Source organism: Kitasatospora sp. NPDC051853, assembly GCF_044452665.1.
Taxonomy (GTDB): domain Bacteria; phylum Actinomycetota; class Actinomycetes; order Streptomycetales; family Streptomycetaceae; genus Kitasatospora.
In genome coordinates this window covers 56763-112797 of record NZ_JBITBY010000009.1, presented here as the reverse complement: position 1 = coordinate 112797, position 56035 = coordinate 56763, and the positions used below count along the sequence as shown (strand labels likewise).

General features: G+C 74.1%; 51 protein-coding genes and 2 pseudogenes (2 of these 53 only partly in view). 27 read left to right on the top strand and 26 right to left on the bottom strand.

Annotated features, from left to right (window positions below; translation table 11 throughout):
- On the bottom strand, positions 1-169 hold the 5' portion of the coding sequence (locus ACIA8O_RS25325) for a carbonic anhydrase (protein WP_396296249.1). 458 nt of this gene lie to the left of the window's left edge; 169 of the gene's 627 nt are visible here — the first part of the coding sequence; its start codon is at positions 167-169; its stop codon lies beyond the left edge, outside the window.
- Between the two features lie 98 nt (positions 170-267).
- Here ACIA8O_RS25325 and ACIA8O_RS25320 point away from each other — a divergent pair, with 98 nt between their 5' ends.
- On the top strand, positions 268-1335 hold the full coding sequence (locus ACIA8O_RS25320; RefSeq protein WP_396296248.1) for a barstar family protein: 1068 nt from the start codon (positions 268-270) through the stop codon (positions 1333-1335).
- Between the two features lie 92 nt (positions 1336-1427).
- Here ACIA8O_RS25320 and ACIA8O_RS25315 read toward each other — a convergent pair whose 3' ends face one another.
- Positions 1428-1868: a hypothetical protein gene (locus tag ACIA8O_RS25315; RefSeq protein ID WP_396296247.1), complete on the bottom strand. Its 441-nt coding sequence runs from the start codon at positions 1866-1868 to the stop codon at positions 1428-1430.
- A 255-nt stretch (positions 1869-2123) separates the two neighbouring features.
- Positions 2124-3008, bottom strand: coding sequence for a hypothetical protein (locus ACIA8O_RS25310; protein ID WP_396296246.1), 885 nt, complete (start codon positions 3006-3008; stop codon positions 2124-2126).
- Positions 3009-3404: 396 nt separating this feature from the next.
- Here ACIA8O_RS25310 and ACIA8O_RS25305 point away from each other — a divergent pair, with 396 nt between their 5' ends.
- Positions 3405-3734 (top strand): MazG-like family protein, encoded by a 330-nt coding sequence (locus ACIA8O_RS25305; RefSeq protein ID WP_396296245.1) that lies wholly within the window; start codon positions 3405-3407, stop codon positions 3732-3734.
- A gap of 374 nt (positions 3735-4108) precedes the next feature.
- On the opposite strand, the gene ACIA8O_RS25300 is transcribed toward ACIA8O_RS25305, so the two are convergent.
- Positions 4109-4789 carry a DUF6426 family protein gene (locus tag ACIA8O_RS25300; protein WP_396296244.1) on the bottom strand — a complete coding sequence of 227 codons (681 nt, stop codon included), beginning with the start codon at positions 4787-4789 and terminating at the stop codon, positions 4109-4111.
- 155 nt (positions 4790-4944) lie between these two features.
- Between ACIA8O_RS25300 and ACIA8O_RS25295 the strand changes: the two genes are divergently transcribed.
- The 3 genes and pseudogenes from ACIA8O_RS25295 to ACIA8O_RS25285 all read left to right on the top strand — a co-directional run.
- A complete protein-coding gene (locus ACIA8O_RS25295; protein ID WP_396296243.1) occupies positions 4945-5196 on the top strand; it encodes a hypothetical protein in 252 nt (83 codons plus the stop codon).
- A gap of 226 nt (positions 5197-5422) precedes the next feature.
- Positions 5423-5656: a hypothetical protein gene (locus ACIA8O_RS25290; RefSeq protein ID WP_396296242.1), complete on the top strand. Its 234-nt coding sequence runs from the start codon at positions 5423-5425 to the stop codon at positions 5654-5656.
- A 357-nt stretch (positions 5657-6013) separates the two neighbouring features.
- Positions 6014-6151, top strand: a pseudogene (locus tag ACIA8O_RS25285) (transposase); the annotation flags it as partial.
- A gap of 74 nt (positions 6152-6225) precedes the next feature.
- Here the strand turns inward: ACIA8O_RS25285 and ACIA8O_RS25280 are convergent.
- From ACIA8O_RS25280 to ACIA8O_RS25270, 3 genes are all read right to left on the bottom strand, one after another.
- A complete protein-coding gene (locus ACIA8O_RS25280) occupies positions 6226-6534 on the bottom strand; it encodes a hypothetical protein (protein ID WP_396296241.1) in 309 nt (102 codons plus the stop codon).
- A gap of 75 nt (positions 6535-6609) precedes the next feature.
- Positions 6610-8889: a hypothetical protein gene (locus ACIA8O_RS25275; protein ID WP_396296240.1), complete on the bottom strand. Its 2280-nt coding sequence runs from the start codon at positions 8887-8889 to the stop codon at positions 6610-6612.
- A 170-nt stretch (positions 8890-9059) separates the two neighbouring features.
- Entirely contained in the window at positions 9060-9695 is a 636-nt protein-coding gene (locus ACIA8O_RS25270) for a DUF6368 family protein (RefSeq protein WP_396296239.1), read from the bottom strand.
- Positions 9696-9864: 169 nt separating this feature from the next.
- On the opposite strand from ACIA8O_RS25270, the gene ACIA8O_RS25265 reads away from it, so the two are divergent.
- On the top strand, positions 9865-10482 hold the full coding sequence (locus tag ACIA8O_RS25265) for a hypothetical protein (RefSeq protein WP_396296238.1): 618 nt from the start codon (positions 9865-9867) through the stop codon (positions 10480-10482).
- A gap of 76 nt (positions 10483-10558) precedes the next feature.
- Here ACIA8O_RS25265 and ACIA8O_RS25260 read toward each other — a convergent pair whose 3' ends face one another.
- From ACIA8O_RS25260 to ACIA8O_RS25250, 3 genes are all read right to left on the bottom strand, one after another.
- On the bottom strand, positions 10559-11788 hold the full coding sequence (locus ACIA8O_RS25260) for an NAD(P)/FAD-dependent oxidoreductase (protein ID WP_396296237.1): 1230 nt from the start codon (positions 11786-11788) through the stop codon (positions 10559-10561).
- Positions 11789-11805: 17 nt separating this feature from the next.
- Entirely contained in the window at positions 11806-13134 is a 1329-nt protein-coding gene (locus ACIA8O_RS25255; RefSeq protein WP_396296236.1) for a cryptochrome/photolyase family protein, read from the bottom strand.
- A gap of 133 nt (positions 13135-13267) precedes the next feature.
- Positions 13268-13594: a rhodanese-like domain-containing protein gene (locus tag ACIA8O_RS25250; protein WP_396296235.1), complete on the bottom strand. Its 327-nt coding sequence runs from the start codon at positions 13592-13594 to the stop codon at positions 13268-13270.
- A gap of 39 nt (positions 13595-13633) precedes the next feature.
- On the opposite strand from ACIA8O_RS25250, the gene ACIA8O_RS25245 reads away from it, so the two are divergent.
- From ACIA8O_RS25245 to ACIA8O_RS25235, 3 genes and pseudogenes are all read left to right on the top strand, one after another.
- A complete protein-coding gene (locus ACIA8O_RS25245; RefSeq protein WP_396296234.1) occupies positions 13634-14248 on the top strand; it encodes a TetR/AcrR family transcriptional regulator in 615 nt (204 codons plus the stop codon).
- 27 nt (positions 14249-14275) lie between these two features.
- Positions 14276-14383, top strand: a pseudogene (locus tag ACIA8O_RS25240) (VOC family protein); the annotation flags it as partial.
- Positions 14384-14503: 120 nt separating this feature from the next.
- Entirely contained in the window at positions 14504-16216 is a 1713-nt protein-coding gene (locus ACIA8O_RS25235; protein WP_396296233.1) for a cation:proton antiporter, read from the top strand.
- Between the two features lie 7 nt (positions 16217-16223).
- Here the strand turns inward: ACIA8O_RS25235 and ACIA8O_RS25230 are convergent, their stop codons facing one another.
- Positions 16224-19733 (bottom strand): NACHT domain-containing protein, encoded by a 3510-nt coding sequence (locus tag ACIA8O_RS25230; protein WP_396296232.1) that lies wholly within the window; start codon positions 19731-19733, stop codon positions 16224-16226.
- Positions 19734-19909: 176 nt separating this feature from the next.
- Between ACIA8O_RS25230 and ACIA8O_RS25225 the strand changes: the two genes are divergently transcribed.
- Positions 19910-20065, top strand: coding sequence for a hypothetical protein (locus ACIA8O_RS25225; protein WP_396296231.1), 156 nt, complete (start codon positions 19910-19912; stop codon positions 20063-20065).
- Between the two features lie 73 nt (positions 20066-20138).
- Here the strand turns inward: ACIA8O_RS25225 and ACIA8O_RS25220 are convergent, their stop codons facing one another.
- Both ACIA8O_RS25220 and ACIA8O_RS25215 read right to left on the bottom strand, forming a co-directional pair.
- Positions 20139-20402, bottom strand: coding sequence for a DUF4235 domain-containing protein (locus tag ACIA8O_RS25220; RefSeq protein ID WP_396296230.1), 264 nt, complete (start codon positions 20400-20402; stop codon positions 20139-20141).
- Positions 20399-20875, bottom strand: a complete 477-nt coding sequence (locus ACIA8O_RS25215; RefSeq protein ID WP_396296229.1) for a hypothetical protein — start codon at positions 20873-20875, stop codon at positions 20399-20401. Before ACIA8O_RS25215 ends, ACIA8O_RS25220 begins: the two co-directional genes overlap by 4 nt.
- A gap of 183 nt (positions 20876-21058) precedes the next feature.
- Here ACIA8O_RS25215 and ACIA8O_RS25210 point away from each other — a divergent pair, with 183 nt between their 5' ends.
- The 3 genes from ACIA8O_RS25210 to ACIA8O_RS25200 all read left to right on the top strand — a co-directional run bounded on the left by ACIA8O_RS25210 (position 21059) and on the right by ACIA8O_RS25200 (position 24251).
- Positions 21059-22513, top strand: a complete 1455-nt coding sequence (locus ACIA8O_RS25210; RefSeq protein WP_396296228.1) for an MFS transporter — start codon at positions 21059-21061, stop codon at positions 22511-22513.
- Positions 22514-22599: 86 nt separating this feature from the next.
- Positions 22600-23010 carry a hypothetical protein gene (locus ACIA8O_RS25205; RefSeq protein WP_396296227.1) on the top strand — a complete coding sequence of 137 codons (411 nt, stop codon included), beginning with the start codon at positions 22600-22602 and terminating at the stop codon, positions 23008-23010.
- A gap of 134 nt (positions 23011-23144) precedes the next feature.
- Positions 23145-24251 carry an FAD-dependent oxidoreductase gene (locus tag ACIA8O_RS25200; RefSeq protein WP_396296226.1) on the top strand — a complete coding sequence of 369 codons (1107 nt, stop codon included), beginning with the start codon at positions 23145-23147 and terminating at the stop codon, positions 24249-24251.
- 198 nt (positions 24252-24449) lie between these two features.
- On the opposite strand, the gene ACIA8O_RS25195 is transcribed toward ACIA8O_RS25200, so the two are convergent.
- Positions 24450-25739, bottom strand: coding sequence for an ABC transporter substrate-binding protein (locus tag ACIA8O_RS25195; RefSeq protein WP_396296225.1), 1290 nt, complete (start codon positions 25737-25739; stop codon positions 24450-24452).
- Between the two features lie 515 nt (positions 25740-26254).
- Here ACIA8O_RS25195 and ACIA8O_RS25190 point away from each other — a divergent pair.
- Positions 26255-27583, top strand: coding sequence for a nucleobase:cation symporter-2 family protein (locus ACIA8O_RS25190; RefSeq protein ID WP_396296579.1), 1329 nt, complete (start codon positions 26255-26257; stop codon positions 27581-27583).
- Between the two features lie 61 nt (positions 27584-27644).
- On the opposite strand, the gene ACIA8O_RS25185 is transcribed toward ACIA8O_RS25190, so the two are convergent.
- Positions 27645-29057, bottom strand: a complete 1413-nt coding sequence (locus tag ACIA8O_RS25185) for an amidase (RefSeq protein ID WP_396296224.1) — start codon at positions 29055-29057, stop codon at positions 27645-27647.
- 99 nt (positions 29058-29156) lie between these two features.
- On the opposite strand from ACIA8O_RS25185, the gene ACIA8O_RS25180 reads away from it, so the two are divergent.
- The gene (locus ACIA8O_RS25180) at positions 29157-29744 is read left to right on the top strand and encodes a TetR/AcrR family transcriptional regulator (RefSeq protein ID WP_396296223.1); all 588 of its coding nucleotides are present in this window, start codon (positions 29157-29159) and stop codon (positions 29742-29744) included.
- A gap of 235 nt (positions 29745-29979) precedes the next feature.
- Here ACIA8O_RS25180 and ACIA8O_RS25175 read toward each other — a convergent pair whose 3' ends face one another.
- A complete protein-coding gene (locus tag ACIA8O_RS25175) occupies positions 29980-32334 on the bottom strand; it encodes a SpoIIE family protein phosphatase (protein WP_396296222.1) in 2355 nt (784 codons plus the stop codon).
- A gap of 95 nt (positions 32335-32429) precedes the next feature.
- Positions 32430-33737 carry a hypothetical protein gene (locus tag ACIA8O_RS25170; protein WP_396296221.1) on the bottom strand — a complete coding sequence of 436 codons (1308 nt, stop codon included), beginning with the start codon at positions 33735-33737 and terminating at the stop codon, positions 32430-32432.
- A 125-nt stretch (positions 33738-33862) separates the two neighbouring features.
- Between ACIA8O_RS25170 and ACIA8O_RS25165 the strand changes: the two genes are divergently transcribed.
- The 3 genes from ACIA8O_RS25165 to ACIA8O_RS25155 all read left to right on the top strand — a co-directional run bounded on the left by ACIA8O_RS25165 (position 33863) and on the right by ACIA8O_RS25155 (position 37107).
- Positions 33863-34750 carry a LysR family transcriptional regulator gene (locus tag ACIA8O_RS25165; protein ID WP_396296220.1) on the top strand — a complete coding sequence of 296 codons (888 nt, stop codon included), beginning with the start codon at positions 33863-33865 and terminating at the stop codon, positions 34748-34750.
- Between the two features lie 251 nt (positions 34751-35001).
- A complete protein-coding gene (locus ACIA8O_RS25160) occupies positions 35002-36627 on the top strand; it encodes an NAD-dependent epimerase/dehydratase family protein (protein ID WP_396296219.1) in 1626 nt (541 codons plus the stop codon).
- A gap of 12 nt (positions 36628-36639) precedes the next feature.
- Entirely contained in the window at positions 36640-37107 is a 468-nt protein-coding gene (locus ACIA8O_RS25155; RefSeq protein WP_396296218.1) for a MarR family transcriptional regulator, read from the top strand.
- 72 nt (positions 37108-37179) lie between these two features.
- Here ACIA8O_RS25155 and ACIA8O_RS25150 read toward each other — a convergent pair whose 3' ends face one another.
- Positions 37180-39249, bottom strand: coding sequence for an amino acid transporter (locus ACIA8O_RS25150; protein ID WP_396296217.1), 2070 nt, complete (start codon positions 39247-39249; stop codon positions 37180-37182).
- Positions 39250-39740: 491 nt separating this feature from the next.
- Between ACIA8O_RS25150 and ACIA8O_RS25145 the strand changes: the two genes are divergently transcribed.
- The 5 genes from ACIA8O_RS25145 to ACIA8O_RS25125 all read left to right on the top strand — a co-directional run bounded on the left by ACIA8O_RS25145 (position 39741) and on the right by ACIA8O_RS25125 (position 48263).
- The gene (locus tag ACIA8O_RS25145) at positions 39741-43718 is read left to right on the top strand and encodes a HAMP domain-containing protein (protein WP_396296216.1); all 3978 of its coding nucleotides are present in this window, start codon (positions 39741-39743) and stop codon (positions 43716-43718) included.
- Between the two features lie 26 nt (positions 43719-43744).
- Entirely contained in the window at positions 43745-46249 is a 2505-nt protein-coding gene (locus ACIA8O_RS25140; RefSeq protein WP_396296215.1) for a SpoIIE family protein phosphatase, read from the top strand.
- A gap of 91 nt (positions 46250-46340) precedes the next feature.
- Positions 46341-47240: an RNA polymerase sigma factor SigF gene (locus ACIA8O_RS25135; protein ID WP_396296214.1), complete on the top strand. Its 900-nt coding sequence runs from the start codon at positions 46341-46343 to the stop codon at positions 47238-47240.
- A 57-nt stretch (positions 47241-47297) separates the two neighbouring features.
- A complete protein-coding gene (locus ACIA8O_RS25130; RefSeq protein WP_396296213.1) occupies positions 47298-47696 on the top strand; it encodes an STAS domain-containing protein in 399 nt (132 codons plus the stop codon).
- A gap of 135 nt (positions 47697-47831) precedes the next feature.
- The gene (locus ACIA8O_RS25125) at positions 47832-48263 is read left to right on the top strand and encodes an ATP-binding protein (protein ID WP_396296212.1); all 432 of its coding nucleotides are present in this window, start codon (positions 47832-47834) and stop codon (positions 48261-48263) included.
- A 108-nt stretch (positions 48264-48371) separates the two neighbouring features.
- Here ACIA8O_RS25125 and ACIA8O_RS25120 read toward each other — a convergent pair whose 3' ends face one another.
- Positions 48372-49187, bottom strand: a complete 816-nt coding sequence (locus ACIA8O_RS25120; protein ID WP_396296211.1) for a phosphatase PAP2 family protein — start codon at positions 49185-49187, stop codon at positions 48372-48374.
- Positions 49181-49456, bottom strand: coding sequence for a hypothetical protein (locus ACIA8O_RS25115; RefSeq protein WP_396296210.1), 276 nt, complete (start codon positions 49454-49456; stop codon positions 49181-49183). The genes ACIA8O_RS25120 and ACIA8O_RS25115 overlap by 7 nt, the downstream gene beginning before the upstream one ends.
- 160 nt (positions 49457-49616) lie before the next feature.
- Between ACIA8O_RS25115 and ACIA8O_RS25110 the strand changes: the two genes are divergently transcribed.
- Positions 49617-50624, top strand: a complete 1008-nt coding sequence (locus tag ACIA8O_RS25110) for a YihY/virulence factor BrkB family protein (RefSeq protein ID WP_396296209.1) — start codon at positions 49617-49619, stop codon at positions 50622-50624.
- A gap of 69 nt (positions 50625-50693) precedes the next feature.
- Here the strand turns inward: ACIA8O_RS25110 and ACIA8O_RS25105 are convergent, their stop codons facing one another.
- The 5 genes from ACIA8O_RS25105 to ACIA8O_RS25085 all read right to left on the bottom strand — a co-directional run bounded on the left by ACIA8O_RS25105 (position 50694) and on the right by ACIA8O_RS25085 (position 54537).
- Complete coding sequence (locus ACIA8O_RS25105; RefSeq protein WP_396296208.1) at positions 50694-51203, bottom strand: hypothetical protein; 510 nt, start codon at positions 51201-51203, stop codon at positions 50694-50696.
- Positions 51204-51265: 62 nt separating this feature from the next.
- Positions 51266-51892, bottom strand: coding sequence for a hypothetical protein (locus ACIA8O_RS25100; protein WP_396296207.1), 627 nt, complete (start codon positions 51890-51892; stop codon positions 51266-51268).
- A 13-nt stretch (positions 51893-51905) separates the two neighbouring features.
- The gene (locus ACIA8O_RS25095; RefSeq protein ID WP_396296206.1) at positions 51906-52271 is read right to left on the bottom strand and encodes a PRC-barrel domain-containing protein; all 366 of its coding nucleotides are present in this window, start codon (positions 52269-52271) and stop codon (positions 51906-51908) included.
- A gap of 105 nt (positions 52272-52376) precedes the next feature.
- The gene (locus tag ACIA8O_RS25090) at positions 52377-53948 is read right to left on the bottom strand and encodes a PP2C family protein-serine/threonine phosphatase (RefSeq protein ID WP_396296205.1); all 1572 of its coding nucleotides are present in this window, start codon (positions 53946-53948) and stop codon (positions 52377-52379) included.
- 94 nt (positions 53949-54042) lie between these two features.
- Positions 54043-54537, bottom strand: a complete 495-nt coding sequence (locus tag ACIA8O_RS25085) for a hypothetical protein (protein ID WP_396296204.1) — start codon at positions 54535-54537, stop codon at positions 54043-54045.
- Between the two features lie 146 nt (positions 54538-54683).
- On the opposite strand from ACIA8O_RS25085, the gene ACIA8O_RS25080 reads away from it, so the two are divergent.
- Complete coding sequence (locus tag ACIA8O_RS25080) at positions 54684-54950, top strand: hypothetical protein (protein ID WP_396296203.1); 267 nt, start codon at positions 54684-54686, stop codon at positions 54948-54950.
- 13 nt (positions 54951-54963) lie between these two features.
- On the opposite strand, the gene ACIA8O_RS25075 is transcribed toward ACIA8O_RS25080, so the two are convergent.
- Positions 54964-55221 carry a GlsB/YeaQ/YmgE family stress response membrane protein gene (locus ACIA8O_RS25075; protein WP_396296202.1) on the bottom strand — a complete coding sequence of 86 codons (258 nt, stop codon included), beginning with the start codon at positions 55219-55221 and terminating at the stop codon, positions 54964-54966.
- Positions 55222-55424: 203 nt separating this feature from the next.
- Between ACIA8O_RS25075 and ACIA8O_RS25070 the strand changes: the two genes are divergently transcribed.
- Both ACIA8O_RS25070 and ACIA8O_RS25065 read left to right on the top strand, forming a co-directional pair.
- Complete coding sequence (locus tag ACIA8O_RS25070; protein ID WP_396296201.1) at positions 55425-55730, top strand: hypothetical protein; 306 nt, start codon at positions 55425-55427, stop codon at positions 55728-55730.
- Positions 55731-55797: 67 nt separating this feature from the next.
- Positions 55798-56035 carry the 5' portion of a hypothetical protein gene (locus tag ACIA8O_RS25065; RefSeq protein ID WP_396296200.1) on the top strand. 125 nt of this gene lie beyond the right edge of the window, so 238 of the gene's 363 nt are visible here — the first part of the coding sequence; it begins with the start codon at positions 55798-55800; the stop codon falls past the right edge of the window.

Here is a 56035-nt window from a genome sequence, read left to right as displayed (position 1 = left end):
AGTCGGCGCAGCCGAACATCACCGCGAACGGGTTCTGCTCGGGGGCGATCTCGGTGCGGCGGGCGGCGTCCTGGTTGGGGTGCTCGGGCCCGCCGGTGACGAAGCGCTGGTTGCCGGCCATCAGCATCGTGAAGGCGTCGGCGGGGGTGATGTGGGGAGTGGTCGACATGACCGCAGCCTACGGCGCCGATCGGACGCGTGATCGAACGGGTCCGCCAGTCGGGCATGATGTCCTCCGCGGACGACGGGGACGGGGAGGGGCTCTTGGTGGCACGGTACGCGCTGGTGGACTCGGAGAGCGGCGAGGCGTGGGGCACCTGCGACGAGGTGACCGGACTGTCCGGGGAGGACCGGCGCAGGACGTACGAACTCTCCGGCTGGCTCCCCGCACAGGACGGGGCGACGCCGGGCTGGCTCGGTGACCGGGTCTGGCTCGTGCCGGAGGGCCCTGGCCGCCCCGATCCCGAGGACCCCTGGCTGCTGGGGGACGTCCTGACCCTCGGCGTACGTTCCGGGGCCCTGGCGGTCTCCGCCTTCGACGACTACCTGTCCCCGCCCGAGGACCACGACGGCCCGGTGCGGCTGAACGACGGACACCGCTGGCTGGGCACCTGCCGGGGGGTCACCCGGATCGTCCCGGCCCCGCGGCCGTCGGCCCCCGTGGTCCTGTCGGGCCTGGCCCCGAGCGAGCGGCTGCTGGCGGCCCTGGCGAAGGGGACCCGGCGGTCGCTCTACCTGGACGAGGCCTACCTGGAGATCCGGGACGACCACGGCGACCTGCTGACGCACCGTCTGATGTGGCCCACCGTCACCGCGTGGCACCCGTCCTCCGCCGGGGCCGGGCTCATCGACCTGGAACTCGACGCCGGCCCCTTCGAGCCGCTGCCCGACCACGCCCGCCCACTCCTGGAACGCTGGCTCGCCGGCCCGCCGGACGCCCCCGGCGCCTGGGTCGACCTCAACCCCCGGGACCGGCAGGCCTGGCTCGACCTGGTCCGCGAACACGGCTGCTGCACCGACCACCACCCCCGCCCGCCCGGCCAGGCCTACGAACTCGACGGCCGCCACATCACCGACGCCGCCTCCCTCTACCTCGCCCTCGGCGAGGCCGTGAACGGCCCCGGCGGCTACTTCGGCGCCAACACCGCCGCCGTCGACGACTGCCTCTGCGGCTCCTTCGGCCACACCTCCCCCGCCACCCTGCTCTGGCGCCACTCCGCGACCGCCCGCGAACACCTGTCGGCCGAGCTGGACTCCGACGGCGGGCAGTACGACCTCTTCGCCGTGATCCTCGAGATCATGGCCAGGCACCGCGTGACCGTCACCCTCGCCTGAACCGGCCGCCGCAGAACCCCCGATGTCCCGTCAGAGTCCCTCCCCCCGCCGTGCCGTTCGTGCCCGGGCCCGGCGGGGGCGGGGTGCCGCGGTCAGCGGCGGGCGGTCGACAGGACGAGGAGGAACTGGCCGCCGCCCGGTTCGACGGTGGCGGTCAGCGGGAGTTCCGGGGTGAGGCGAGTGAGACGGTCGGCCAGCCAGTCGGCGGCCTCCTGGGCGTCCTTGCGGGTGGGGCAGCGGCCGACCACTTCACGGCCGCCCTTGCGCTCCAGCCGGGCGGTCACGGCGATCAACGCGGCGGGCTCGGACACGTAGAGGCGCTCGGGCCAGGCGATCTCCACCTTGACCGCGCCCTTGCGGGTGTTGCAGCCGCGGTGGGCGAGCCGTTCGGGGATCTTGGCCTTGCGGTCGGCGGTGCGGCTGTCGACGCTGGGCCCACGGGGGTCGTTCACGGACATGTCGGGGTCGACCGGCTCGTCGCACACCCAGCACCGCCAGCCGTCGCGCTCGGCCACGTCGTCAAGAAGAGTCACCCGGGTAAAACTAGCCTGCCCCGACACCACCCCACCCACCGGGACCCGCCCGACGGCGGACCTGATCCGCCATCACGGCGGCGTAGCGCAGACGCGCGCCACCGCGCGCAGACGCTCGGCGTAGTCAGGGGCCCGTGGCAGGTCGGCAGTCACCCCGGCCCGGAGCGATCCTTCGGATCGGACTTCCGCTCCCCCATGACCTGGTCCGCTCCTCGGCCGAACAGCCGGTACCGGCCGCAGCCTACGAGCTCTTGATCAGCAGTCGTACCGGTGGACCGTGGGCCACTCGGGGCAAGCACGGCAGACGAAGACGTAGACACCGCCTGCATCGCCCATGATCATCCCGTGGCCGTCGTCCTGCGGGGTCTCGGGCACCTCCCAGCCGGAGCCGGGACGGGTCCGCTCCTCGACCGGGAGCCACCGGCCGCACGACTCGCTCGCCGAGATCGTCAGGAGGTGCTCCATCTGCTCGCCGCAGACACAGTGCGGCCATTGGGGCGCCTGGGTCCAGCCCGGGTAGCCGCCGACCTTGCTCTGCCTGGTGGTGAACGCGTCCCAGTAGTCGATCCCGCAGGCCTCCTCCATCTCTTCGCTCCACTCCCCGACGCGCTCCGACAGGTCCTCGGGCATGTCCCAGTTCGGGTACTCCGTGGTGTCGGTCGGGTGCACCACACAGGGGCGAGGGACATAGTCGTCGTCGAATTCGTACGGCCGTGGCGCCTCGTCCAGCAGCGGCCCGGCCGCCACATCGGTGACGGAGCGCCAGCGGAGCACCGGGACCGGCGACCACTGGTCGTGATCGGAGTGGATCAGCGGGCACCAGAGCACCTGCAGCACGTCGCTCCCGGCCGGGAACACCAGTGCCGGGACATCACGGGCGAACAGTTGGAGCACGGGCACCATGGCCACCGCCTCGGGACCCACCACCGCGCAGCCGCGACCGGGGTTGTAGTGGTCGGACGCGGCACACGTCGGCCACGGCTCGTCCGCCGGCCACAGCATCGGTCCGCCGAGCGAACTCTCCTGCCGCTCGGGGTCACCGCTCCGCGGGTACAGCAAGGTGGTGGACCGCGCGTGCGGCAGGAGCTCCGGGAAATGCTCCGCGATATCGAGCGGCGGCGGCGGAACGGTGAAACTCATGAGTGCCTCCAGACCGGCGCATCGTAACGCGGGCCACCGACACCACCCGAGCGAGCTCATGGCCAAGCCTCGACCGGACCTCCCCCTGTGAACTCGTCACACGATCTTGCTGATCGTTGCTGGTGGGGCATGACCTCGCGGGCGTAGGGCTTCGGCGTCGGGTGCTTGTACGGCGTCAGCCGGACGGGCGGCCGGTTTCCGGCCATCCGCCGTCGCCACCCGGGCGGGGCGGGGCATGGTCCAGGTGCCCGTCCGGCCGGCTGTGCGGCCGGGCTGCGGCCTACCGGTGGTGACCGGTACTGGTGGGTGGACCTGCTCGAAAGGCACCGTTCGGGCCGGGTGCGCCGGGAACCGCCCGGATTGAACACCAGAATCGAACGGCACCATCATCGGCGCGTGAACGAGACCTGGCAGAACATCAACTTGCATGCTTCCCACCCGAGTTCAGCTTCCAGCCTGCCGATCGAACAACAGTGGCTGGTACAGACCGTGAAGCTGCAGGAGGAGTGCGGGGAAGTCGCCGAGGCCGTCATCGGCGCACTCGGTGAGAACCCGCGCAAGGGCTTCTCCCACACCTGGGACGACGTCCGGGCGGAGGTGTGCGACGTGATCGTCACCGGCATGGTGATGCTGGCCCGCATGGGCGGCGACCCGGCCTGGTTCTTCGACGAGCATCTGCGCACCGTCACCAACCGCGCCGCCCTGAAGGGAGACCGCACCTCGTGACCGGCACCGTGAACCAGCAGCCGCCCGCCGCCGAGAAACAGGAGGACAAGGCAGGCCCTGACCCCGGGGACAAAAGACCCCATACAGGGATGAACTCGCTTGACGGCGCCGGCCGACGGGCTCGAGTGACGACCGCCGAGAGCTGCTCCCCGGCCCCTGGGGGAAAGCAGCGGTTCAGAGCCTCCATCTGAGCCGAGGCCAGTTACCGGAGAGCCCGGGCCCGCTCCGCTTCGGCGGGGCGGACCCGGACTCTCACGCGTACGTCGCTCCCCTCGCGGTGAGCCACGCCTCGACGTAGGCACGGGCACGGCGGCCTTCCCGGCCGCCGAGCCAGGGCCTCGGTCAGGCGTTGGCGGCGGCCGGTGGGCGGAGCGTCAGCAGGGGACGCCGGCGATGGTGGCGGTCGGGGCGCTGACGTTGACGAGCTGGTAGGTGCTGAGACCGGTGCTGACCATGTAGGTGGTGGTCTGGTACTCCACACCGAGCGCGAAGCGCTGGCCGGGGGCGATGGTGATCTCCCAGTTGGTGCTCCGGCTGATGCTGGAGTTGATCTTCGTGCCGAGCGAGACCTCGAGCACCTTCAGGGCTTCCAGCGAGGTGTTCTGGCTGGCCTCGAAGCTGACGTTGTAGGTCGACTGCTGGGTGAACTTCTGGGGGGCCGGAGATTCGTTCACCAGGCAGTCGTGCGGGACGATCCACTTCGCCCCCGACCACACGGCCTTGATCCCGCTGCCGGACGAGCTCCCGCCGCCCCCGCCGGTGCCCGGGTTGCCGCCGCCGGGAACCGCGATGGGCGCCTCCGGACGGGACACCCACTGACGTTTGCCCACGACGACCACCCGGCCCATGTCGTACGTGTCGCCGATCTCGCCGCTGCTCCAGCTGATCTTCTGCGAGTAGCTGGAGTAGCAGCTGCCCTCGTACCACGAGTCGGGCCAGTAGTCCGGGCCGCAATCACCCGCCGCGAGGGCCAGGTTGGGGGCCACGACGGCGGGGACGGTCGCGAACAGCGTGGCGCCGAGGGCGACGGCGGCCAGGGAAGCGCGGAACTTCACGGACACTCCTCAGAGTTCGGGTCAAGGATCCGGACGACACTGCGGTCGCCCGGGCCCCCGAACCCTGGCACGGCCATCGGCTGTTAGCCAGTATGTATTCAAGTAATCCCAGGATGAGCTGGAATAAATGGCAGTGTCAGGGGACACTCCGTCAGGTGCGCCGCCTCCGTGAGGGCGCCGCCGGCGAGGTGGAGGTGACCTCGTCCAGGAGGTCCTCGTCGTCGGGGCCCGGGAGGATCTCGTCACTGATCGAGCGCGACGAGCAAGGCCGACCGGTGGCGGTCCGGCGGATCGCGAAGTTGACGGCCGATCAGCTCACGTCGGCTCGGCAACTGCTCGCCGATCCCCGCCAGACCATCACTCAGACGAAGGCCGTGTCCACGTCCGGCGAACTCACCGATGAGTGAACTCGTTCGAGAAGCACGCGCGATCGTGACACCATGAGCCTCGTGATGACGAACCGAAAGGTCCATGCCGCGTAGACGGCCGACGGACGTCCGGACCAGCCTCCCTCTGCACCGGACACGGGCTTCGAGACCCGCGATCGACGGTGTCTCCTCGCGGGCACTCTCCGAGGTGGCCCACCTCGAACGCACCCGGAACTACCTGCAGCCAGGGGATGTCACCGTCGCTGTGCGTCTGTGGCGGGACCACGTCCGCCGCTCCGAGCGGCAGCAGTGGCACGACTACGAGTGGGGCAACGTGCACTGGTACTGCTGCGGAAACCCCTGGGAGGCTCGCGCCCTCCTCGACACGGTGATGAACGCGATGTCACCCCGGGGCGCCCGCGAACTCCGGAAGATCATCAACCGGCTTGACGCCGCCTACGGCATCCCCCTGCCGCCACATGACGGCGAAGGAGGATGAAGCACGAGGTTACGCCCGGCTTGTTCGCCACAGCAGCAGCCTCTGCAGCATGAACGCACCCATCAGGAGCATGATCAGCAACTCTTGATCGACGACGCCCACATTCTGGGCGGCCAGACAGGCACAGCCGACAGCGGCAGTGGCCCAGCACGCGGCCTGGCGCCATGCACGCCGAGAAACGGCTCGGGCAGAGATGGCCACCGCGGAGATGGACAAGACGCTCAGGAAGACCGATCCGGTCCAGTGGCCAGGCATGACCAGATGATTTCACGCCCGGCTCCACTGCTGCCAAGCACCCTGTCATCAGCCCCGAGGCCCCGGTCACCACAACCGGCAGAAGCTTCTCCTGGCTCTGGCCTTCGATCTCACGTTGAGCACGTCTTCGCGCGGACGAAGAACTGGAAGATCCTGCGAGACTGCCGCCTGCGCGGAGCCGGGGTGCACCAGGCCATGCTCGGTGTTGCGCGGCTCCACAACCTCGCGCTCGCCGGATAGCCGTACCTCACCGCCGCAAGCCAGGAAGCGCACACCCGGCTTCGCCGCCAATCGAAGGTCCGGCATGCATGAAGTCAGTGCAGTTCGCATTCCCATGGCTCGATGTCCGGCTCGCCCGGGGGCAGCTCCCCGGTGCAGTACTTGTAGAGCCACGTCGCAGCCCTGCGTTCAGCGTGCTTCTCGTTGACCGGCTCTCCCCGCTCGTCCAGTTCAAGGACGTTGGCGAAGATGGCGAAGCAGATCTCCGCCTGAGAAGGCGAGTCGCGGAGCTCTTCCCAGTAGTCAACCCCTTCGAGCATCGGGTGGCCCACCGAGCCACGGGCGAGCCATCCGGCGAAGCGCCGGAAGGCGCCCGAAGTACCGTGACTGAGGTGTGAAGGCATGCCAAGAATCTAGCCGCAGCCGATCAGGGTCACAGCGCCAGCCTCGGGTCGGCTGCTCAGGACACGACGGGTCCGTCAACGCCAGGACTTACAGGACAGCCTTGAGGTGGTCAGTGCTTCGCGGACGGCTCTGGCTGCAGTTCGAAAGCGCTCGTCCGCGAGGACGATCCGGTTCTGGAGGCCGGAGCCGACGATCCGTTGGTCGCCGTTCGCGAGTTCGTCGAGCCGGTCGAGCCGGGCTGCGTCGAATGCCGTCGGGCCCAGGGCGGACAGGGCCTCCAGTGCCTTCGCGGCGAAGCCGGCGTACGAGCCCGGCCGGGTTGCCGCCAGGACGCGGTCCGCCAGGTCGGCGCGCGCGAGACCGGCGGGGGCGTCGGAGCCGGGGTGGAAGGCGGTCAGGGTGTGGACGACCGCGGGCACCAGGTCCGGGTCGTCGAGCAGCGGCAGGAGGAGGGGAACGAGCGGTTTAGCGGCCGGGCCCAGGTGACGGGCGGCCTCGGCCGCGCGCTCGGCGGTCATCCGCCCCCAGGGGTGGGCGGACCAACCGATGCCCTCCGCGATGACCTGGAGCGCGGGCCGCCGATCACCGGTCAGTTCCCGGACCAACGCCGCTGCTTGGAGGGCGGCGTCGATCGCGGGGGGCGTCTCCCGGGAGGACGCAGGCTCGGCCAGCACCGCGTACAGGTGCGGCAGCAGGGGGTGGGCGGCATCGCCAAGTGCGGCGGCAGCGGTGACCGCACGGTCCAGGCCGTTGCCCCGTCGGCTCAGCTGCTCGGCCAGGATCGGCAGCAGGGCGTCGGGCTCGCCGGTCAAGGCGTGCAGCGCGTTTGCTGCCGCCTGGCGTGCCTCCAGGGGCCCGTGTGCGGTCAGCGTCCGGAGCGCGGCGGTCACCTGGGTGTCGGCCCCTGGGTCGGCGATGGCGGCCAAGGCCCGGCCGACCGGGAGCGGGTGGTGCGGCAGGGCGGTGAGCAGCTCCGGCAGGGCGGGCCTGGCCGCTCTGCCCCAGGCGGCGAGCACCCCGCTCAGGTGGACCGGCTCGTTGATCGCGGCCAGCCCTCCCGGAGCGAAGACCGAACGGCCCCCGGCCGGCGGTTCGAGCGCCGCGAGTCGTGCGCGCAGCACGTCGAGCAGCGCCGGGTCGAAGGGCAGCCGCGTCCGGTCCTCGGAGGCCGGGGTGGCGGTCGGTGTCCGGTCCTCGCCGGTGGCGAGCCGGTAGGCGGCTTCCAACGCACGCGGGCGCTGCGGTAGTTGACGGGCCAGCAGCCGTGCCGCCTCGGGGGCGCCGAGGTGCACGAGCACGGCGAGTGCTTCGTCGGCCGGGTCGCCGTCGCCCTCGGCGACGGCGACCAGCGTCGGGATCGCGGTCGGGGCGGGCTGACACCACGACCGCAGGAGCGGCATTACCTCGGCCGCGGTGGCCTGATCGCCGAGCAGCGGGAGGAACCCGGGCAGGAGCCGGGCCGGTGCTGTTCGGGAACGCAGGGCGAGGGATTCGGCGGCCCACCGGACCTCGGCGATCGCAGCCAGGGCCCTCTCGGCGTCCTGCGACCGCAGGACGGTGGCCCGTTCCAGTGCGCGGGCGAGCACGTCGATCGCGGCCACGGCCTCGCCGCGCCCGTGCAGACCGGCGCTGATGGCCTGCAACGGCTCCCGCTGCCACGAGCGCCCGAACCCGTGCCGCTCCAGGGGAACCAGCTCCGCGACGCGCGCCGCCGTGTCGGTGGTCCACGGCAGGCCGTGGTCGACGCCCGCCAGCAGGGCCGCGACCTGCACCGGTGCCGGCTGGTCCGCGGCCAGCCCGGCCGCGCACAACTCCTCGGCCGCCTCGGGCACCACGAGCAGACGGGCCGTCAGGACATCGGCGCGCACCACCGGCTCACCCTCCGCCGCCCACCGGGCCCGCAGCGCCTCCCCCGCCACGGGGCCGGCGGCCGACCCGCACTGGGCCACCGTCCACGCCGTGGTCTGCCGTACCTCCGGATCCCGGTCGGCCAGCAACGGCAGGAGCATCCCGAGTTGCTCGGCGACGGCCGCACGCGCTGCGCCCGGCAGCGGCAGGTCGTGCTCGTCCACGCTCTCGGCGATGGCGCCCAGCATGCCCAACAGTGCCGTGCGGCGCACTCCTTCGACCGCGAGCCGGGCCAGGAAGGGCACGGCCGGAGCCGTCGCCGAGTACACCGTGCCCTGGTGCACGATGCTGCTCCACAGCTCTTCCTCCGCCTCGACGGCGCGCTCCTCCTCGTCCGACGCCACACCGCGCAGGAGGGACGGGACGTCTTCGGCGGTGCCGTAGGCGTGGCTGAGCAGCGACCAGTCGATCCGGTCGAGGCCGGTGAGGGGGGCGGGGCGGTCCATGCCGCAGATCATGGCACCCGCCACCGACGACGATCCCCGCGCCTTCGGTCGGCCACGGCCGCGACCAGAGGAGTGCGCGGCCGGCCGGGCCGAGGAGACCGCGAGGGACGGACCCGTCAGTGAGCGAGGCGCAGCCCGGCGGTGTGGGTCGTGAAGGGCCGGCAGCTGGGCTACTTGACCAGCCGGAAGCCGGGGTAGCCAGCCCAAGCCCGCAGGAACTCAGCGGTGCCCAGGACCATCTCGTCCCCCTCGGTGATCCCCAGCATCCCCGGGAGGCCGGCGACGGCCGCGGCCTGTCCGTCCGTCAGCTCGGCCTTGGCCACGCCTCCGACGACCTCCAGGACGGCGGCGGTCAGCAGGGCCGCGGCCACGTGGTCGGCCCGGTCGTTGCAGGAGGCACTGACGTTGACGGCATGGGTCGGCGTGAAGCCGAGGACGGACACCACCTCGGGCTCGTCCTCGTGCTCGGCGTCGAAGAGCTCCTCGTGACCGGCCGCCGGACCCATCAGGTAGACCAGGAACGGCCGGTGGCGATCCACGCTCTCCAGGTCCAACCAGCCGGGCACCAGGGACTCCTCGGCAATGTGCACGTCACCGAGCCAGAACGGCCGGAAGGGTCGGTGCCGGTCCTTCTCCTCCAGGAAGTCGTCGGCACCGAGCGCGTCCAGGGGCACGCTGACGTCGTAGTAACCAGGGCGCTTCTCCTCGAAGGAGGAGGAGAGCCTCACCATCAGCGCGCGGAACTCCTGCAGCACGGCAGGGGACGGGGGCGCCGCCAACTCGATCACCAGCGTCGGACCGGACATGCCGGGATCCTAGTCCGCCGACCGGCTCCGCCGCCGCTCGGTTTCCCGGCGTCAGCGTTCGATGTCGGCGCGAACCTGCCTCCGACGCCTCCGAAGCCGTCCGCGCACCCTTGCCAGGGGAACTCGGGCTCGCCAATCTGGTCCAATCATCAACGGGGGGGGGCCAACGATGACCGATGTTTTCGTGCTGCGTTTGAACCGACGGCTCTGGACGAAGGTGGTCGCGTCGGCGGTGTTCGTACTGGGCTGGTTCGTGTTCTGGCTGCTGGGCTTCGGGGTGTTCGAGGGCACCTTCTGGCTGCCGGTGGAGTTCACGGTGGGCGAAGTCCTGAGCTATCTGATCGTGCTCGGCTTTTTCTGGGGTCCGATACTCGTGGTCGCCGGCGTCGGCCTGCCGGACGCCGTACGGCCGGTGCGGATCACCGTCCGACCGGACGGCGTCGTCCTGCGGACCCCGCTGCTCCGCAGCCGGAGGATCGGCTGGGACGCGATCCGGCGGGTGGACGCCCTCACCGTGCGGACCGGCGTCTCGGCCTCGCAGCTCCTGGTCCTGGAGACCGCCACCACCCGCGCCGCGGCCGTCGGCCGTCCCGGGCGTGCCTACCGGCGCCTGCTGGTCCTCACCCGGGGACGTCCCGACGCCCAGGGGCTGGCCTTCGACACCGTGTACTACGCCTTCCGCCCGCTGGACGTCCTCGCGGCCGTCCGGGCCGTCGCCCCGCCGACCGTCGGTACGGCGGACCACACCGACGCCATGCCCGTGCCCGGGAGCACCCAGCCCTGGTGAGACCGCTCCGGTCGGGGGGACCCGGCGATGTCGTCAGTGGCCTCACCGGCCGGGGCACCGACTCGGGACGACCCGTTCACGTGGTGGCCAGGACCTCGCGGGCGGCTCGGGTGCCGGAGGCGAGGGCGCCCTGGACGGAGGCGGTGGCGCGGTGGTCGCCGCAGAGGTGGATGCCCGGGGAGTGGTGGGTGGGGCGGGTGAGGGGATGGGGGGCGGGCATGGCGGGGAGGGCGTGGGGGATGCGGTGGGTGGCGAGCAGTTCCCAGTCGGAGGTGTCGTGGTCGTGGAGGACGGCGAGGCGGGCGCGGACGGTGGCTTCGTCCGCCGTGGTGCCGAGGACGGAGGTGGCGACCAGGTGGTGGCCGGGAGGGGCGTACTCGGGGGCGACCTGGGAGAGGACGACGGAGTTGAGGAGGTGGCGGCCGGCGTCGACCAGGAGGGTGGGTTCGGTCAGCGGGGGGCGGGTGGTGACGTGGTGGAAGGTGGTCACGGCGCGGGTCTCGGGGACGGGGAGGCCGGGGAGCAGGGTGGCGGCCGTGGTGGGGTCGGTGGCGACCACCACCGTGCTGCAGGGGATCTCCTGACCGTCCGTCAGGGTGACGGTGCCGCGGGAGACGGCGGCCACCGGGGTGTCCAGGCGGAGGGTGCCCGGCGGGAGGCGGGTGGCCAGCTGCTCGGGGACGGCCTGGATGCCGGCGGCGGGGAGGGCGAGCGTGCCGCGGAGCATGCTGCGCCAGTAGAGGTGGAACACCCGGCTGGAGGTGGTGAGTCGGTCCTCCAGGAAGATCCCGGACAGGAACGGCCGCAGCACGTGGTCGACGACCGGTTCGGAGATCCCGGCCGCGCGCAGGGCCGAGGCCGTGGTGCGGTCGGGTGCGGCGCGCAGGCGGGCCGCGGGGGTCAGCAGGTCGCGGGCGCTGAGCAGTCCGAGGGCGGCGGCGTCCCGCCGTGGGGCGAGCCGGCCGGTCAGCAGGTCGCCGCACTGGGCGGGCCGCCGCAGCGGGTGGGCGAAGCGCCGCCGCCCCCGGGAGCCGGCCAGCAGGAAGCCCGGGGTGAACGCGCGCAGGTCGAGGGCGTTCGTGTCGATGCGTGAACGCACCTGCGGGTAGCCGGTGTTGAAGACCTGGAAGCCCCGGTCGAGGAGGAAGCCGTCGACCCGGTCGGTGCGCATCCGGCCGCCGACGGCGTCGGAGGCCTCCAGCAGCAGGACGGAGCGTCCGGCGGAGGTGAGGTCGATCGCACAGGCCAGACCGGCGAGGCCGGCGCCGATCACCACGACGTCGGTGCGGCGGGCGGGAGTCGTCATCGCAAGGTCCTCCGTGGTCAGTCGAGGGCGCGGGCGTGGCGGAAGCGGGCGCCGAGGGAGTCGGGGTCGACGATCGGGGCCGGGTAGTCGGGGGCGTCCTCGCGCCAGGGCTGGTGGACGGCCGGGCCGGGGAGGTGGGCGAGCTCGGGCACCCAGCGGCGGACGTACGCGCCGTCGGGGTCGTAACGGAGCGCCTGGCGCAGGGGGTTGAGGAGCCGGTTGGGGCGGGTGTCGGTGCCGGTGCCGGCGACCCACTGCCAGTTCAGCTGGTTGTTGGCCACGTCGCCGTCGACCAGCAGGGAGAGGAAGTGGCGGGCGCCGATGCGCCAGTCCAGGTAGAGGGACTTGGCCAGGAAGCTCGCGGTCAGCAGGCGGGCGCGGTTGTGCATCCAGCCCTCGTGGAGCAGTTGGCGCAGGCCGGCGTCGACGATCGGGTAGCCGGTGCGGCCCTGCCGCCAGGCCTCGGCCTCGGCCTCGGCCTCGTCGTGGTGCCAGCGGTCGTGGCGGCTGCGGTAGTCCTGGTGGGCGACGGCGGGCCGGGCGGCGAGGACCTGGTGGTGGAAGTCGCGCCAGGCGAGCTGCCGGACGAAGGCCTCGGCGCCCTCGCCGCCGTGGGCGGTGGCGCGGGCGGCCAGCTCGTTCGCGGAGAGGCAGCCGAAGTGCAGGTACGGGGAGAGGCGGGAGGTGCCGTCCTCGGCGAGGGCGTCGTGGAGTTCGGCGTAGGCGTCGGGGTCCCAGCGCTTCCAGTGGCGGCGGGCCTCGCTCTCGCCGCCCGGGGGCAGGGCGGGTGACGTGCCGTCAGCGGTGGGCAGCCGCTCGCTGCGGACGTCGTCGGGGGTGTGCAGGGCGCGGGGCGCGGCGAGGACCTTGCGGCGGGGGGCCTGCTGCCAGGCGCGGTGGTACGGGGTGAAGACGGCGTAGTGGTCCTTGCCGGCCGGGGTGACGTCGCCGGGCGGGACGACGGTCAGCGAGGCGTCGTGGACGCGGAGCCGGTCACCGAGCAGCTCGCGCAGGCGGGCCTCGCGGCGGTGGGCGAAGGCGCTGACGCCCGCGGCGACGTGGACGGTGTCCGCGCCCGCCTCGGCGGCCACCCGGGCGGCCTGGTCGGCCGGGTCTCCGTGGCGCACGACCAGCCGGGAGCCGCGGCGGCACAGCCCGTCGTCGAGGTCGGCGAGGCAGTTCGCGAGGAAGGCCTGCCGGTTGGGGGCGGCGAACCCGGCCGCCTCGACGGCCGGGTCCAGGACGAACAGCGGGACGACCTGGTCGGCTGCTGCGGCGGCCGCGTGCAGCACGGGGTTGTCGTGCAGCCGCAGGTCCTGGGTGAACAGGGCGATGGAGACGGTCATCGAGGGTTCCCGGGTCGGTTCGAGCGGTTCGTACGGAGACGCGGCGTTTGGTCCGCAGCCTACGTTTCGGAGCCGACGCGGTTCCGGATTGCGGCGGGCGGGGCGTCCCCTCGGTGCCCCGCCCGCCACCGGGTCAGGCGGACTCGGTGGGCAGGCCGGCCTCGACCCAGTCCTGGATGCCCTCGCGGTACTTGCGGACGTCGGTGTAGCCGAGGGCGGTCAGCCGGTCGGCGACCTGGCCGCTGTTGGGGCAGGCGGTGTTGGAGCAGTAGGTGACGATCGCGGCGGTGCGGTCGGGCAGCACGGTGGCGGCGAGGGCGTCCACCTCACCCGGCGTCAGGGCGAGGGCGCCGGGCAGGTGTTGCTGGGCGTGGTACTGGCCGCCGAGGGTGTCGACGACGGTGACGGTGCCGGCCTCGATGGCCGCGGCGAGCTCCTCGCGGGTGACGAGTGCGGTCATGGCAGTGCCTCCTGAAAGGAATCGGACTACAGTCCTCTTGTGGCTCACGACATTAACGGACCGCAGTCCGCTTCCGCAACGCCCCTGGAACTCCTGCGCACTCCCCCGCCCAAGGAGCGCGCCGACGCCGCCCGCAACCGGGCCGCCGTCCTGGAGGCGGCCGCCCGGCTGTTCGGCGAGCACGGCGTCGAGGCGGTCTCCATGGACCAGGTGGCGGCGGCGGCCGGGGTCGGCAAGGGCACGCTGTTCCGCCGCTTCGGCGACAAGTCGGGGCTGGCCGCCGCCCTGCTCGACGCCCGCGAACGCGTCCTCCAGGAGGCCGTCCTCCAGGGCCCGCCCCCGCTCGGCCCCGGCGCCCCCGCCGCCGAACGGCTCCCGGCCTTCCTCTCCGCCTACCTGGACTACCTGCTCGACCACCTCGCCCTGGTCCGGATGTCCGAGACCGCCTCCCCCGGCGCCCGTTACCGCATCGGCGCCTACCGCTTCTGGCACCGCCACGTCGCGATCCTGCTGGCCGGCACCCCCGACCCCGAGTACGCCGCCCACGCCCTGCTCGCCCCGCTGGCCGCCGAGCACGTCGCCGCGCTGCTCCCGGAGCTCGGGCCGGAGCGGATCCGCGCGGGGGTGCTCCGTCAGGCCCGCGCCCTGCCCTGACGGACCGTCGGACGGGTGTGCGCCGGGGGCGCTCAACTCGTCGGTGAGATCGTGCAGTTCGAGAGCGTCTACCTGCTCTGCTACGTCCGCGGCCCGGAGGGCATCGTGGTCGGCCTGGCGGAGGAGCTCGGCTGACCCCTCCGGGCCTGGGCGGCGCGCCGTCCCCCACCGGAAGCGCGGTCCGGCCCCGTCCGGCGTCCATCATGCGAGGTGAGAACCGTCGTGGTGGAAGAGTCGCGGAACAGGAGCCCGCCCATGGGATGGACGCTGGTCGCCGTACTCGGCGTGATCAGCATCGTGGCGGTGGCGGCGGCCTCGCGGCGGATCGGGGTCGCCGCCCCGCTCTCCCTGGTGGTGGTCGGGACGGTGCTCAGCTTCCTGCCCGCGGTGCCCCACCTGGAGGTCGAACCCGACCTGGTGCTCACCGTGGTGCTGCCGCCCCTGCTGTACGCCTCCGCCGTCCACATGCCCGCCGTCGACTTCCGCCGGGACCTCAAGGCGATCCTGCGACTGGCGGTGCTGCTGGTCGCCGTCACCACGCTCTGCTCCGGCTACCTCTTCGCCTGGCTGCTGCCCGGCCTCGGCCTGGCCGCCGCCTTCGCGCTCGGCGCCGTCGTCAGCCCCACCGACGCGGTGGCCGCCACCTCCATCGGCAAGCGGCTCGGACTGCCGACCCGGCTCACCACCATCCTGGAGGGCGAGGGCCTGGTCAACGACGCCAGCGCCCTGGTACTGCTCGGTTCGGCCGTGGCGGCGATGACCTCGACGGTCCACCTGTGGAAGGTGGGCCTCGACTTCCTGGCCTCGGTGGTGGTGGCGAGCGTGATCGGGGTGGTGGTCGGACTGCTCACGGTGCTGGTGCGCGGGCGGCTCCACGACACCGTCCTGAACACCGCGCTCTCCTTCGTGGTGCCGTTCCTGGCCTTCCTGCCGGCCGAGGAGCTCGGTGCCTCGGGCGTCCTCGCCGTGGTGCTGACCGGTCTGGTGAGCGGCCACCTGAGCCCGCGCTTCCTGCGCGCCCGGGACCGCCTGGCCGAGGACGTCAACTGGCAGACCATCGCCTTCCTGCTGGAGAGCGCGGTCTTCCTGCTGATGGGCCTCCAACTGCGCACCCTGGTCGACCAGGCGGAGGACGCCGGGCAGAGCGTCGCCCACGCGGTCGGCATCGGGCTGCTCGCCTCGCTGCTGGCCATCGCGATCCGGATGCTGTTCGTGGCGCCGCTGGTCGCCTCGCTGCGCCGCGACGCCGACAAGGCGGTGGAGTTCCGGACCCGGCTGGACGACCTCGCCGACCGGCTGGACTCCGGGGCGGAGCTGCCGCGCCGTTTCCGGAAGACCGACCCGGGGAGGCTGGAGGGACGGATCGAACACGGCCGCAACGACGCCGAGTTCAGGATCAACGAGAAGTTCGGCTGGCGGGGCGGGCTGGTCATCGCCTGGTCCGGCATGCGCGGCGCGGTCACCGTCGCCGCCGCCCAGAGCCTCCCGGCCGACACCCCCTACCGGCCGCAACTGCTGCTGATCGCCTTCACCGTGGCCGGTACGACACTGCTGCTCCAGGGGCTGACCCTGCCCCGGGTGATCCGGGCCCTGGGACTCCCCGGCGACGACGAGGCCGCCGACCGCACCGCCTTCGCCGAGCTCTACGCCGACCTCTCCGCCCGCGTCGCCGACACCCTCACCGACCCCGCCCTCACCATGCCCGACGGCACCCCCTACGACCCCGCCGTCCTCGACCAGGCCCGCGCCTGGACCACGGCCCGCCACAAGCGCCCCGCCCTCGGCACGGTCGCCGACGGGGTCGACCCGCGCGAGCAGTTCCGCGAGCTGATGCTCACCGCCGCCTCCGCCCAGCAGGACGCCCTGCTCACCATCCGCACCACCGGCACCTACAACTCCCGCGTCCTGGCCCGCGCCCAGTCGATGATCGACAACGAACTGGCCCGCTTCCAGGACCCCGAGGGCTGACGCGCCGTCACCGGGCCGCGGCCTGGCGGAGGCCCGCCGCCAGGCGGAGGTCCGCCGCCAGGCGGCTGAGCAGGGCCGTTCGGGCCACCGGCACGGGCGGGCCCTGAAAGGCGATCACACTGCGCATCCTGGCGCGGAGTTCATCGCCGGGCTCCTCCTCCAGCAGACCGGCGAGTTCCTCCGCGCTCCCTCCCGTGGCGGCGATCCCCTGGAACCGGACCCAGCGCGCCTGCTCGTCGTCCTCCTGCGGCAGGCCACGGAAGAAGGCGGCGCAGCGGACGTCGTCCGGCCACCACTGACCGAGCGCGCGACGGGCGAACAACCGCAGCTCGCCCACGGGATCGGCGACCGCCACGTCCATCAGCCGCGGCACCAGGTCGACACCGGCCGGCCGTCGGCGGATCAGCCACGTGAGAACCGCCCGGCGGAGGTCCGGCTCCCAGGCGTGCTCGGCCTGGTCGAGCAGGACTTCGACGAGTCGTGGGTCTCCGGGGGGAACGAGGGTCAGCAGTCCGATGACGCTCTGCCGGAGCTCGTCATCGGGCTCGTTCTCGAAGCGCTCGAGGAGCAGCGCGAGGAGGGCGGGATTCGCGAGCTCCGCGCACCGTCCGAGGATGTCGAGTACGGTCGCGCGGACGTCCACGCCGTCCGCATCCACGTCACCGACGATCACCTCCCAGTCCTCCGGGTGCTGTGTGAACCGCTCCAGGAGGACGCTCGTCAGCGCCGATGAACCCCGGCTCCGCCAGCTGGGTGCCCCGTGGCCCCATTCCTCCATGAAGTTCGTGAGCGGGACGGGGCGACCTGCGTGCCACTCCCGCATGGCCTCCGCCATCGGGTCCTCGGCCGAGGCCGACTCCGACTCCACTCCGGCGGTCCCGGGTGAACCGCGCCTCCAGGGCGGCTCGGCGGGGCGCGCACGCCCGTTGCCGAGGTGGATGCCCCAGGTCGAGGAGAGCACGCGTTCGGCCTCGGCCCGGACGGCCTGGAAAGCGTCCTCCGTGGCCCGTTCGACGAGCAGCCGGCGGGCGCCGTCGTCCGACGGGTCCCTGCCCAGCAACTGGATCGCGACCGAGCGGGGCCCCGGAGCGGGGTCACGGGTGGCCCGGCCGCGAAGCAGCCCGTCGAGGTCCACGGCTCCTTCGAACGCGGCGGCCGAGAGCGCCTTCAACGCCGCGGACCGCATCTGTGGCTCGGGGTCGTGGACCGCCCAGCCGACCAGGGCGTCGACGACGCCGGGCTCGTCGGCCCAGCGGGGCAGTGCCGCGACCGCCGCGAGGCGGTCCTCCTGGCCCCAGGAGGTCCTGGCGAAGCCGAGTACGGCGGCGGGTCCGTCCTGAACGGCACATGCGAGGGTCGCGGCCGCACGCATCCCCTGGCCCCATACGCCGTACCAACCGAGCAGGCGATCGCGGCCGACCCAGTTGGGGCTGAACCCTGCGAGATCGGCAGCCAGTTCGACCGCCAGCTCGTAACGGCCGGGTGAGCTGAAGTAGTCGTCGACTTCCAGGGCGAGATGGGCGGTCAGGTCATCCACCACCTCCCTGCTCTGCCCGGCCAGGGACCCGATCTTTTTCACCTCCGCCAGGACGCGGACGGCGAGCACCAGGGAGTCGGCGGAGGTCACCGTCTCCCGCTGCCGGAACAGGCGCAGCAGGTGGTCGACCAGGGCGGCCACGTCCCGTTCCCTCAGCTGGCCCGCGATCAGGAGGAGGACCTCGTGCCAGGCGGGGTCCTCCGCGCGCGGGGCGAGGACCTCCTCGACGAGCTGCTGCGGGGTCCATTCGCGTTCGTGTTCGTAACGGTGGATCAGGTCGGCGGCGGCCAGGTACTCCAGGAAGGTCCGGTGCACGAAGCCGTACACGCCGCCGCCGTAGCGGGCGAGGATGAAGTTGCGTTCCCGGAGCTGGCCGACCATGGCGCGGGCGGCCTGGCGGGCGCGGTCGGGGGCGACGTCGCAGAGCACCAGGTACTCGCGGAAGAGCTGCTCGACGGCGGCTTCGTGGACGTGGTTGCCCGAGATCCCGTCCTCGCCCTCCTGCATGCGGCGGGCCAGTAGCCGCAGCACCTCCAGGCGTTCGTCCTGGCCGAGCACGTCGAGGGCGTCGGCGACGGCGGGCGGGAGGTGGGCGGTGAGGTGCTTGACGTCGCGGTCCCAGCGGGCGACCAGGACGGTGACGGCGTGCCGGTAGACGCTGTTGCGGTCGCGGGGCAGGGTCTGGCGGCGGCCGAGGATGGCGAGGATGGTCAGCAGCAGCGGGTTGCCGGCCAGTTCGCGGACGGGGCGGGAGCGGGCCAGCGCTTCGCCGAGCCGGGTGACCAGCCGCTGGGCCTCGGCGGGGTTGCCGGGGCAGGCGGTGGCGTACCAGCGGCGGGAGAACTCGGCGGTCTGGCGCTCGTCGAGGTCCTGGAGCATGTGGTGTGCGAACCCGGCGCCGTCCAGTACGGCCCGCTGGTAGCCGATGACCCGTGAGGTGACCAGGTAACGGCAGCCCGGGTAGCGGGCCGCGAAGGCGGCGATGCGGCGGGAGGTCCGGGCCCGGACCTCGGGGTCGAAGAGTTCGTCCAGGCCGTCGAAGACGACCAGGGCCCTGCCGTCCGCGAGGAGTTGCCGCAGGACCGGGGCCGGCGGCGCCATCCCCTCGGTGGCCTCCAGGTGGCCGAGGAAGTCCTCGAAGGTCTCGCCGATCCAGTCCTGCTGGGCGTAGGAGCGCAGCTCGATCACCAGCGGGACGTGCCCGGCGAGCGGGGCCAGGGCCGGCACGGCGGCGGCGGGGTCGTCGGTGGTCAGGACCAGCGCGAGGTAGTGCGCGATGGTGGACTTGCCGGCGCCGGGGTCGCCGAGCAGCACCGTGCGGCGGGCGTCCTCGCGGGCGAGGACGTCGAGGACGGGTTCGGCGGGCCGGTGCCGGTAGGCCTGCTGGAGTTCGGCCAGCCAGTCCCGTTCCACCCCCGGGGGCAGCAGCTGGTCCTCCGTCAGCTCGCCTCCTTCGAGGAGGCGTTGCATCAGTTCCCTGGGGAGCTCGACCGGCGGGGGGTCGGCCCGGACGGACTGCGGGACGAACACCTCGCGGAGCTCGACCACCGGCTGTTCGTCCTGGTCCCGGTCCGGCGTCAGGACTTCGAGGTCGAGCCGGCCGTAGGTCTCGCGGACCCGCCGGGCGTAGGCCTCCAGTGCGGGCGCAGCCTCGGGCGGCGGGGTGTCCTTGGAGGGTGGGGCCGCTCCCCACAAGGTCTCGAGCTCCTGGTGCCGGCGCTGCCACAGCGAGGGGTCCAGGAGTGAGGGCGGGACGGGGCGTGAGCCCGGGGCGCAGCTGCGGCAGGCCTCCAGGAGTGCCGTCACCGCGTCCCGGTCCGGCGGGCGTTGGAACTCCCCGCGCAGCAGCCGGTGGACGGCGGACTTGCTGAGCCCCCGGCCCTCCGGGGTGGCCTTGGCCAGGCGTTCGACGCTCGGGCCGCCGGCCGCGCGGCGGACCTCCTCCAGCAGTTCGGCGAACCTCTGCCGTGCCTGATCCACCGAGCCCCCCGCATCCCGGAACGTCCCGGGCCGTCCCGTCCCGGGAGGCCCATCGTAGGGGCCGACCAGGTGGTTCGCGGCCGGGATCCCGATTCCTCCCGGCACTCCCAACTCCCTTGGCCCGCACCGGAGAGTGCTCCCGCAAGCACTGACGCACACGATCCGAGGGAGTCTCCGTGAGTACCGAGTTGATGCTCTTCCTGCTGGCCCTGCTGCTGTTCGCAGGGGTGGTGCTGCCGGCCGTCTGGTCCCGGCACGGCTACCGGCGGACGGCCGCGCGGCGGACGCTGGCGATGCTGCTGAAGGCGGTGCGCGACCTGTACCCGTTCTGACGCCTGACGCACCGTCCGGAGACGCGGCCGCCGCGGAGACCCGAGTGGGGGTCTCCGCGGCGGCGCGCGGACGTCAGGCCGGCCAGGTGCCGGTGAGGCGGCGGGTGGCGGTGGCTCCGCCGCGGTCGACGGCGGCCTTGACGAAGCCGAAGACGGCGCTCTGGACGGCGGCGGCCACCAGGACCTCGCGCCAGGTGCGGTCCTCGTCGGTGGCGTCGGGCGCGTCGTCGTGGCCGGCCAGTTTCCAGGCCTGCTTGAAGAGGGCGCCGGCCATCATTCCCGCCCCCGCGCCGAGGGCGAGCCCGACCGGCTTGTAGGCGAGTGCGGCCGCCTTCACGGCCGCTCACCCCGTCGGCGGCGCAGGCTGCGGAGCAGGACCGCGCCGGCCACCGCCGCCGCGGCCGCCAGGAGCAGCGACCGGCGGTTGGCCCGGGCGAGGGCGGCGGCCCGGGCGGCCCGGCGCTGCAGGTCGGGCGGGGTGTGCTCGTCGACCAGCCGGCCGAGGTGGGCGGTGGTGTGGTGGGCCTTGGCGGCGGCCCCGCCGAGCTGCTCGCGGGCCTCCGGGGCGTGGGCCCGGGCGGCGTCGATGACGTGGGTGACGGTGTCGCGGACCGAGGAGGCCGCCTGCCCGGCGAGTTCGCGGGCCTGGTGCGTCACGTCCGCCACCACGTGCCCGGGGTGCGCCGGGTCGGTGGTGCCGCCGAACCGGGCCATGGTGCGCGCCAGTCGTTCGCGGGTGCGGGCGACCTGGGCGCTGAGCTCGGCCCCGCTCGGCGCGGAGACGTCGTTGCCGGGTATCCCTGTCGTCATCGGTGGGTCCTCTCCTCGGATCGCGCTGTCACCGTTCCGGGCCGTGGTGCGGTCCCGGGGCGTCGTCCCGTTCTGGCGGCTACCCCGGTTCGCCGGAACCATCCGTGACGTTTGGGCGGGCGGGCCGGCAGCCACACGAAGTAACCGAACGGGTTCGTCCGGGAGAAGTGGGTGAGGGTGGTCATGACGACGCATCAGGAGACGCGCGGGGTGCTGCGCAGTACGGTGCCGCAGCGGTTGGACCGGCTGCCGTGGAGCGGGTTCCACTGGAAGGTGGTGGTCGCCCTCGGCATCACGTGGGTGCTGGACGGGATCGAGATCACCATCGCCGGGTCGATCGCCGACCGGTTGCGGGACCACCAGACCTTGGGCTTCACCTCGGGTCAGGTGGGTCTGACGGCCAGCGTCTACCTGCTCGGCGAGGTGGTCGGCGCGCTGGTGTTCGGGCGCCTGGCGGACCGGCTGGGGCGGCGCAGGCTGTTCATCGCGACCCTGGCCGTCTACCTGATCGGCAACGGACTGACGGCCCTGTCGATGGACTTCACGTTCTTCGCGGTGACCAGGTTCATCGCCGGTGCGGGGATCGGCGGTGAGTACGCGGCCCTCAACTCCGCGATCGACGAGCTGATCCCGAGCCGGCACCGGGGCCACGCCGACCTGGCGGTCAACGGCACGTACTGGCTCGGTGCGATGATCGGCGCCGCGGCGAACCTGGCGTTCCTGGACCCGGACCTGTTCGGGCTCGACCTGGGGTGGCGGCTGGGCCTGCTGGTCGGCCCGGTGATCGGTGTGCTGATCTGGGGGCTGCGCCGCACCCTGCCGGAGAGCCCGCGGTGGCTGCTGACGCACGGCCGGCCGGCGGAGGCCGAGCGGGTGGTGGCGGAGATCGAGCGTCAAGTGGCTTCCGGCGGGGTCGAGTTGGCGCCGGTGCCGGAGAGCGAGGGGATCGAGCTGCGGCAGCGGCCGCCGATCGGGTACCGGGAGCTCGCCCGGGTGCTGTTCCGGGACTACCGGACCCGGTCCGTCCTCGGGTTCGCGCTGATGGTCACGCAGTCCTTCCTCTACAACGCGATCTTCTTCACGTACGCGCTGATCCTCTCCGAGTTCTACGGGGTCGTGGACGGAGCGGTGGCGTACTTCGTCTTCCCGTTCGCGCTGGGCAACCTGCTCGGGCCGCTGCTGCTGGGGCGCCTGTTCGACACCCTGGGGCGGCGGCGGATGATCGGGGGCACCTACTGTGCCTCGGGGGCGCTGCTGTTCGTCACCGGCTGGCTGTTCGCGGCGGGGCTGCTGACCGCCGTCACGCAGACGGTGCTCTGGTGCGTGATCTTCTTCATCGCCTCGGCGGCCGCCTCCTCCGCCTACCTGACGGTCAGCGAGATCTTCCCGGTGGAGATGCGGGCCCAGGCCATCTCCTTCTTCTTCGCCCTCTCGATGCTCTTCGGCGGGGTGGTCGCGCCGTGGCTGTTCGCCACCCTGATCGGCGACGGGTCGAGCCCCTGGCGGGTCTTCGGCGGGTACGCGGTCGGCTCGGTGCTGATGGTGGCCGGCGGGCTGACCGCGTACCGCGTCGGCGTCGACGCGGAACGCAAGCCGCTGGAGCACGTCGCCGCCCCGCTCTCCGCCGTCGGCGGGTGAACTGACGGATGGTCACCGCATGGGCGGGGCGATCCGGGGCAACCGCACACCGACGGCACCCCGAGCGCACGACGAGGAGCGATCCGATGACCCGTCCCGTACCCGCCCAGCTCTCCACCGCCGAACTCACCGCCGAGGCCGCCGACCTGGTCCGGGCCGCGGGGCTGGCCGCGCAGCCCGGCGGCGCACCCGGGCTGCTCCACCCCACCGACGCCGCGGCGGCGGTCAGCGCACTGGCCGGCCTGACCGCGCGGCTGCCCGATCTGCTCGACCAGGTGGGCACGTTCCTCAGCAGCGAGCAGGCCACCGGCCGGATCGGCGCGCCCGCGGCGGAGGACTTCGACGACGTGCGGCTGGCCCGGGACGCCCGTGAGCACCTGTACGAGGCCGGCCGCACCGCCGCCCTGCTCGCCGAGTCGCTCGCGGCCGCCGCCACCGCGCTCGCGCCGCTCGGGCAGACCCGCACGGCCGGCGGGCCGACCACGCCGCACGCCTGACAGCACGCCACACGCCTGACAGCGCCGTGACCGGGACTGTCAGCGGGATGTCAGTGCTCTGACGGCAGGGCCGGTCACCTTCGAGGGGACGGCCGCCCGGATCCGCCGGGCGGCCCGGCCCTGGAGGAGTTCCCGTGCACGACATCCACGTCACGATCATCGGCGCCGGCCTCGGCGGTCTCGCGCTGGCCCGCGTCCTGCACGTCCACGGCGTCCCGTCCACCGTCTACGAGGCGGAGTCCTCGCCCGCCGAGCGGGCCCAGGGCGGGCTGCTGGACATCCACGACTACAACGGCCAACTGGCCATCGAGGCAGCCGGGTTGACGGAGGAGTTCGAGAAGATCGTGCTGCCCGGGCGGCAGGCGCTGCGGGTGCTGGGCACCGACGGCACCGTGCTGCTGGACAAGGCGGACGACGGGACCGGCGGCCGCCCCGAGGTGCACCGCGGCGAACTGCGCCGGATCCTGCTGGAGTCGCTCCCGGCCGGCACCGTCCGCTGGGGCCGCAAGGTCACCGGCACCCGGTCCCTGGGCGGCGGGCGGCACGAGGTGGCCTTCGCCGACGGAACGACCGTCACCACCCGGCTGCTGGTCGGCGCGGACGGCGCCTGGTCGCGGGTGCGGCCGCTGCTCTCGGACGCGGTGCCCGCATACTCCGGCACCTCCTCGGTGGAGACCTACCTGTACGGGGCCGGGACCCGGCACCCGGCCGCCGCGGCGGCGGTGGGCGGCGGGTCGATGATCGTGCCCGGGGACGGCCGGGAGCTGTTCGCCCACCGGGAGGAGGGCGACACCCTGCACGTCTACGCGCTGCTGACCCGGGCTCAGGAGTGGTTCGAGGCGGTCGACTTCACGGACCCCGCAGCCGCCCGGCAGCGGATCGCGGAGGAGTACGCGGACTGGGCGCCCGCCCTCGCCGCCCTGGTGGCGGAGGGCGACAGCGCGCCGGTGCTCCGTCCGCACTTCGAGCTGCCGGGCGACCACCGCTGGGAGCGGGTCCCCGGGGTGACGCTGCTCGGCGACGCCGCCCACCTCCAGCCGCCGAACGGCGAGGGCGCCAACCTGGCCCTGCTGGACGGCGCCGAGCTCGGCCGGGCGATCGCCGGTCACCCGGCCGAGCTCGAAAGCGCACTCACCGCCTACGAACGGGCGATGTTCGTGCGCAGCGCCGAGGTCGCCGCCGCCGTGCCCTTCGGGCCGGAGGACCTGGAGGGATTCGCGGCGCAGCTCGGCGCAGCCTGACCGGCCGTCAGCCGGGGGCAACACCCTAAGGCCACGGCGTCAGCCGCCCGCGAGCGCGACGCCGTGGCGTCCTGCACCATGCGCAGCGCCGAGGCCGCCGCCGTGTCCCTCGGGCCGGAGGACCTGGAGGGATTCGCGGCGCAGCTCGGCGCAGCCTGACCGGCCGTCAGCCGGGGGCGACACCCCACGGCCGCGGCGTCAGCCGCCCGCGAGGGCGACGCCCTGCCCGCGCATGGCCTCCACCGTGGCGTCCTGCACCGTGCGCAGCGCCCCGGTCATCGGCGTGCGGTTCTTGAGTGCCTTGGGCAGCTCGGCGGTGAGCGACTTGGAGGTGGCGGCCATCGAGGGCCCCCAGCGCCAGCGGCTGCTGCCCGAGGCGCCGAGCTGGCGGAAGACGTCGCCGATGACCTGGTTGCCGAAGTAGGGGCTGGGGGCGTTGAGGGCGGGGAGGGTGTCGGTGGCGACGGCCGCCGGGTAGATCTTGGCCTTCTCGACCAGGATGTCCAGCGCCTTGCGGTCGGTGCCGAGCCAGGCGGCGAACTCCGCGGCGGCCTCGGGCTTCGGGCAGCCCCGGGCCACGGCGGTGGCGGAGCCGCCGTCGAAGACCGCGGGGTCGTTGCCCTTGCCCCAGCCGGGGAGCGGGGCGACCGCCCAGGCGCCGGAGGCTCCGGGGGCGTTCTGCTCCAGCAGGGCGGCGTACCAGACGGGGGCGGGGAAGGCGGCGATGGTGCCGTCGCCGAGGCCCTTGTAGAGCTCGGGGGAGAAGCCCTGACGGACCGCCACCAGGCCCTTGTCCACCAGGCCCTGCCAGTACTGGGTCATGGTGGTGGTGGGCGCGCCGGTGATGTCGACCTGCCACTTGCCGGCCTGGGTGCCGAACCACTGGGCGCCGGCCTGGGCGGCGAGCGCGGTGAACCACCAGGGGTCGTCCGGGGTGAAGGCGGTGAGGGTGGTGCGCGGGGCCACCCGGTGCAGCCGGTCGGCGTCGCGGGCGAACTCCTCCCAGGTGGACTGCGGGCGCATGCCGTACCGCTGGTAGACGTCGCGCCGGTAGAACAGGGCCATCGGGCCGACGTCGACGGGCATCCCGTAGGCGTCGCCGTCCACCGTGACCTGGGACCAGGCGGATTCGGGGTAGAGCACCCGGGCGGTGGAGGTGTCGACGGGGGTGACGGCCTTCGCGGCGACGAAGGCGGGGAGGGACTCGTAGCCGACCTGGACCAGGCAGGGGCCCTTGCCGTCGGCCACCGCCTGCAGCATCGCGTCGTAGCCGCCCTTGCTGCCGGGGTCGGTGGCCTTGAACTCGATGCGGACCTTCGGGTGGTCGGCGGTGTAGGCGGCGGCCGCCTCGGCGTAGCCGGGCGCCCACCCCCAGAAGGTGACGGTGGCGGTGGTGTCGGCGGCCGGACTGGAGCAGGAGGCGGTCGCCGCGGCCATCAGGAGGGCGGCGAGGGCGCCGAGACAGCGTCGTCTCGGTGAGCTGGTCACAGGTGGTCCTTGCATCGGTGTCACGTGGGGGGCGGCGCGGGAGTGACCAGCAGTATGACGCTCGAAATCGCACGTACGTCAATGACTTTGATCGAATCGAGGCCAGACCGCCGCCGCGCCTTGCCGAGGCGCCGCAAGCTTTGTCAGTGCACGGTCAGGTCGGACCGGCGCTTGGCGGAACGTACAGGGCCCTCCGCCGGGACGGGCGATCCCGCCGGAGGCATTGACCAGGACCGCCCGGCTTTCTACATTCTGTTGCACCCGAAGTGCGGAATCCCGGTTCCGCATCGTGGATCCACCCATGGGCCGGACCTGTCGCCGCAGGATCCGGCGGGCGGGCGGCAGGACCGCCGACCGCCAGGGTCGTCCCGACGTCGCCCCGTCCCTCAGGGGCCGCCGTTCCCGGACCCGAAGATTCCTTGGATGTGGAGGACCCGCACGTGAGACCTCGGACCGCCGTCACGCAGACCGGACCGGCGCCGCACCCCGTCGACGAACTGCTGCCGCCCGGCCGGATGGCGACCGTCGCGCTCCAGCACGTGGCCAGCATGTACGCGGGCGTGGCCGCACCGCCGTTGATCATCGGTGCGGCGGCGGGCCTCTCCCCCGCCCAGTTGACCACCCTGCTCGCCGCCAGCCTGTTCATCGCCGGGGTGGCCACCCTGCTGCAGACCCTGGGCCCCTGGGGCATCGGCTCCCGGCTGCCCTTCGTCAACGGCGTCTCCTTCGCGACGGTCTCGCCGATCCTGGCGGTGATCGAGGCGGAGAAGGGCGCGGCGCTCCCGCTGATCTTCGGCTCGACAGTGGTCGCCGGTCTGGTCTGCTTCCTGCTGGCGCCGCTGTTCTGCCGCCTCGTCAGGTTCTTCCCGCCGGTGGTCAGCGGCACCGTGATCACTCTGATCGGCATCTCGCTGCTGCCGGTCGCCGGGAACTGGTCCCAGGGCGGCAACTCCTCGGCCCCGGGCTACGGTTCGCTCGGCAACCTCGGCCTGGCCGGCGTGACCCTGCTCGCCGTGCTGCTCTTCAACCGCTTCCTGCGCGGCTTCCTGCAGCGGATCTCGATCCTGCTCGGGATGCTGGTCGGCACCCTGGTGGCGATCCCGTTCGGCAAGGTCGACGCCGGTGCGCTCGGTGAGCTGCCGCTCTTCGAGCTGCCGCACCCGTTCGCCTTCGGGGCACCGCAGTTCCAGCTCGCGGCGATCGTCTCGATGCTGGTGGTGACGGTGGTCTCGATGACCGAGTCCACCGCCGACATGATCGCCCTCGGCGAGGTGGTGGAGCGCCCGGCGGACGACCGGACCATCGCCGGCGGCCTGCGGGCGGACGGCCTGGCCACCGCCTTCGGCGGCGTCTTCAACGGCTTCATCTGCTCGGCCTTCGCGCAGAACATCGGACTGGTGGCGCTCACCCGGATCCGCAGCCGCTTCGTGGTCGCGCTGGCCGGGGTCTTCCTGCTGGTGATGGGCCTGGTGCCGGTGGTCGGCGGGCTGGTCTCGCTGGTGCCGCAGCCGGTGCTCGGCGGGGCGGGCGTGGTGCTCTTCGGCTCGGTCGCGGTGGCGGGCATCCGCACCCTCGGCAAGGCCGACCTGAGCCTCGGCTCCAACGCCGTGATCGTCGCGGTCAGCCTCGCCTTCGGCATCTTCCCGATCGCCTTCCCCGACTTCTACCGGGCCTTCCCCGAGCAGCTCGCCACCGTGCTGCACTCCGGCATCTCGGTGGGCTGCCTGCTGGCGGTCGTCCTGAACCTGCTCTTCAACCACCTCGGGCGCGGCCGCGAGATCCCGCCCTCCTACGTCCCGGAACAGCAGGTCGAGGCCCTCGGCCGGGTGGCCGGCCCGGCCTGACGGCCCGTCGGGAAGGGCGCGGGTGCGGGCCGGGAGCCCGCGCCCGCGCCCACGGGCTCCGTCAGCGCGGGTCGAGCGGCGTGAGGACGCCGAGCCGCCGCTCGACCGCCTCGGCGGCGGCCAGGCAGAGGTCCTCGCGGAAGGCCCGGCCGACGAGCTGCACGCCGGTCGGCAGTCCTGCGTCCGCACCGGTCGGCACCGCCACGCCGGGGACGCCGGCGAAGCTGGTCGCCGTGCAGAGCCGCAGGCCCGCCGCGACCCGGGCGTGGCCGGCCCGGTCGCGGGACTCCAGGCCCGGCTCGACGGGGGGCTCGGTGAACGAGGGGCCGAGCAGCAGCGGGTACTCGTCGAGGAACTCCGCCCAGGACCGGCGGATGTTCAGCCAGGTGCCCGTGAGCTCCACCAACTCGGCGGCGCTCGCGGGCGGGTGACGCTCCATCGACATCCGCAGGTAGCGGTCGCCGCCCTCGCCGAGCAGCGTGCGCACCACCGGCCAGCTCGGGGTGAACTCGGTGGCGGTGATCCGGCCGTAGGCCTCCAGCGCCTCGTCCAGGCGGGGCACGTCCGGCACCTCGCGCACCTCGTACCCGGCGTCGCGCAGCGCCTCGGCGGCGCGCCCGACGGCCGCCCGCACGGTGGGGTGGACGCCGTGCCCGCCCGGGTCCGCCACCACCGCGACCTTCACCGGCCCGGGGAGCGGCTCGCCGTACCGGGGCACCGGTACGGCCCGCGGGTCGCGCGGATCGGTGCCGGCCAGCGCCTCGTACGCCGCCCGCAGGTCACCGACGCTCCGGGCGAACGGGCCGTCGGTGACCAGGAACTGGGAGGCGGGGCCGGGGTCCGCCGGGCCGAGGACCCGGTGGTCGGCGGGGAACCGGCCGGGCGTCGGCTTCAGTGCGGCCACGCCGCAGAACTGGGCGGGCACCCGGAGCGACCCGCCGGAGTCGTTGCCGAGCCCGAGGGCGGCCATGCCGGTGGCGACGGCCACCGCGTCGCCGCCGCTCGTCCCGCCCGGAGTGCGGCCGCGGTCCCAGGGGTTGACGGTGTCCCCGTACAGCTCGCTGCGGGTGTGCATCCCCGCCAGGACCAGGGTCGGCAGGTTGGTGTGCCCGACCGGGACCGCGCCCGCCGCGCGCAGCCGGGCCACCGGGGGCGCGTCGGCCGCCGCCACCAGGTCGCGGAAGCGCGGGCTGCCGAAGGTGGTCGGCGCGCCCTCGACGGGCGTGCTGCCCTTCACCGTGAACGGGACCCCGGCCAGCGGGCCGAGCTCCTCACCGGCGGCCCGCCGGCGGTCCGTCAGCGCGGCGGCCGCCAGGGCGCGGTCCGCCAGCAGCTGGGTGACCGCGTTCACCCGCGGGTTGACCTCGGCGATCCGCGCGAGGTGGCTCTCCGTCAGTTCCACGGCGGAGACCTCGCCCCCGCGCACGGCCGCGGCCTGCTCCCGCGCCGTCAGCCTCCACAGTTCCCGTCCCATGCCGTCCGCCCCTCGCCCTCGTTCCGATGCGCTTGCATCGGAACTGTAGCCTGGTATCCGATGCGCTCGCATCGGATAAAACCGGAGGGGTGGACGCACGTGCCCAGACAGGTCGACCAGGAGGAGCGGCGGCGCCGCATCGCCGAGGCCGTGTGCCGCCTCGCCGACGAGCACGGCCTCGAAGGCGTCACCCTGCGGGACGTCGCCGCCCGGGCCCAGGTGTCGATGGGCGCCGTGCAGCGCTGCTTCGCCACCAAGGAGGAGATGCTCGCCTTCACCCTCGCGGACATCGGCGAGCGGATCGCCGCCCGCGCCCGCGCCGGGCTGCTCCGCTCCCCCGCCCAGTCCGCCGCCAGCGCCCTCGGCCACACCCTCACCGAGGTCGCCCTGCTCCGGCCCGAGCACCACTCCGAGGCCCGCGTCTGGCTCGCCTTCCTGGCCCAGGCCGCGGTCAGCCCACCACTGGCCGCGATCCTCCGGTCCGGCTACGCCGCCCTGCACGAGGCCGTCGCCCGCCTCGTCCACGAGGCCGCCCCCGCCCTCGACGCCCCGCGCGAGGCCCACGCCCTCCTCGCCCTCACCGACGGCCTCACCGCCCACGTCCTGGTCGGCCGCCTCACCCCGCAGGAGGCCGAGGACGCCCTGCACGCCCACCTGACCGGCCTCTGGCGGCAGAGCCGTCGGTGACCGGCGCGTTGCGGGCCGCGGTGAGGTGTCCTACCTTTTCGCCTGGCTCCTGTCACGGCGTCAGGGGCGTGGGCCGCACGCGCTCCCGGCGCTCAGCGGTCCGGCCGCCACCAGGACGTTCCGTGCGGGACGGTGCGTTCCGGCCGGGCCGGTCGGGTGTCCAGGTCGCTCCGGGCCGCCTTCGACCGCACCCGGCCCGGCGGTGCCCGGGCGCCGGGACCGGTCCGACGGTGCGTCAGGAGGCGGGCTCGACGGCCAGTTCCGCCCAGATGGTCTTGCCGCGGGCCGCGTAGCGGCAGCCCCAGCGGTCGGAGAGCTGGGCGATCAGGAAGAGGCCGCGGCCGCCCTCGTCGGTCTCCATGGCGCGGCGCAGGCGGGGCTGGGTGTTGGAGGGGTCGGAGACCTCGCAGACCAGGATGCGGTCGCGGATCAGGCGCAGCTCGACCGGGCCGCCGGCGTGGCGGATGGCGTTGGTGACCAGCTCGCTGACGATCAGTTCGACGGCGAAGACCAGGTGGTCCAGACCCCAGTCGGCGAGCCGGGCGGCGGTGTCGGCACGGGCCCGGGCCACCTCGGAGAGGTCGGTGTAGCGCCAGCCGGCGGTGGCCTGCGGGAGGACGACGCGGGTGCGGGCGAGCAGCAGGGCGATGTCGTCGTCGGGGTGTTCGGCGGGGACGGCGGCCATCAGGTCGGCGCTGATGGCGGCCAGCGGACGGTCCGGGCGGTGGTGGCGGGTCAGTTCGGTGAGCAGCGCGGGCAGGGCGCTGTCGGGGTCGTGGCCGGTGAGGCCGTCGGTGTAGAGGGCCAGCAGGCTGCCGGCCGGCAGTACGGTGCTGGTCAGCTCGAAGGGTTGGTCGGCGGCGCCGAGCAGAGGGCCGGGCGGGACGGGGAGGTACTCGGCGCGGCCGTCGGGGGTGAGCAGCAGCGGGGGCGGGTGGCCGGCGCTGGCGAACTGGCACTCGCCGGTGACGGGGTCGTAGACGGCGAACAGGCAGGAGGCCCCGACGGTGTCGGGCTCCTCGGCCTCGGCGGCCATCCGCTGGACCAGGTCGTTCAGCCGGATCAGCAACTCGTCGGGCTGGAGGTCGAGTTCGGCCAGGGTCTGGACGGCGGTGCGCAGCCGGGCCATGGTCGCGGTGGCCTGGAGTCCGTGGCCGACCACGTCGCCGACCACCAGGGCGACGCGCAGCGAGGAGAGCGGGAAGGCGTCGTACCAGTCGCCGCCGACGCTGACCGCGCCGCTGGCGGGGCGGTAGCTGCCGGCGGTCTCACAGGCGGTGCTGGTGGTGGCCGCGGGCGGGAGCAGGCTGCGCTGCAGGACGACGGCGGTGCGGTGCTCGCGGGTGTAGCGGAAGGAGTTGTCGAGGGCCAGCGCGGCGCGGTCGCAGAGGTCCTGGACGATCCTGACGTCCTCCTGGTCGTGCGGCTCGGCGTCGCCGGTCCGCCAGACCAGGACGTAGCCGAAGAGCCGGCCGCGGTGGTAGAGCGGGCAGCCGATCGCCGAGCGCATGGCGTCCGGGATGTGACGGGTCGCCATCTCCGGCTGGTCGCCCATGGCGAGCAGCGCGGTGGCCGGGTCGAAGAGGATGGCCCCGCCGACGACGATCGCGGCGGTCTCCGGCGTGGCCGGCGGGGTGGGCACCGCCTCGCCGACCTGGACCAGCGCGGCGGGCCAGCGTCCGGCGGCGGCCTTGGCCGCCACCCGGCGCGGGGCGGAGGCCTCGGGCCCGGGGTAGCCCAGCTGGGGGTCGCGGCCCTGCAGGACCGACTCCGGGAAGTCGACGGCGGCGAGGTCCCCGACGGCCGGGACCAGGACGTCGACCAGTTCGCGGGCGCCGCCGACCACGTCCAGCGAGGCGCCGATCTCGGCGGCCCGCCGGTAGGTCTCGGCGAGTTGCAGCCGCCCGCCCGGCCCGGGCAGCTCGACCAGCACGACCACCACCCCGGCCGGGGCGCCGCCGGGGCCGGTGGCCCGGAAGCCGGTCAGGGAGAAGGCACGGTGCGGGTCGCCCTCGGCGAGCCGGTACTCGGCACCGATGAGGTCCTCGCCCCGGGCCGCGGCCAGGGCGAGGGCCTCGCGGGCGCCCGCGCTGCCGTCGGGCGTGCGCAGCCGGTCGAGCCAGCCCGCTCCGCCACCGGGCCTGGCCGGTCCGGGGGCGAGGAGCGCCTCGAAGGCCGGGTTGGCCCCGAGCGGTTCGAGTCCGGGGCCCAGGTGGGCGACGGCGAGGCGGTCCTGCCGGAGCAGGGCGCGGGCGAGCGGGACGTCCCCGGCCGGGCCCGGTCCGGGCCGGTGCGGCAGGACGACCAGCAGGGCGCAGGAGCCGTCCGGGGACCGGGTGTCGTCGGAGGGCAGCAGGGTCAGGTCCGCGCGGAAGCGGCTGCCGTCGGCCCGGCGCAGCTCGGCGCCCTCGACCCGGGCGGTGGTGCCCGGCAGCGGGGCGCCGAGGACCTCGGCGGCGGGGCGGCCGAGCGCGTCGGCGGCCGGGCGGCCGAACAGCCCGGCCGCGGCGCGGGACCACCAGGCGACGGTGGAGCGCCCGTCGAACAGGACGGTGGCGGCCCCGTCCGTCGCGAAGTCTGGTGCGTCCACCGCGTGCGCTGCCTTCCGGTCCGGCCGGTCCTCTCCCCCCAGCAGCTTGCCCCGGCTCGGCCCCCGCGGCATCCGGGGTCGGCCGTCGGGTGAGGTCAGAGGTGGTGGACCGCGCCGGCCTCCTCGGACCAGAGCCAGTTCTCCGGGGCGTGGCGCCGCTTGGCCGCGTTGCGGCCCTTGGCCAGGCCGGCCAGCGCCTCGGCGACGGCGGCCGGGAGGTCGGCGAGGTCGGCGGGGGCGGGGACGCGCAGGAGGAGGTGCTGCTTGCGGTGGGCGAGCAGGAGCTCGCCGGCCGGGGTGGCGGCGAGCAGGGAGAAGTGGGTGAGGGCCTTGAACGGGGCCTCGGTGGTGGGGAGTTTGGCGCGCAGGGCACCGTCGGCGGTCCAGGCGTAGAGGCCGTAGCGGTTGAGGTGGAAGGCGCGGCCGCGGTGCGGGTCGGTGGTCAGGTCGAAGAGGTGGCCGGTGTAGGGGCTGTCCTGGTAGCGGTCCATGCCGTCGAGGCGGCCGCGCACGGTGCCCCGGTCGTCGAGCAGGGTGAAGGCGAAGCGCTGGCCGCGGCTGCCGGAGCGGTAGGTGCGGCCGTACACCGGAACGACGTAGAGCTCGTCGGAGAGCGGGGCGGGGCGGCGCAGGAAGGCGCGGTTCCAGTCGTAGGCGGTGCCGCCGGCCAGCCCGGGCAGCTGCTCGAGCAGCGAGGGCGGGCGGTTGTCGCGGAGCACCGGTGCGTCGCCGTGGCGGACGTGCGGGCGGGCGTCCTCCTCGCTCTGGCGGTCGGCGGAGGTCGACAGCGTGGTGAGGGCGCGCAGGACGGGCTTGTGGCCGGGGGCGAGCACCGCGCCGGGGTCGGTGACGGCGACCAGGTTGGCGATCGGGACGCCCCAGTTCTCCAGGCTGGTCTCGGTGGCGAGGCAGAGCAGCCGGCCACCGGGGGTGACGGCGACCGAGGCGGCGAAGGGGTCGTCGGGGAGGCCGCCCTCGTCCTTGGTCCAGGAGTACGTCGACATCCGCCAGCCGGCCAGCAGGCGGTCCAGGCCCGGGGCGAGCAGGTGGGTGTTGCCCGGCCGGGAGCTGAGCACCAGTGTCCCGTCGGGGAGCAGCGCGAGCCGGGACTCGTCGCCCCAGCTGATGACCGAGCGGGTGCCGCCGGGCACCTCGTAGGGGATGACGGCGGTGGCGGCGGTCTCGCCGTCCGGGGTGTGACGGGTGATCAGCTGGAGGACGAAGCCCTGCCCGCCGTCCTCCGCGCGGCGCCGGTCGTGGCGCCACAGGCCGCTCAGCACGTAGGTGTCACCGGCCTCGGTGCCGACCGCGTGCCGGATCTCCTGGCCCCACTCGTCGTTGGTGGGGTCGAGGCCGAGCGAGGCGGCCAGGGAGGAGGGCACGGTGATCGGAAAGAGCGTCATGACCGCCATCCTGGACCACCGTTCGGACATCCCTGCCGCCGGGGCGGGTCCGGGGCACCGCCGTATGCTGGTGCGGTTCGGCGGTCCGTGGGCCGTCGGGGGTACGAACACGGGGGCGGGGCGGCATGGAGCTGCGGGACATCGAGATCTTCCTGGTGCTGGCCGAGGAGTTGCACTTCGGCCGCACCGCCGAACGGCTGCTGGTCTCCCAGGCCAGGGTCAGCCAGGCGATCCGGAAGCAGGAGCGCCGCATCGGCGCCGACCTGTTCGAGCGCACCAGCCGCACCGTGCGGCTGACCGAGGTGGGCCGCCAGCTGCGGGACGACCTGCAGCCGGTCTACGCGGGGCTGCACCGCTCGCTGGAGCGGGCCCGGTCGGCGGCCCGGGGGATCACCGGGACGCTGCGGGTCGGCATGATGCCGTTCAACCTGGTGGACCTGCACGTCTACTGGCGGACCTTCAGGTCGCGGCACCCGCAGTGGGAGCTGGAGGTCCGCCAGCTGACCTACGACGACGTGTTCGGCCGGCTGCGCAACGGCGAGATGGACGTCCTGGTGACCTGGCTGCCGGTGGAGGAGCCGGACCTCACCGTGGGCCCGGTGCTGTGCACGGACCCCCGGGTGCTGGCGGTGGCGGCCGACCACGAGCTGGCCGCGCGCGGCTCGGTGCGGCTGGAGGCGCTCGCCGACTTCCGGCACGCCATGGCCACCCGCATGCCGGACTACTGGGAGGACGAGTACCTGCCCTTCGAGACGGCCGACGGCCGGACGATCGAGCGCGGGCGCCCCGTCTCCAGCGCGGAGGACCTGATCAGCCGGGTCGGCATGGGCGAGATCGTCCACGCCTTCCCCGGCCACGTCACCCGGCACTGGGGCATGCCGAACGTCCACTGGATCCCCGTCCCCGACCTGCCGGTCCTCTCCTTCGCCCTGATCTGGCGGAGCGAGGCGGAGAACGAGCTGGTCACCGCCCTCGCCGACACCGTCCGCGACCTCGGCGCCTTCGCCTTCTGACCGGCCGTCAGGCGGCCGGGGCCGCACCGATAACCGCCGGGTTATCGCCGGACCCGCGAAGTCCTCGTTGATCGACTCCGGGCCGCGCGGGAGGCTGGGAACACCCGGGCGGGCCGCCCGGCGGCGGCCCGGACCACGGGCCGCCCGTCCCGTGACGCCCCGCCCGGCCGGGCGCGGCACGGTCGTTCCCCGGAGGACCAGGTCATGACGCCAACTCCCGTTCCCGGCCCGGGCCTTCCCGACGGACGACCGTGACCGACGCGCCCGACCTGACGGTGACGTACGCGGTGCACGAGGCGCTCCGCCGGGAGCTGCGCCACCTCGGCCGGGTCACCGGGCGCACCGAGCCCGACCCCCGGGAGGTGCTGCGCACCACCGCGGGCTGGACGCTGCTGCGCCGGGCCCTCGACGCACACCACGGCGCCGAGGACGAGGCGCTCTGGCCGGCGCTGCGCGAGGTCCTGCGGGGCCGTCCGCTCGCGCTGGTCCACCTGGAGGCGATCGAGGCCGAACACGCCTTGCTCGCACGCCTGGTGGAGGAGATCGACCGGGCGCTGGCGGACCCCTGGACCAGCGCCGAGCTGTTCGGCGAGCTCACCGGCTCGCTGGTCACCGGCCTGCACGGACACCTCCGCCACGAGGAGGAGGCCGTCCTGCCGTTGGTCCGCGCCGTCCTGGACCGGGACCGCTGGGAGCACTTCGGCCGCGTCCACGCCCGGCGGATCCTGGTCGACGCGGCCCGGCTGCTGCCGTGGCTGCTGGACGGGGCCGACCGGCCGACCGCGTCCGCCGTGCTGGCCCAGCTGCTGCCCGCCTCCGCCCACGCGGTGTACGCGCGGCGCTGGCGGCCGGCCTACGCACTGCTCGACCGCTGGGGCGAGCGGGCCGCACCGGCCCGTCCTCCGGCACCCGAAGACCGCACATCACCCACCGAACGGGGCATCAGGCCTCGTTCCACCGAAGACGGGAACGTCATGAAGATCCTCCTCACCGGTGCGACCGGCTACATAGGCACCGCCGTGGCCGAGCACCTCGCCGCTGCCGGCCACCAGGTGGTCGCGCTCACCCGCGACCCCGCGCCCCGGCCGGACCGCGGCTGGGCCGCGCAGGTGGTCGGGGACACCGCCGACCCGGCCTCGCTGGCCGGCGCGGTCACGCCCGATGTCGAGGCGGTGGTCCACCTGGCCCCGCCGAGCACCGACGCCGAGGTCGACTCCGCGGTGATCGAGGCGCTGGCCGCCCCGCTGCGCGGCACCGGCCGGCCGTTCGTCTACACCAGCGGCGTCTGGGTGCTCGGCCCCACCGGCGAGGCGCAGGAGGTCGGCGAGGACGCCCCGGTCAACCCGGTCGCCCTGGTCGGTTACCGTCCGCTGATCGAGCGTCAGGTGCTGGCCGAGGCCGCCGAGGGCGTGCGGGCGGCGGTGGTCCGTCCGGGCATCGTGTACGGGCGGGGCGGCGGCATCCCGGCGATCCTGGTCGACCGGGCGCGCGGCGAGGGCTCGCCGGAGTACTACGGGGAGGAGGGCGTCCGCTGGCCGACCGTGCACGTCGACGACCTGGCCGCGCTCTTCGTGGCCGTGGTCGAGCGGGCCGAGGCGGGCTCGCTCTGGCACGGGGTCGCCGAGGCGGCCACCCCGGTGCGCGAACTGGCCGTGGCGGCCGGGCGGGTGGCCGGGGTGGAGGGGGAGCCGCGGGTGGTACCGGCCGAGCAGGCGGCGGCGCTCTTCGGCCCGCTGTTCGCGGACGCGCTGGCCCTCGACCAGAGCATCGGCTCCGACGCCGCCCGGACCGTGCTCGGCTGGAAGCCGGCCGAGCTCGACGTGGTGGCCGAGCTGCTGTCGGGGTCCTACGGGCCGGTGCCGGCGGACGCGGCGTAGGGGGGACGTTCCATGACCGACCGGGAGTGGACCGACGCGGAACTGGCCCGGCAGCCGGCCGCGTACTGGACCGGCCTCGCCTACGAGGCACTGATCGCGTTCACCCGGGCCCGGCAGGCGGAGAAGGGCTACACCCAGCCCCAGTTCTGGCTGCTGCGCAACCTCTCGGCGCACGACCTCTCCCCCGACGGCGCGGGCCTGACCGTGGCCGGGCTGCGGGAGGCCATGCGCGCGTACCTGCGGCCGGAGGACGACCTCGCGGCCGAGGCGGCGGTGCTCGTGGAGCGCGGGTGGCTGCGCCTGGACGGGGCGGGCCGGTACTGGCTCACCGAGGAGGGCGAACGGGCCCGGGTCGGCCTGGCGGGCAACGGGCCCGCGATCCGGGCCGCGCTCCACGAGGGCATCGACGACGCGGACTACGTCGCCGCGTTGAAGGTGCTCGGCCGGTTGATCACCAACGCGGGTGGTACGGCGCCCTGACGGGCCCGGTCGCCTCCCCGGGGACGCCCCGTCGTGGGACCGCCCCGGGGAGGACACCGGGCCGCCCGGTGCTCAGGCCCCGACGTGGATGCCGGGGCGGCGGGCCGGGTCGGGCTCGTTGCGGCGGATGATCTCGTGGGTGACGGGGGCGGTGTCACCGCGCCCCAGCAGGAAGTACCGGAACATGTGCTTGAGCGGACTGCCCTCCGCCCAGGCGAAGTAGCAGTGCGGCCGGACGCCGGTGGCGTCGCGCAGGGCGAGCAGGACGGCCGCGATCGCGTTGGGCGCGGCCGGGGCCTCCGCCCGCAGCACCCGGTAACCGTCGACCTCGACGCCGCGCACGTGGAGGGTGTCGCTGAAGTCGGAGGGGTCGACCACCTCGATCTCCAGGAAGAGCACGTCCGCGCTGCCGGGCACCGGGTTGTCGCCGCGCTGCTCGCGCTCCTTGTACGCGTACTCGGCGCGGTCGCCGGCGTGGCGGCGGTTGGTGATGATGTTGATCGCGTTGTCGTGCGCCAGGGTGTCGGTGACGAACTGACGGGCCGTCGGGTCGAAGGCGATGCTGTCGGCGCGCAGTTCGGTGGTGCGGGAGATCCGCGAGACCAGCGACACCAGGACGATGCCCAGGATGAAGACGCCCGAGATGGTGATGCCGTCCGGCTTGTCGACGATGTTGGCGACCAGGGCGTAGAGCAGCACGGCGGTGAGCGCGGCGAACCCGGCGGTGGCCCCGCGGCGGCGCCGGCGCAGGGCGGAGACGGTGACCGCGAACGCGCCGGAGACCATCATCGCCAGGACCCCGGTGGCGTAGGCGCCGGCCTGGGCGTTGACGTCGGCGTCGAAGACGATGGTGAGCACCACGCAGACCGCCGTGTAGACCAGCACCACCGGGCGCACCGCGCGGCCCCACTCCGGGGCCATGCCGTAGTCCGGCAGGTAGCGGGGCACGATGTTGACCAGGCCCGCCATCGCCGAGGCACCGGCGAACCAGAGGATCAGGATGGTGCTGATGTCGTACGCGGTGCCGAAGGCCTCGCCGACCTGCTCGTGCGCCAGCCAGGCCAGCGCGCGCCCGTTGGCCGCCCCGCCGGGCTCGAACTCCCGGTGCGGGATCAGGACGGTGGTGACGAAACTGGCGGCCAGCAGGTAGACGCTCATCACCGCCGCGGCGGTGGTGAGCAGCTTGCGGGTGTTGCGTATCCGGGCGTGCAGGCGCTCCGCCTCGTCCTCCCCGTCGGCGGCCACCAGCGGCATCATGCTGACCCCGGTCTCGAAGCCGGACAGGCCGAGCACCAGCAACGGGAAGGCCAGCAGGGCGGGTTGGACCAGCCCGCCGAGGCCGCCGCCGCCGCCCTCGGTGAGCGCGTGCGTCCACGCCGACCAGGCACCGGGGGTGGTGACCACCTCCACCACGCCGGCGCCGATGGTGACGGCGTTGAGCAGCAGGAAGATCGCCACCAGCGGGATCGCGACCTTGACCGCCTCGCTGAACCCGAGCAGGAACACCCCGCCCAGCAGGACCAACAGGCCGACGGTCAGGGCGACTTCGTGGCCGTGCAGGGCGCCGGTGAGGTACGGGTTCTCCACCAGGTGGACGGAGGCGTCCGCAGCGGAGAGCGTGATGGTGACGATCCAGGAGGTGGCGACGAAGCCGAGCAGCACCAGCACGAACAGCTTGCCCCGCCAGAACGGCAGCAGGTCCTCCAGCATCGCCACCGACCCGGCGCCGCTCGGGCTCTCCTTCGCCACCCGGCGGTACATCGGCAGCATCCCGACCAGGGTCAGCGCCACCAGGATCAGCGTCGCCAGCGGCGAGACGGCGCCCGCCGCGAGCGCGGCGATGGCCGGGACGTAGGCGAGGCTGGAGAAGTAGTCCACCCCCGTCAGGCACATCACCTTCCACCAGGCCTGCGGCTCCGAGTGCCCCTCGGCCGCGGCCGGCCCGACGGGCTGGACCCGGTACCTCAGCAGCCAGCGGGCGGCGGAGCCCTGCGGCTGCGCCCGCCGGGCGGGGCTCTCCAGGACGGCGGGGACCGCGTGCTCGGGCCCCGCCTCCTCCGGGGTCGTCCCCGGGGCGGCCTCCGGGATTGCCGCCGCTTCCACCCCCCGCTCCGGCACTGCCTGTTCAGCCGTGTCGCTCATCCCCGCCCCTTCGTCACCAACCGTCCCACCGTCTCGACCGTCGGCGGGTGACCGCGTCACGATCTGCGCAATCATGAGGCACCCGCGGACGCACGGGAACCTTCCCCGCGGATCGGTTCCGACTCCCCCACGAAGCCGTGCGCACTCCCGCAGGTGACCCGTCGGCCGGCGGCGCCCGCCCCCTCGGCGGCGTGGTCACGGGCGGGTGCCGTCGCGGCGCACCGGCGCGCGTCCACCCCGTGCCGCCCGGTCGACTCGTACTTCTCCGGTGCGCAGGTGTGTGAGTTCCGCGATCCGGGGCAGACGGGCGGGCGGAGCCGCGGGTGTGCCGCCGGTTCCGGCCACGGTGCCTGACGGCCCGTCGCCCCGGCCGGCGGAGACCGTGACCGGGTGACGGGGGGTCGGGTGGCCTCCGTGGCAGTAGGTACCCGAGCTGTCGGACCGGCCGGCGCGCGGTGGCCGGGGTGGGGTTTCAGGAAGGCGGCGTTGCGATGGCAGGTTCCAGGACGTCCGAGGCTGCGCCGGTGGGCGGCGGCCCGGCCGCGGCCCAGGCGGGGGTGCCGGAGTTGCGGCTGCTCCTGGCGGGGCTGACGGCGGTCCGCGACGGCGACTTCGGGACGCGGCTGCCCGACGACGCGGACGGGCTGCTCGGGGAGATCGCCACCGTCTTCAACGGGATGGTCGACCAGCTCTCCCGCTTCACCTCCGAGGTGACCCGGGTGGCCCGCGAGGTCGGCACCGAGGGCCGGCTCGGCGGCCAGGCGCAGGTGCCCGGGGTCTCCGGCACCTGGGAGGACCTGACCGACTCGGTCAACGCGATGGCGGGCAACCTCACCACCCAGGTCCGCGACATCGCCCAGGTGGCCACCGCGGTCGCCAAGGGCGACCTCTCGCAGAAGATCACGGTGGACGCCCGGGGCGAGATCCTGGAGCTGAAGGAGACCGTCAACACGATGGTGGACCAGCTCGGCTCCTTCGCCGGGGAGGTGACCCGGGTGGCCCGCGAGGTGGGCACCGAGGGGATCCTCGGCGGGCAGGCCGACGTCCAGGACGTGTCCGGCACCTGGCGCGACCTGACCGACTCGGTCAACTTCATGGCCGGCAACCTGACCGGCCAGGTCCGCTCGATCGCCCAGGTGGCCACCGCGGTCGCCAAGGGCGACCTCTCGCAGAAGATCACCGTCACCGCCCGCGGCGAGATCCTGGAGCTGAAGAACACCATCAACACGATGGTCGACCAGCTCAGTTCCTTCGCCGACGAGGTGACCCGGGTGGCCCGCGAGGTCGGCACCGAGGGCAACCTGGGCGGCCAGGCGACCGTCCGGGGCGTCTCGGGCACCTGGAAGGACCTCACCGACAACGTCAACGTGATGGCCTCCAACCTCACCACCCAGGTCCGCGACATCGCGCAGGTGGCCACCGCGGTCGCCAAGGGCGACCTCTCGCAGAAGATCAACGTGGAGGCCAAGGGCGAGGTCGCGGCGCTGGCCGGGGTGATCAACACCATGGTCGACACGCTCTCCGCCTTCGCGGACGAGGTGACCCGGGTGGCCCGCGAGGTCGGCACCGAAGGGACGCTGGGCGGGCAGGCCAGGGTGCCGAACGTGGCGGGCACCTGGAAGGACCTGACCGACAACGTCAACTTCATGGCGCACAACCTGACCAGCCAGGTCCGCAACATCGCGCAGGTCACCACCGCGGTCGCCAAGGGCGACCTGACCCGCAAGATCGACGTCGACGCGCGGGGCGAGATCCTGGAGCTGAAGACCACCATCAACACGATGGTCGACCAGCTCGGCTCCTTCGCCGCCGAGGTGACCCGGGTGGCCCGCGAGGTGGGCAGCGAGGGCCGCCTCGGCGGCCAGGCCGAGGTGGAGGGCGTCTCCGGCACCTGGAAGCGGCTGACCGAGAACGTCAACGAGCTCGCCGGGAACCTCACCCGGCAGGTGCGCGCCATCGCCGAGGTGACCAGCGCGGTGACGGCCGGGGACCTGACCCGCTCGATCACCGTGGACGCCTCCGGCGAGGTCGCCGACCTCAAGGACAACATCAACTTCATGGTGGAGTCGCTGCGCGAGACCACCCGGGCCAACGAGGACCAGGACTGGCTGAAGACCAACCTGGCCCGGATCGCCGCCCTGATGCAGGGCCGCCGGGACCTCGCGGCGGTGGCCGAGTCGGTCATGGACGAGCTGACCCCGCTGGTCTCCGCCCAGTGCGGCGCCTTCTACCTGGCCGAGGAGAGCGAGGAGGAGACCGTGCTGCGGCTGGTCGCCTCGTACGCCCTGCCCCGCGGCGCCCGCCCCGTGCCGTTCCGCCTCGGCGAGTCCTTCGTCGGCCAGGCCGCCCGCAGCCGCCGCACCATCGGCGTCGACCGGCTCCCGGCCGGCTACCTGCCGGTGGCCTCGGGGCTGGGCAGCACCGACGCGCTCTCCCTGGTGGTGCTGCCGATCACGGCCGAGGACCAGGTGCTCGGCGTCATCGAGCTCGCCGCCGTGCAACCCTTCACCCCGGTCCACCGGGCCTTCCTGGACCAGCTGATGGAGACCATCGGCGTCAACCTCAACACCATCGTCGCCAACTCCCGCACCGACGAGCTGCTCGGCGAGTCCCAGCGCCTCACCGCCGAACTCCAGGCCCGCTCACAGGAGTTGCAGGCCCGCCAGGAGGAACTCCAGGCGTCCAACGCCGAGTTGGAGGAGAAGGCGGAGCTGCTGGAGGCGCAGAAGAGCGACATCGAGGCGAAGAACCTGGAGATCGAGCAGGCCCGCCAGGAGCTGGAGGACCGGGCCCACCAGCTCTCCGTCGCCTCCAAGTACAAGTCGGAGTTCCTGGCCAACATGAGCCACGAGCTGCGCACCCCGCTCAACAGCCTGCTGATCCTGGCCCAGTTGCTGGCCCAGAACCCCACCCGGAACCTGACGGCCAAGCAGGTCGAGTACGCCGGCATCATCCACTCGGCCGGCTCCGACCTGCTCCAGCTGATCAACGACATCCTGGACCTCTCCAAGGTCGAGGCCGGGAAGATGGACCTGAACGTCGAGACGGTGCCGCTGGCGACCCTGCTGGACTACGTCCGGATGACCTTCGGTCCGATGACCGGGCAGAAGAACCTGGCCTTCCGGGTGCGCACCGGCGACGGCGTCCCGGAGACGCTGGTGACCGACGACTACCGGCTGCGCCAGGTGCTGCGCAACCTGCTCTCCAACGCGGTGAAGTTCACCGAGAAGGGGGCTGTGGAGCTGCGGGTCGAGCTCGCCGACGGGCAGGAGGCCCCGCACCACCTGCGGGCGGGCGGCCCCGTGGTCGCGTTCCGGGTGGTCGACTCCGGGATCGGCATCGCGCCGCAGCACCTGGAGACGGTCTTCGGGGCCTTCCAGCAGGCCGACGGGACCACCAGCCGCAAGTACGGCGGCACCGGTCTCGGACTGTCCATCAGCCGCGAGATCGCCTACCTGCTCGGCGGGGCGATCTCGGTGGAGAGCACCCTGGGCCGGGGCAGCGTCTTCACCCTCTACCTGCCCGTCGCACGCCCCGACCTGCCGGAGCCCGCGGCGGTGGCGGGGCCGGCCGGGGCCGCTCCCGGCTTGGACCCGGCCCCGGCGCCGGAGGCCGGACTGCCGGCCCGCCGGCTCCTGGTGGTCGAGGCCCGGGCCCACGGCCTGCTCGGGCTGGTCGCCGAGAACGCCCTCGCCGAGCTCCCCCGGCCGGACGGCCGGCAGCTGGAGATCGTCACCGCGGTCGGGGCCCAGGAGGCCGCCGCCACCCTCGCCGACGGCCCCTGCCACTGCGTGGTGCTCGACCTGGACCTGCCCGACGGGGCCGCGCTCGACCTGCTCGGCGACATGGACGGCGACCCGGCCCTGCAGTCGGTGCCCGTCCTCGCCCACCGCAGCCGTGCCTTCGGCCCCGACGAGGCCCTGCTGGCCCGGATGACGGCCCGTCAGGTCGAGGTCCTCTCCAGCCTGGACGAGCTGCGCGAACGCGTCGCGCTGCACATGAGCGCCGACCGGCCCGAGTCCATCCGCCCGCGCTCCGCCCCCGCCTGGGCCCCCGACGCGGACCCCGGTCTGGCCGGCGTCACCGCGCTGGTGGTGGACGACGACGACCGCAACCTGTACGCGATCACCGGGATCCTCGAACTCCACGGGATGCGCGTGCTGCAGGCGGAGAACGGCCGGGCCGCCCTCGACGCCCTGGCGACCCAGCCCGGCATCGACCTGATCCTGATGGACGTGATGATGCCGGAGATGGACGGCTACACCGCCACCGCCGCGATCCGGGCGATGCCCGAGCACGCCGGCCTGCCGATCATCGCCGTCACCGCCAAGGCGATGCTCGGCGACCGGGAGAAGAGCCTGGCCGCCGGTGCGAGCGACTACGTCACCAAACCGGTGGACGCCGTCGAGCTGATCGGCCGGATCAAGGCCCAGCTCACGGTGCACGCGCCGGACCCCGAGGACAGCTGACCGCCACCCGTCGACTGGAGACCGCCGTGCACGAGCCCCTGGACCCGAGCCCCGGCCCGCCCGCCACCGCGGGCGGGCCCGCGCGGGTGCCCGCGATCGGGCAGCAGCGCGACCGGGCGCCGTCCGGGCGGACGGACGGCGGGCCGGTGGGCGACGGCCCGGCGGGCGGGCCCGCGGACGGCGCGGCGGGACCGACGGCGCTGAACCGCCTGGCCGCCACCGTGGAGTTCCTGCGCTCGGAGCTCGACCGGGCCCACGCGGACGCGGCCGGGCGGTCCCTGGTGGAGATGGCGGCCGGCGTGCTCATCGAACGCCTGCGGTGCAGCCCCGCCGAGGCGGGCACCCAGCTGACCGTGCTGGCCGAGCAGGCCGGCGCCTCCGTGCTGGAGTTCGCCGCCGACCTGGTCAACCAGGTGACCACCGACCGGATCTCCGCCATCGCCCGCGACTTCGTCGCCACCTCCACCGGCCCCCGCGAGGACCCGGCGCTGCGGCTGCGGGCCACCCAGGCGCACAGCCTGGCCACCGGCGACGGCGAGGCGGTCGCGCGCTCGGTGCTCACCACCGCGCTGCAGCCGCTCGGCGCGGTGGCCGTCGCGATCTGGGCCGCCCACCCGGACCAGTCGCTGACCCTGGAGGGCAGCGCCGGCTTCAGCCCGGCCGAGGCCGGCCGTTGGCGGCACGTACCGCCCGGGGTGCCCACCCCGGCCCGCCGGGCGCTGGAGGAGCGGGAGACCGTCGCGTACCCGACCCTCGCCCACGCGGCCCTGCCCACCATCGGCCAGCACGAGCGCGTCGGCGGCCGGGTGGTGGTGCCCGCCGGAACCGGCGGGCGGCTGATCGGCGTCCTGGAGATGTGCTGGCCGGCCCGGCTGGAGCCGCCGTCCCAGGTCCTCCAGCGCCAGTTCGAGGCCCTGGCGGAGCTGTGCGCCACCACCCTGGAGACCTGGACCACGCCCGCGGCGCCCGCGCTGCGGGACGGCGAGTTCGACGACCTGCAGCACCTGGCCGACGGCATCCTCGACCCCTGCCTGGTGCTCGACCTGGCCCCCGGCCCGGCCGAGCTCCCGCTGGAGTTCGGCATCCGGCACGTCAACCCCGCCTTCACCGACTTCGCCGGACGGCCCACCAGCGCGGTGGCCGGTGCCCGCCTCCTGGAGGCCTACCCGCTGGCCGCCGAGCCGGGCGGGCTGGCCGAGAAGGTCGAGCACGTCTACGCCACCGGCGAGCCCTTCCGCGCCAAGGAGATGCGCCTGTCGGCCACCGTCGACGGCGTCGCCCTGCACACCCGGGCCCGGGTCAGCATCAGCCGGCACGGCCGGTACGTGGTGGTGGTCTGGCGGCTGGACGACGGCACGCCCCGGGTGGCCCGGCTCCTCCAGCACGCCCAGCGGCTGGGCCGGATCGGGGGCTTCGAGGAGAACCTCCAGACCGGGCAGATCGCCTGGAACGAGACCCTGTTCGACCTGCACGGCCTGCCCGCCACCGCCGCCCCGATCTCACTGGACCGCCTCGCCGACCACGCCCACCCCGACGACCAGCCCGCGATCGGCCGGTTCCTGCGCACCCTGCTGCACCACCGGCGCCCCGCCTCCACCGCCTTCCGCCTCCAGCGCCCGGACGGGGTGTCCCGCCACATCCGGGTGGTGGCCGAACCGGTCCACGACGGCGACGCGGCGCTCACCGCCGTCCGCGGCGCCTACCAGGACATCTCCGCCCAGCACTGGACCGAGGTCGCACTCGCCGCCACCCGCGACCAGCTGGCCCAGTCCGAGCAGCAGGCCGCCGAGCGCAGCCGCCTGGCCCTCCAGCTGCAGCACGCCATCATGCCGCCGGCCCGCGGCCCGCAGACCCTGCACGACCTCCAGGTCGCCGTGCGCTACCGGCCCGCCGAGAAGGAGCACCTGGTCGGCGGCGACTGGTACGACATCCTCACCCTGCCCTCCGGCGAGGTCCTGCTCTGCGTCGGCGACGTCGCCGGGCACGGCATCGAGGCCGCCACCGGCATGGTCGCCCTGCGCAACGCGCTGCGCGGGCTGGCCGCCACCGGCGCCGGCCCGGCCCAGCTGCTCACCTGGCTCAACAGCGTCACCCACCACCTGACCGACAACGTCACCGCCACCGCCGTCTGCGCGCTCTACCACCCCGGCACCCGGCGGCTGCGCTGGGCCCGGGCCGGCCACCTGCCGCCCGTCCTGCTGCGCGACGGGACCGCGAGCACCCTCCCGCAGCTGGAGGGCATCCTGCTCGGCGTCCTCGACCACGCCGACTACGCCGAGGACCACCTCGACCTCGCGCCCGGCGACACCCTGGTGATGTTCACCGACGGCCTCATCGAACGCCGCGACGAGTCCGTCCACGCCTCCCTGGACGGCCTGCTGGCCCTCAGCGAGGGGGCCGCGCGCACCACCACCGGCCGCCCCGCCTCCCTGGAGGGCCACCTGGACCACCTGCTGCGCTACGGCGGGGCGGACACCGACGACGACACCTGCCTGATCGGCGTCTCGGTCGACCCGGCGCCGTCGCGGTGAGTCTTCACGGATCCTTCACGGATTCCGGGGGCATGGGGCCGGGAATCGCGGGTAACCGGGGACGGACCGCGCACCGAGGGAAAGGACCGACATGGCCGTGACCAGTGACGACCTCCTGACAGACGCCTCCCGCCGTCCCGAGGGGTACGCCCCGGTCCCACCGCCCCACCGGCCCGCCGACCCCGCCCCCGAACTGGCCGAGCTGGCGGAGGAGCTCCGCGAGGTCGCCCCGGCCGACGCCCGCGACCTCACCCGGGTCCTGCTGGTCCGGCTGGCCGGGCTGGAGGAGGGCACCCGCGAGTACTCCTACGTACGCTCCTCGCTGGTCGAACTCAACCTCTCACTGGTCCGCTTCGCCATGCGCCGCTTCGGCGCGCACCGGGAGAACCCGGAGGACCTGCTGCAGGTCGGCGCGGTCGGGCTGATCAAGGCCATCGACCGCTTCGACCCCGAGCGCGGCGTGGAGTTCACCACCTTCGCCATCCCGACCATCCTGGGCGAGATCCGCCGCCACTTCCGCGACACCACCTGGGCCGTGCACGTCCCCCGCCGCCTCCAGGAGCTGCGCCTCACCCTGGCCAAGGCCCAGGACGCGCTCGCCCACCGGCTCGACCGGGCCCCGACCGTGGCCGAGCTCGCCGAGCACCTCGAACTGTCGCAGGAGGAGGTCATCGAGGGGCTCAACGCGGCCAACGCCCACACCACCGACTCCCTCGACGTCCCCGCGGGCGACGACGAGGGCGGCCCGGGCGCCCTGGCGGCCCGGCTCGGCGGCGCCGACGAACGGCTCGGCCTGGTCGAGGACCTGGTCTCCCTCCAGCCGCTCATCGCCGCCCTGCCCGAACGCGAACGCCTGGTCCTGTCGCTACGCTTCACCCACGACCTGACGCAGTCCCAGATCGGTGCCCGCCTGGGGCTCTCCCAGATGCACGTCTCCCGTCTGCTGGCCCGCACCCTCAAGCGGCTGCGCGAGGGGCTGGGCGCCGCCTGACGGCAGCACCACGGGTGCGTACAGTCATCGGGAGACACCTGTTGGAGGGGAAGAGGAATGCCACCGCACGACGACGCCGCGCCCGAAGGAGCCGGCTCCTCCGCGACGCACGAGGGCCCGACCGCCGAACTGCTCGTCCAGGACGAGCGGTCGGTGCTCTGCCGGCTGGCCGGTGACCTCGACATCGAATCGCTCCTCCCGGCGCGGCGCGCCCTCGACCAGGCGCTCGCCGACGCGCCGGCGCTGCTGGTGGTCGACCTGGAGCGGATCCGCTTCTGCGACTCCTCCGGGCTCAACCTGCTGCTGAAGACCCGGGCCGCCGCGCTCGCGGCGGGGACCGCCCTGCGGCTGGCGGCCGCGTCCACGGCGGTGCTGCGGCTCCTGGAGATCACCGGGGCGCAGGCCGTGTTCGACCTCCACCCGACCGTCCGGGCCGCGCTCGCCGAGGCGCCATGAGGGGCACCGTGACCGCCGTGGCAACGCCGTGCGACACGGCTGGCGGGAGGGGACTTCCGGGGCGGACTGCATCATCCGGGGCAACGCGGGAAACAGGCACTCCGACGACCACCGCAGATCCGAAGGGTTGACCGAATGAACACCTCCCGGGAGACCCTGAAGACCACCGTCCCCGGCGGGGGCCAGCGCCGCCGCCTGGCGCTCGCCGGCCGGGCCAAGCCGGTCGCGAGCGCACGGGGCTTCACCCTCACGGCACTTGACGACTGGTCATGGCCCGGCGCCGACGACGTGGTCCTGCTGGTCGCCGAACTGGTCGCCAACGCCATGCTGCACACCGACGGCCCCCTGGACCTCGTCCTCGACGCCACGGACGCCCGGCTGCGCATCGAGGTGAACGACCCCTCCCCCGCCCTGCCCGTCCCGCGCCAGCCCCACCTGCCACACCTCCCCGGCGGCCACGGCCTCTACATCGTCCGCCGGACCTCCGACCGCTGGGGCTCCACGCCCCACCCGCAGGGCAAGACCGTCTGGGCCGAGATCGACGCCGACCGCCCGGCCGCCCCCTGACCGACCGTCAGCCGCCGTCCCGGCCCGTCCTGCGGGCGCGGGCGGCACGCCCGCGGAGACGGCGGAGGCGCCCGACGTCCGCCGCCGGAAGCACCGCCTGCACTTCGGTCAGGGCGGTTCCGGCCGGCCGGGGCGGGCGAGTTCCGGCTCCAGGCCCTCGGTGAGCGGCGGCCCCGGGAGCCGGCCCGTGTCCCGGCGCCAGCCCTCGAAGGCCCAGGCGGTGGCCGCGACCAGGGCCGCCCCGAGCAGCCAGCCCCCCAGCACGTCGCTGACCCAGTGGACGCCGAGCGCGATCCGGGTGAACCCCACGCCCAGCACGCTGACGAGCGCCACCACCCGGGCCGCCACCCGCCACCGCCGGCCCAGCATCGGCACGAACACCAGCAGCAGGACGGCGCAGCAGGTCGCGGCCGTCATCGCGTGCCCGGACGGGAACGAGAACCCGGGCGCGTGCGCCACCGGATCGGGCAGCGCGGGGCGGGCCCGGGCGACGGCCGTCTTCACCGCCCAGCCGATCAGCCCGGACGCGAGGACGGTGGCGGCCGCCCAGACCGCGAGCCGCCGGGCGCCCCGCCACAGCAGCCAGCCCACGGTGGCAGCGACCAGCAGACGCATCGTCAGGGGGTCCCAGACGCCCTCGCTGAGCACGCGCAGCGCGGTCAGCACGCCGGGCCGCCCGCGCACCGCCGCGTGCAGGTGCTCGGCGGCCCCCGCGTCGAGCCGGCGCAGCGGCGACCAGTGCGCCTCGACCAGCACCAGCAGCACGGCGGCCGGCACCGCCGCGACGCCGAAGGCGGCGACCGAGGCGAGCAGCCGCTGCCCCAGCCTCAGGTCCGCGGTGCGCAGGCCGACGGTGCGCGGCGACCGGCGCTGCGCCACGCGCCGGAGGTGTCGGAGGTGTCGGAGGTTCCGGCGGATCACCATGGACCGCGTGTCCCCTGCTCGGCGTCTTTCATCCGCCCGCTCGGGCAGGACGCCCGGCCCGTCGTCATGCCCTCGATCGCCGGGTCGGGGCCGCCTCCCATCCGCAGGATGTCCGCCAGGTACACGGTGCCGGTGCCGATGCCCGTGGTCTGGGTGTACCGCTGCGCGATGGCCGCCACGTCGAGGGGGTCGGTCGTGCAGCCCGTGGTGAGGAACTCCTCCAGGAGCTGTTCGCCGAGGTTGAGGGGTGGGGTCCGCTGCTCTGCCATCCCCCCACTCGAACCCACGTCCACGCCCGGCGGCGGCCCGGCGCGGCCGGTCCGGGCCGTGGTTCACCCACCCGAGGGACGCGGGCACGGCCTGCCCGGGGGAACGGGCCCCTCCCGGCCCGTGGTGGTTGAGACCCGCCACGACGGAAACACGCGCAGCATGCCGACGTCCCACGACCACGACCACGACCCTGACCACGACCTCGACCGCCCCGACCGGCCCGGGGGCGATGCGCCCCGGGGCCCGACGGACCTGCCGCGCCGGAGTTGGCGGTCGGTCCTGCGACGCACCGGAAAGGAGTTCCTGGAGGACGAACTCCCGGACCGGGCAGCCGCGTTGACCTACTACGGGGTGCTGGCGGTCTTTCCGGCGCTGCTCCTGCTGGTCTCCCTGCTCGGGCTGGTCGGCCCGAGCGTGACGGACCAACTCCTCGACAACGTACGGTCACTGGCGCCGGGCGCCGCGCAGGACGTGCTGCGGACGGCGGTGACCCAGCTGCAGGACAGCCGCGGCAGTAGCGGCGCCCTCGCGGTGGTCGGCCTGCTCGGCGCGCTCTGGTCGGCCTCGGGGTACATCGGGGCGTTCATCCGGGCGTCCAACGCGGTGTACGACATCCGCGAGGGCCGGCCGGTCTGGAAGCTGACCCCGATCAGGCTGGGGCTGACCGTACTGCTGGTCGTCCTGCTGGCGGCGAGCGCGTTGATCGTGGTGTTCACCGGACCGCTGGCCCGGCGGGCCGGCGACCTGCTCGGCCTGGGGGACACCGCGCTCACCGTGTGGACGGTCGCCAAGTGGCCGGTCCTGGTCCTGCTGGTGGTCCTGATGATCGCCCTGCTGTACTGGGCCGCGCCCAACGTGCGTGGCCGGGGCTTCCGTTGGGTCTCCCCCGGCAGTCTGCTGGCGGTGCTGCTGTGGCTGCTGCTCTCGGCCGGCTTCGCGGCCTACGTCGCCAACTTCGCCTCGTACAACAAGACGTACGGCACCGTGGCCGGCGTCATCGTCTTCCTGGTCTGGCTCTGGCTGAGCAACCTGGCGATCCTGCTGGGCCTGGAGTTCGACGCCGAACTGGTCCGCCAGCGCGGCATCGAGGGCGGCATGGCCCCCGCTCGCGAGCCCTACCTCGAACCGCGGGACACCCGCGCCTGGCCCGACGAGGACCGGCCGTAGCACGCGGACGGCGGCCGGCCCCGGTGGGGTCGGCCGCCGTCCGGCGCTCGGTCCGGCCTGACGGACGGGTCAGGCCGCGACCAGGCGCCGGAGGAGGTCGCGGTAGTCACGGAGTGCGAGGCGCAGCTCCTCGGTACGGCCGGAGTCCTCCTGCTCCGCGTGGCCGGCGTCGGCCCTCCAGGTGCCGCGGAGGGCACCGTGCCGCTCCCGCAGGGCTTCGGTGAGCCGGTGCACGGTCTCCTCCAGGGCCGCGTCCGCCTCCCGCACCGCACCGCGCGGGTCGTCGACGAAGCCGCCCACCGCCCGGTCCAGACGGTGCGTCAGCTCCGCGCCGAGCTCCTGCCCGAGGAGCCGGCCCGGCCCGGTGTGCCCGGTGCGCTCGCGGTCCTCGGCGACCGCCGCGTCGTGGGCGGCGGCGATGTCCTCCGCAGAGGCCTTCCTGGTGTCCGCGGGTGCGGCGTGGCGCGGGTCGGACGGACGGGCCCAGCGGCCGGTGGTGCCCGTGCCGTGGGTCCGGCTCCGGAACCGGTCCGGGGTGTCCACGGAGTCGGTGCGGTGCTCAGGGTGGCTGATGGTCATGCTGTCCTCCTCGGTGGTGGGTCGGTGAACGGGACGGACGGACGGGCCGACCCGTGGGAAGCTCAGGCGTGGTGCTCGCGCTGCTTCGGGAAGTGCCGCGGGGCGCGGGCGGCCGGGATGCGCGGCGGCACCGCCGCCCCGTCGCCCGGAGCCGCCCCGTCGCCCGGACCGATCAGCGCGGTGAACAGTTCACGCGCCCGCAGCAGCGCCTCGCGTCGCTCCTCGGTGCCGGCCGCGTCCTGCGCGGCCTTCGCGCGCAGGGCCCGGTACGCCTCGACGTGCTCGCCGTGGTCGACCGAGATCGCGTCGGTCTGCGCGTCCACGTCCGAGTCCGGGTAGCCGCGCTCGCGGGCCACCCGGGCCAGCAGTTCCTCCGCCTCGGCGAGGGCCCGCGCCGGCGAGTCCACGAACCGTGCCTGCACCTCGGCCCACTGCCGTCCGGCCCGCTCCCGCGAGGCGGCGTCCAGCGGGGTGAGGACCAACTCCCGGTGCTGCTCGACGCGTTGTGCCAGCTCCCGCTCCGCCGCGGCGGTGTCGCCGCCGTGGCGGGCCACGGTGCGGCCGTACTCGGGACCGAACCGCCTGGCCAGGTCGGGGTGTCGGCGGCGGCGCCACCGGACGGCGCACGCCGCGAGCACCAGCACCACGACGGCGGCCAGGACGATCGTCACGACCAGGGCACTGGACATGATCCGCCTCCTGTCAGTACATCGGGCCGGCGTAGAAGGGGCCGTAGTACCCCGCGTACTTCTCCCGGTAGCCGTCGTCCGCGTCGTGCTTGTGCGGGTCGAACTCGGGGCCGTCCTTGATCTCCTCCTTCGTCCGGTCGACGTGCACCACCTCCCCCTCGAAGTCCACCCGGGCGACCGTCCCGGCCGGCAGCAGCACGTGCTTCCCGAAGATCCACGGCCCGGTGTCCACCACCAGGTAGTTGGCCCCGACCTCCTCCGAGAGCCGGTCGACCTTGCCGATGTGCCCGTCGGTCGCCTCGACCTTGAACCCCACCAGGTCCGACCCCGACACGTGCCCGGAGCCCGTACGGAACGCCCAGATGTCGACGCTGCCCATCGCTTCGCCTCCTGTCGTCACCGCACCGCGACCGGTGTCCGCGGTGCGTCCTGGAGGCTCGCCTGCCCCGGATTCCCCGCCTCACTCACCGTCAGTTCCGGTCCGTCAGCGGCTGATGTGCAGGACGCAGATGTCGTCGCGGCGTTCGCGGCCGTCCTGGAGGGCCCGGACCAGGCCGTCCACGAAGGCGGGGGCGCCGGCGTGGGATTCGGCGGTGCGGGCCAGGCGGGCGAGGCCCTCGTCGATGGGCTCGCCGGGGTGTTCGACCAGGCCGTCGGTGTAGAGGAGGAGGTGGTCGCCGGGGAGCAGGTCGAGGGTGGCGGCCTGGTAGCCGGGGGCTTCGGCGACCCCCAGGAGGATGCCGTCGGGGGACGGCAGGAAGCGGGCTTCGCCGCCGCGCAGGAGGAGCGGCGGCGGGTGTCCGGCCCGGACCCAGGTGAGACGGGAGGTGGCGGGCTCGTAGGCGGCCATCACCAGGGTGGCCGTGTTGAACTGCCGCTCCGAGGTGTGCAGCAGCAGGGTGTTCAGGTTGGCCAGGACGGTGGGCAGCGGTGTCCCGGTGACGGCCATGCCCTTGGCGGTGAAGCGCAGCAGGGCCATGGTGGCGACCGCGTCCAGCCCGTGGCCCGCGACGTCGCCGACGACCAACAGGACGCGGCCGTCCGGGAGTTCGATGGCGCTGTACCAGTCGCCGCCGAGGTTGAGCCCCTCCTGGACGGGCCGGTAGGCGATGTCGACCGTCAGGCCGCCCAGGTGCAGGACCTGCTGGGGTGCCGGGAGGAGGGTCTCCTGGAGCCGGGCGGCAATGTCGCGCTCGGCCGCCAGCTGGCTCTGGTGGCTGAGCACGGCCTGCCGGTGTTCGAGCAGCTGGCGCTGGGTCCGCTCCGCGGCGGTGCGGTCCTGGAACAGCCCGTGCAGCCGGACCGGCCGGCCGTGCGCGTCCGTCTCGCTCTCGGCGACGACCCGCACGTGGCGCACCTCCTGCCGGGGCAGCCGGATGCGGAAGGTGCGGTCGATCGGTTCGCCGGAGGCGAGCAGCCGACGCACCTCCTCCACCAGCAGCCGTCGGTCCTCGCCCTCGGCGAGGAGGGCCAGCTCCTCCAGTCGCAGCGGACCCTCCGAAGGCTCCCGGTCGAAGATCGAGTACGCCTCCTCGGACCAGGTGACCTCGTCCCTCGTCAGGTCGCGGTCGAGCCAGCCCATCCGGCCCAGGCGCTGCATCAGGGCCAGGCGGCGCTCCTCCCGCTCGCCCTGGTCCAGGCGGTTCCAGGAGACCAGCAGCCCACCCTGGCAGGGCACCGCGCGCACGGCCCATCGGGACCGGTGCGGGATCCCGGCGGCGGTCTCCAGGTACTCCGTCTCACCCTCGTGGCGCGTCCCCCCGAGGGCAGTCAGGTAGCCCTCCCACAGCTCGGTGCCGCGCGTCCCCGGGTAGGTCTGGAGCACGGTCCGGCCCAGCAGCTCGGCACCCCGGCGTCCGCCGACGTCCACCGCCTCGGGCGAGGCCGCGGCCAGCAGGAAGTCCGTCACCTCGCCGCCCGGCCCGTACACCGGCTGGAGGAACACCACCGACCCGGGCAGACCCGCGAGGACCTCCCGCACCACCGTCGGGTCACCGCTCGTCGGCGCGGGACCGCCGCCCGGCTCGGGTACCACTCGATCCTCGAGGTCCGTCATGCGAGGAGCATGTCACGCATCGACCCGCCCGTGGGCGAACGGGGCTTCCCGGACGGACCGTCCGCGGCGGCCGGGGTCCGGTTCGACGGCCGGTTCAACCGCCGGCCAACGCACGGGCCGCGCGCAGCCGGAGTTCCTCCAGGGCCTCGGCCTGGCGGTCGGCCCTGGCCGTCAGCTCGGCCAGCCGGGCGCGGTCGAGGCCGGCCTCGACGCCCACCCGGTCGGCCAGCGCGGCCCAGAGCTGGCGCTTGCCGAGGACGCAGAGCCGGAGCACCTCCAGTTCGACCAGGTCCGTGAGCGGTGTGCGGTGCCGCACGGAACCGTTGGGCTTCAGCAGCCCGAGCAGTTCGCCGCCGCGTGCCAGCCAGACGTTCGACCGCCGCTCGGGGACGTCGAGTTCGCGCATCACCCGGCGCAGCGAGGCCAGGTCGCCCTCGATCTCCGCCGCCACCCGTCGCAGCTGCGGCCGGCCGGCCGGGTCGAGGAGCGCCTCGGCGGTGCGGCGGGCCCGGCGGGCGGCGGCCACGGCGCCGGCGAGGTGGTCGTTGAGGTAGCCGGTGAGCAGGCGGTGCGAGGAGGGGGTGGTCATGGGGTCCTCCGCGGGTGCGGGGCGGTGGCGCTACGCGGCTACCCGCTTCCCCGGCTCGCACACCGCTCCGAAGAGGGGACGAAGGGCTGTGCCCGAAAGGACGTTCGGCGACCGATCCGCCGGTCCGGCGGGGACAGGATGAGGTCATGAACCGTCGGCCCCGCCGCCTCGCCCTCGCCTCCTTCGTACTCGCCCTCGCCGCCGCCGGGTGTGCCGCCACCGAACGCGGCGGCGGCACGTCACCCTCCCCCGGCACGCCGGGCCCCGCCTCCGCCCCGGCCGAGGCGGGGGTTCCGACGGCCGGGGACCGCGAGGCGGAGCAGGCCGGCCGGGAGCTGGGCCGCCAGGCCGAGCAGCAGGGCCGGGAGACCGGTCAGCAGTGGCGCGAGTACGGCGAGTCCTGGCGCCCCTGACGTCCGCCGGCTGTCAACCGCGACGGGACCAGGACGGCGTGACCAGGGCGATCAGGGCCGCTGCGACGCCGATCTGCAGGAAGTGGCGGATCCAGTCGATGCCGCCGGTGTCCCGCACCCCGAGCGCGCTCGCGAGCGCGTTGCCGACCAGGCCGCCCACGACGCCGAGGAGCACCGTCAGCCAGAGCGGGATCGGCTGGCGGCCGGGCAGGACGAGCTTGGCGAGCAGACCGATGATCAGACCGGCGATGACGGCCCACAGGAACGACATGGGTGAACTCCCTTGTCCGGTACGGTTCCCCGCGCGGTCGGCGCGGGACGTGCGGTTGCTCTTGCCCCCGATTCCCCGGCCGAATCGCCCGCTCCGGCGGCTTCCGCCGGTGGCCCGCCACTGCCGTGACGGTAGGTCAGCCGTGTGCCGCGGGGGGCCACCCGCCGGGCGGCACCGTCGGTGGCGGCCGGTAACCTGCGGGCATGTCGGTCAACATCGATCTCCACTTCACCGTCTCCCGCCTCGCCGACCCCGCGCAGGCCGAGGCCGTCGCCGCGTCCATCGGCGAGCTGCTGCGCGACGAGGGCTTCGAGGCCCAGATCAGCTACGGCGCGGTCCGCGACAACGGCGTCGACTACGTGTCGGGCGAGTCGAAGTTCCCCATCAGCATCAGCGGGTTCGGCCGCTGGCAGCCGTACTTCGAGAGCTCGTTCGGTGCCGCCGTCGCCGAGGCCGCACCGGACGCCGAGGTCTCCATCGACTGGGGCTACCCCGACGAGGAGTACTGAGCGCACGACCCGTTCGGCATGCCCCGGCCCCGGCCGTCCGGCGCGGGAGGGCGCTATCCTCGGGCCCATGTCGAACCCTGATGCGCTGCTCGTCGACATCGCCACCATGGTGGAGTCCGAGGGCAGCAACCAGATGCCGCTGACCGTGGTCGTGCCGGGGGCGGTGATCACCGGCCGGCTGGCGCCCGAGAGCGTCTGGCACGAACGGGTGGCCGAAGTCCTCGCCACCTCCGACCACTTGAAGCCCTTCGCCACCCTCTTCGCCCCCTCCCCCGACGGCCCGCCGACGCCGCCGACCCACCTGC

Bases quoted from the DNA above. Each gene is read 5' to 3' on its own strand.
- ACIA8O_RS25190 (WP_396296579.1), top strand. From the start codon at position 26,255: ATGGCGACCGTCGCGCTCCAGCACGTGGCCAGCATGTACGCGGGCGTG.
- ACIA8O_RS25210 (WP_396296228.1), top strand. From the start codon at position 21,059: ATGACGACGCATCAGGAGACGCGCGGGGTGCTGCGCAGTACGGTGCCG.
- ACIA8O_RS25075 (WP_396296202.1), bottom strand. From the start codon at position 55,221: ATGTCGTTCCTGTGGGCCGTCATCGCCGGTCTGATCATCGGTCTGCTC.
- ACIA8O_RS25155 (WP_396296218.1), top strand. From the start codon at position 36,640: ATGACCGACCGGGAGTGGACCGACGCGGAACTGGCCCGGCAGCCGGCC.
- ACIA8O_RS25280 (WP_396296241.1), bottom strand. From the start codon at position 6,534: ATGCCTTCACACCTCAGTCACGGTACTTCGGGCGCCTTCCGGCGCTTC.
- ACIA8O_RS25310 (WP_396296246.1), bottom strand. From the start codon at position 3,008: ATGAGTTTCACCGTTCCGCCGCCGCCGCTCGATATCGCGGAGCATTTC.
- ACIA8O_RS25275 (WP_396296240.1), bottom strand. From the start codon at position 8,889: ATGGACCGCCCCGCCCCCCTCACCGGCCTCGACCGGATCGACTGGTCG.
- ACIA8O_RS25265 (WP_396296238.1), top strand. From the start codon at position 9,865: ATGACCGATGTTTTCGTGCTGCGTTTGAACCGACGGCTCTGGACGAAG.
- ACIA8O_RS25100 (WP_396296207.1), bottom strand. From the start codon at position 51,892: ATGTCCAGTGCCCTGGTCGTGACGATCGTCCTGGCCGCCGTCGTGGTG.
- ACIA8O_RS25250 (WP_396296235.1), bottom strand. From the start codon at position 13,594: ATGACCGCACTCGTCACCCGCGAGGAGCTCGCCGCGGCCATCGAGGCC.
- ACIA8O_RS25235 (WP_396296233.1), top strand. From the start codon at position 14,504: ATGGGATGGACGCTGGTCGCCGTACTCGGCGTGATCAGCATCGTGGCG.
- ACIA8O_RS25255 (WP_396296236.1), bottom strand. From the start codon at position 13,134: ATGACCGTCTCCATCGCCCTGTTCACCCAGGACCTGCGGCTGCACGAC.
- ACIA8O_RS25215 (WP_396296229.1), bottom strand. From the start codon at position 20,875: ATGACGACAGGGATACCCGGCAACGACGTCTCCGCGCCGAGCGGGGCC.
- ACIA8O_RS25260 (WP_396296237.1), bottom strand. From the start codon at position 11,788: ATGACGACTCCCGCCCGCCGCACCGACGTCGTGGTGATCGGCGCCGGC.
- ACIA8O_RS25095 (WP_396296206.1), bottom strand. From the start codon at position 52,271: ATGGGCAGCGTCGACATCTGGGCGTTCCGTACGGGCTCCGGGCACGTG.
- ACIA8O_RS25135 (WP_396296214.1), top strand. From the start codon at position 46,341: ATGGCCGTGACCAGTGACGACCTCCTGACAGACGCCTCCCGCCGTCCC.
- ACIA8O_RS25270 (WP_396296239.1), bottom strand. From the start codon at position 9,695: ATGTCCGGTCCGACGCTGGTGATCGAGTTGGCGGCGCCCCCGTCCCCT.
- ACIA8O_RS25205 (WP_396296227.1), top strand. From the start codon at position 22,600: ATGACCCGTCCCGTACCCGCCCAGCTCTCCACCGCCGAACTCACCGCC.
- ACIA8O_RS25115 (WP_396296210.1), bottom strand. From the start codon at position 49,456: ATGGCAGAGCAGCGGACCCCACCCCTCAACCTCGGCGAACAGCTCCTG.
- ACIA8O_RS25080 (WP_396296203.1), top strand. From the start codon at position 54,684: ATGAACCGTCGGCCCCGCCGCCTCGCCCTCGCCTCCTTCGTACTCGCC.
- ACIA8O_RS25120 (WP_396296211.1), bottom strand. From the start codon at position 49,187: ATGGTGATCCGCCGGAACCTCCGACACCTCCGACACCTCCGGCGCGTG.
- ACIA8O_RS25090 (WP_396296205.1), bottom strand. From the start codon at position 53,948: ATGACGGACCTCGAGGATCGAGTGGTACCCGAGCCGGGCGGCGGTCCC.
- ACIA8O_RS25170 (WP_396296221.1), bottom strand. From the start codon at position 33,737: ATGACGCTCTTTCCGATCACCGTGCCCTCCTCCCTGGCCGCCTCGCTC.
- ACIA8O_RS25070 (WP_396296201.1), top strand. From the start codon at position 55,425: ATGTCGGTCAACATCGATCTCCACTTCACCGTCTCCCGCCTCGCCGAC.
- ACIA8O_RS25130 (WP_396296213.1), top strand. From the start codon at position 47,298: ATGCCACCGCACGACGACGCCGCGCCCGAAGGAGCCGGCTCCTCCGCG.
- ACIA8O_RS25150 (WP_396296217.1), bottom strand. From the start codon at position 39,249: ATGAGCGACACGGCTGAACAGGCAGTGCCGGAGCGGGGGGTGGAAGCG.
- ACIA8O_RS25105 (WP_396296208.1), bottom strand. From the start codon at position 51,203: ATGACCATCAGCCACCCTGAGCACCGCACCGACTCCGTGGACACCCCG.
- ACIA8O_RS25085 (WP_396296204.1), bottom strand. From the start codon at position 54,537: ATGACCACCCCCTCCTCGCACCGCCTGCTCACCGGCTACCTCAACGAC.
- ACIA8O_RS25125 (WP_396296212.1), top strand. From the start codon at position 47,832: ATGAACACCTCCCGGGAGACCCTGAAGACCACCGTCCCCGGCGGGGGC.
- ACIA8O_RS25165 (WP_396296220.1), top strand. From the start codon at position 33,863: ATGGAGCTGCGGGACATCGAGATCTTCCTGGTGCTGGCCGAGGAGTTG.
- ACIA8O_RS25110 (WP_396296209.1), top strand. From the start codon at position 49,617: ATGCCGACGTCCCACGACCACGACCACGACCCTGACCACGACCTCGAC.
- ACIA8O_RS25145 (WP_396296216.1), top strand. From the start codon at position 39,741: ATGGCAGGTTCCAGGACGTCCGAGGCTGCGCCGGTGGGCGGCGGCCCG.
- ACIA8O_RS25185 (WP_396296224.1), bottom strand. From the start codon at position 29,057: ATGGGACGGGAACTGTGGAGGCTGACGGCGCGGGAGCAGGCCGCGGCC.